43 protein-coding genes, 1 pseudogene and 1 riboswitch (1 of these 45 cut by a window edge) are annotated in these 57671 nt (G+C 72.5%); of the genes and pseudogenes, 23 read left to right on the plus strand and 21 right to left on the minus strand.

The window, feature by feature from the left end:
* Positions 1-297 precede the first annotated feature (297 nt).
* The 4 genes from ACH4KB_RS15495 to ACH4KB_RS15510 all read left to right on the plus strand — a co-directional run bounded on the left by ACH4KB_RS15495 (position 298) and on the right by ACH4KB_RS15510 (position 4656).
* Positions 298-1605 carry an ABC transporter substrate-binding protein gene (locus ACH4KB_RS15495; RefSeq protein WP_398066461.1) on the plus strand — a complete coding sequence of 436 codons (1308 nt, stop codon included), beginning with the start codon at positions 298-300 and terminating at the stop codon, positions 1603-1605.
* 80 nt (positions 1606-1685) lie between these two features.
* Positions 1686-2696: a carbohydrate ABC transporter permease gene (locus ACH4KB_RS15500; protein ID WP_398066462.1), complete on the plus strand. Its 1011-nt coding sequence runs from the start codon at positions 1686-1688 to the stop codon at positions 2694-2696.
* Positions 2693-3622 carry a carbohydrate ABC transporter permease gene (locus ACH4KB_RS15505; protein ID WP_398066463.1) on the plus strand — a complete coding sequence of 310 codons (930 nt, stop codon included), beginning with the start codon at positions 2693-2695 and terminating at the stop codon, positions 3620-3622. Before ACH4KB_RS15500 ends, ACH4KB_RS15505 begins: the two co-directional genes overlap by 4 nt.
* 47 nt (positions 3623-3669) lie before the next feature.
* The gene (locus ACH4KB_RS15510) at positions 3670-4656 is read left to right on the plus strand and encodes a hydroxyacid dehydrogenase (RefSeq protein WP_398066545.1); all 987 of its coding nucleotides are present in this window, start codon (positions 3670-3672) and stop codon (positions 4654-4656) included.
* A gap of 69 nt (positions 4657-4725) precedes the next feature.
* On the opposite strand, the gene ACH4KB_RS15515 is transcribed toward ACH4KB_RS15510, so the two are convergent.
* From ACH4KB_RS15515 to ACH4KB_RS15550, 8 genes are all read right to left on the minus strand, one after another.
* The gene (locus ACH4KB_RS15515) at positions 4726-5595 is read right to left on the minus strand and encodes a ketose-bisphosphate aldolase (RefSeq protein ID WP_398066464.1); all 870 of its coding nucleotides are present in this window, start codon (positions 5593-5595) and stop codon (positions 4726-4728) included.
* A 50-nt stretch (positions 5596-5645) separates the two neighbouring features.
* Positions 5646-6533 (minus strand): SIS domain-containing protein, encoded by an 888-nt coding sequence (locus ACH4KB_RS15520; RefSeq protein ID WP_398066465.1) that lies wholly within the window; start codon positions 6531-6533, stop codon positions 5646-5648.
* Between the two features lie 187 nt (positions 6534-6720).
* On the minus strand, positions 6721-9564 hold the full coding sequence (locus tag ACH4KB_RS15525) for a hypothetical protein (RefSeq protein ID WP_398066466.1): 2844 nt from the start codon (positions 9562-9564) through the stop codon (positions 6721-6723).
* Positions 9561-10691 (minus strand): AAA family ATPase, encoded by a 1131-nt coding sequence (locus tag ACH4KB_RS15530; protein WP_398066467.1) that lies wholly within the window; start codon positions 10689-10691, stop codon positions 9561-9563. The genes ACH4KB_RS15525 and ACH4KB_RS15530 overlap by 4 nt, the downstream gene beginning before the upstream one ends.
* 98 nt (positions 10692-10789) lie before the next feature.
* On the minus strand, positions 10790-12181 hold the full coding sequence (locus ACH4KB_RS15535; protein ID WP_398066468.1) for a VWA domain-containing protein: 1392 nt from the start codon (positions 12179-12181) through the stop codon (positions 10790-10792).
* Positions 12178-13611, minus strand: coding sequence for a hypothetical protein (locus ACH4KB_RS15540; protein WP_398066469.1), 1434 nt, complete (start codon positions 13609-13611; stop codon positions 12178-12180). Before ACH4KB_RS15540 ends, ACH4KB_RS15535 begins: the two co-directional genes overlap by 4 nt.
* Positions 13581-14099, minus strand: coding sequence for a hypothetical protein (locus ACH4KB_RS15545; protein WP_398066470.1), 519 nt, complete (start codon positions 14097-14099; stop codon positions 13581-13583). Before ACH4KB_RS15545 ends, ACH4KB_RS15540 begins: the two co-directional genes overlap by 31 nt.
* Before the next feature lie 122 nt (positions 14100-14221).
* On the minus strand, positions 14222-26866 hold the full coding sequence (locus ACH4KB_RS15550; RefSeq protein ID WP_398066471.1) for an amino acid adenylation domain-containing protein: 12645 nt from the start codon (positions 26864-26866) through the stop codon (positions 14222-14224).
* A gap of 150 nt (positions 26867-27016) precedes the next feature.
* Between ACH4KB_RS15550 and ACH4KB_RS15555 the strand changes: the two are divergent.
* Positions 27017-27382 (plus strand): annotated as a pseudogene (locus tag ACH4KB_RS15555) (kinase); the annotation flags it as partial.
* Positions 27383-27468: 86 nt separating this feature from the next.
* Here the strand turns inward: ACH4KB_RS15555 and ACH4KB_RS15560 are convergent.
* Genes ACH4KB_RS15560 through ACH4KB_RS15570 form a run of 3 tightly spaced genes read right to left on the minus strand, consistent with a single transcriptional unit; the run spans position 27469 to position 29610 of the window.
* The gene (locus ACH4KB_RS15560) at positions 27469-27798 is read right to left on the minus strand and encodes an antibiotic biosynthesis monooxygenase family protein (RefSeq protein ID WP_398066472.1); all 330 of its coding nucleotides are present in this window, start codon (positions 27796-27798) and stop codon (positions 27469-27471) included.
* On the minus strand, positions 27795-28919 hold the full coding sequence (locus ACH4KB_RS15565) for a sensor histidine kinase (RefSeq protein WP_398066473.1): 1125 nt from the start codon (positions 28917-28919) through the stop codon (positions 27795-27797). Before ACH4KB_RS15565 ends, ACH4KB_RS15560 begins: the two co-directional genes overlap by 4 nt.
* On the minus strand, positions 28912-29610 hold the full coding sequence (locus ACH4KB_RS15570; RefSeq protein WP_398066474.1) for a response regulator transcription factor: 699 nt from the start codon (positions 29608-29610) through the stop codon (positions 28912-28914). The genes ACH4KB_RS15565 and ACH4KB_RS15570 overlap by 8 nt, the downstream gene beginning before the upstream one ends.
* Before the next feature lie 164 nt (positions 29611-29774).
* Here ACH4KB_RS15570 and ACH4KB_RS15575 point away from each other — a divergent pair, with 164 nt between their 5' ends.
* The 5 genes from ACH4KB_RS15575 (at position 29775) to ACH4KB_RS15595 (ending at position 34437) form a co-directional block, all read left to right on the plus strand.
* Positions 29775-29996: a hypothetical protein gene (locus ACH4KB_RS15575; RefSeq protein ID WP_398066475.1), complete on the plus strand. Its 222-nt coding sequence runs from the start codon at positions 29775-29777 to the stop codon at positions 29994-29996.
* Between the two features lie 23 nt (positions 29997-30019).
* Positions 30020-31174, plus strand: coding sequence for an endonuclease/exonuclease/phosphatase family protein (locus ACH4KB_RS15580; protein WP_398066476.1), 1155 nt, complete (start codon positions 30020-30022; stop codon positions 31172-31174).
* A gap of 135 nt (positions 31175-31309) precedes the next feature.
* A riboswitch (cobalamin riboswitch) is annotated at positions 31310-31385 on the plus strand.
* Positions 31386-31506: 121 nt separating this feature from the next.
* Positions 31507-32616 carry a FecCD family ABC transporter permease gene (locus ACH4KB_RS15585; RefSeq protein WP_398066477.1) on the plus strand — a complete coding sequence of 370 codons (1110 nt, stop codon included), beginning with the start codon at positions 31507-31509 and terminating at the stop codon, positions 32614-32616.
* Complete coding sequence (locus ACH4KB_RS15590) at positions 32616-33398, plus strand: ABC transporter ATP-binding protein (RefSeq protein ID WP_398066478.1); 783 nt, start codon at positions 32616-32618, stop codon at positions 33396-33398. The genes ACH4KB_RS15585 and ACH4KB_RS15590 overlap by 1 nt, the downstream gene beginning before the upstream one ends.
* 16 nt (positions 33399-33414) lie before the next feature.
* Positions 33415-34437 (plus strand): ABC transporter substrate-binding protein, encoded by a 1023-nt coding sequence (locus ACH4KB_RS15595; RefSeq protein WP_398066479.1) that lies wholly within the window; start codon positions 33415-33417, stop codon positions 34435-34437.
* On the opposite strand, the gene ACH4KB_RS15600 is transcribed toward ACH4KB_RS15595, so the two are convergent.
* Positions 34397-35365: an NAD-dependent protein deacetylase gene (locus ACH4KB_RS15600; RefSeq protein ID WP_398066480.1), complete on the minus strand. Its 969-nt coding sequence runs from the start codon at positions 35363-35365 to the stop codon at positions 34397-34399. The genes ACH4KB_RS15595 and ACH4KB_RS15600 overlap by 41 nt on opposite strands.
* Positions 35366-35648: 283 nt before the next feature.
* On the opposite strand from ACH4KB_RS15600, the gene ACH4KB_RS15605 reads away from it, so the two are divergent.
* On the plus strand, positions 35649-36227 hold the full coding sequence (locus ACH4KB_RS15605; protein WP_398066481.1) for a snapalysin family zinc-dependent metalloprotease: 579 nt from the start codon (positions 35649-35651) through the stop codon (positions 36225-36227).
* A gap of 124 nt (positions 36228-36351) precedes the next feature.
* Here the strand turns inward: ACH4KB_RS15605 and ACH4KB_RS15610 are convergent, their stop codons facing one another.
* Together ACH4KB_RS15610 and ACH4KB_RS15615 are read right to left on the minus strand one after the other, a co-directional pair.
* Complete coding sequence (locus ACH4KB_RS15610) at positions 36352-37536, minus strand: GDSL-type esterase/lipase family protein (RefSeq protein ID WP_398066482.1); 1185 nt, start codon at positions 37534-37536, stop codon at positions 36352-36354.
* A gap of 56 nt (positions 37537-37592) precedes the next feature.
* On the minus strand, positions 37593-38165 hold the full coding sequence (locus ACH4KB_RS15615; RefSeq protein WP_398066483.1) for a TetR/AcrR family transcriptional regulator: 573 nt from the start codon (positions 38163-38165) through the stop codon (positions 37593-37595).
* Positions 38166-38247: 82 nt separating this feature from the next.
* Here ACH4KB_RS15615 and ACH4KB_RS15620 point away from each other — a divergent pair, with 82 nt between their 5' ends.
* The 3 genes from ACH4KB_RS15620 (at position 38248) to ACH4KB_RS15630 (ending at position 40542) form a co-directional block, all read left to right on the plus strand.
* Positions 38248-38739, plus strand: coding sequence for an FBP domain-containing protein (locus tag ACH4KB_RS15620; RefSeq protein ID WP_398066484.1), 492 nt, complete (start codon positions 38248-38250; stop codon positions 38737-38739).
* A 355-nt stretch (positions 38740-39094) separates the two neighbouring features.
* Positions 39095-40345, plus strand: a complete 1251-nt coding sequence (locus tag ACH4KB_RS15625; RefSeq protein ID WP_398066485.1) for a cytochrome P450 — start codon at positions 39095-39097, stop codon at positions 40343-40345.
* Entirely contained in the window at positions 40342-40542 is a 201-nt protein-coding gene (locus ACH4KB_RS15630; protein ID WP_398066486.1) for a ferredoxin, read from the plus strand. The genes ACH4KB_RS15625 and ACH4KB_RS15630 overlap by 4 nt, the downstream gene beginning before the upstream one ends.
* Positions 40543-40689: 147 nt before the next feature.
* Here the strand turns inward: ACH4KB_RS15630 and ACH4KB_RS15635 are convergent, their stop codons facing one another.
* The 3 genes from ACH4KB_RS15635 to ACH4KB_RS15645 all read right to left on the minus strand — a co-directional run bounded on the left by ACH4KB_RS15635 (position 40690) and on the right by ACH4KB_RS15645 (position 43800).
* A complete protein-coding gene (locus ACH4KB_RS15635) occupies positions 40690-41241 on the minus strand; it encodes a tellurite resistance TerB family protein (RefSeq protein WP_398066487.1) in 552 nt (183 codons plus the stop codon).
* Positions 41242-41390: 149 nt separating this feature from the next.
* Positions 41391-42047, minus strand: a complete 657-nt coding sequence (locus ACH4KB_RS15640; protein WP_398066546.1) for a DedA family protein — start codon at positions 42045-42047, stop codon at positions 41391-41393.
* A gap of 934 nt (positions 42048-42981) precedes the next feature.
* Entirely contained in the window at positions 42982-43800 is an 819-nt protein-coding gene (locus ACH4KB_RS15645) for an APH(3'') family aminoglycoside O-phosphotransferase (RefSeq protein WP_398066488.1), read from the minus strand.
* A 116-nt stretch (positions 43801-43916) separates the two neighbouring features.
* Between ACH4KB_RS15645 and ACH4KB_RS15650 the strand changes: the two genes are divergently transcribed.
* From ACH4KB_RS15650 to ACH4KB_RS15665, 4 genes are all read left to right on the plus strand, one after another.
* Entirely contained in the window at positions 43917-44540 is a 624-nt protein-coding gene (locus tag ACH4KB_RS15650) for a class I SAM-dependent methyltransferase (protein ID WP_398066489.1), read from the plus strand.
* A gap of 94 nt (positions 44541-44634) precedes the next feature.
* Positions 44635-45318, plus strand: coding sequence for a response regulator (locus ACH4KB_RS15655; RefSeq protein ID WP_398066490.1), 684 nt, complete (start codon positions 44635-44637; stop codon positions 45316-45318).
* Positions 45315-46844, plus strand: coding sequence for an ATP-binding protein (locus ACH4KB_RS15660; protein WP_398066491.1), 1530 nt, complete (start codon positions 45315-45317; stop codon positions 46842-46844). The genes ACH4KB_RS15655 and ACH4KB_RS15660 overlap by 4 nt, the downstream gene beginning before the upstream one ends.
* Positions 46841-47428 carry a hypothetical protein gene (locus ACH4KB_RS15665; RefSeq protein ID WP_398066492.1) on the plus strand — a complete coding sequence of 196 codons (588 nt, stop codon included), beginning with the start codon at positions 46841-46843 and terminating at the stop codon, positions 47426-47428. Before ACH4KB_RS15660 ends, ACH4KB_RS15665 begins: the two co-directional genes overlap by 4 nt.
* Positions 47429-47567: 139 nt before the next feature.
* On the opposite strand, the gene ACH4KB_RS15670 is transcribed toward ACH4KB_RS15665, so the two are convergent.
* From ACH4KB_RS15670 to ACH4KB_RS15685, 4 genes are all read right to left on the minus strand, one after another.
* Complete coding sequence (locus ACH4KB_RS15670) at positions 47568-50912, minus strand: S8 family peptidase (RefSeq protein WP_398066493.1); 3345 nt, start codon at positions 50910-50912, stop codon at positions 47568-47570.
* A 232-nt stretch (positions 50913-51144) separates the two neighbouring features.
* Complete coding sequence (locus tag ACH4KB_RS15675) at positions 51145-51693, minus strand: GNAT family N-acetyltransferase (protein WP_398066494.1); 549 nt, start codon at positions 51691-51693, stop codon at positions 51145-51147.
* A gap of 70 nt (positions 51694-51763) precedes the next feature.
* Positions 51764-52702, minus strand: a complete 939-nt coding sequence (locus ACH4KB_RS15680; RefSeq protein WP_398066495.1) for a sigma-70 family RNA polymerase sigma factor — start codon at positions 52700-52702, stop codon at positions 51764-51766.
* Between the two features lie 10 nt (positions 52703-52712).
* Positions 52713-53903: an NAD(P)/FAD-dependent oxidoreductase gene (locus ACH4KB_RS15685; protein ID WP_398066496.1), complete on the minus strand. Its 1191-nt coding sequence runs from the start codon at positions 53901-53903 to the stop codon at positions 52713-52715.
* 519 nt (positions 53904-54422) lie between these two features.
* Here ACH4KB_RS15685 and ACH4KB_RS15690 point away from each other — a divergent pair.
* The 5 genes in view from ACH4KB_RS15690 to ureG are tightly spaced (at most 1 nt apart) and all read left to right on the plus strand, a layout consistent with a single transcriptional unit that may run on beyond the window.
* Entirely contained in the window at positions 54423-54725 is a 303-nt protein-coding gene (locus ACH4KB_RS15690; protein ID WP_050363096.1) for an urease subunit gamma, read from the plus strand.
* Positions 54722-55060: an urease subunit beta gene (gene ureB, locus ACH4KB_RS15695; RefSeq protein WP_398066497.1), complete on the plus strand. Its 339-nt coding sequence runs from the start codon at positions 54722-54724 to the stop codon at positions 55058-55060. Before ACH4KB_RS15690 ends, ureB begins: the two co-directional genes overlap by 4 nt.
* A 1-nt stretch (position 55061) precedes the next feature.
* Complete coding sequence (locus tag ACH4KB_RS15700) at positions 55062-56765, plus strand: urease subunit alpha (protein ID WP_398066498.1); 1704 nt, start codon at positions 55062-55064, stop codon at positions 56763-56765.
* Positions 56765-57430 (plus strand): urease accessory protein UreF, encoded by a 666-nt coding sequence (locus ACH4KB_RS15705; protein ID WP_398066499.1) that lies wholly within the window; start codon positions 56765-56767, stop codon positions 57428-57430. The genes ACH4KB_RS15700 and ACH4KB_RS15705 overlap by 1 nt, the downstream gene beginning before the upstream one ends.
* Positions 57423-57671 carry the start of an urease accessory protein UreG gene (gene ureG, locus ACH4KB_RS15710; protein ID WP_398066500.1) on the plus strand. Its footprint extends 504 nt past the window's final position, so 249 of the gene's 753 nt are visible here — the first part of the coding sequence; it begins with the start codon at positions 57423-57425; the stop codon falls past the right edge of the window. The genes ACH4KB_RS15705 and ureG overlap by 8 nt, the downstream gene beginning before the upstream one ends.

Here is a 57671-nt window from a genome sequence, read left to right on the forward strand (position 1 = left end):
GGCCCCGGGCCCCCGCGCCCGCCCGGGGGGGGGGGGGGGGCGGGGGGGGGGGGCCCCCCCCCCGGGGGGGTTCAATGGGGGGGGGGGGGGGGGGGCGGGCCCCCCCGCCCCCCCCCCCCCGCCCCCCACGGCACCTCGTGTGCCCGCGGGGCGATGGCGCGGAGCCGGTACTCCGACTCACAGATGATCGATTCGATTGAATTGGTCATTTGCTCTTGACTGCGATCGCTTTCGCGCAAAATGATGTGTGCCGTTCACCTCATCTCCCGCAGTTCGAGGTCCCGTAGGAGTCGGCCCATGCCCTGTAACGCCCGCACGTCCCGCCTCGCCCTCGCGGCGTCCGCCGCCTCGCTCGCCCTGCTCGTCACCGCCTGCGGCGGTGGGTCGGGGTCGGACGCCTCGGGTCCCGGCGACGGCAAGCCCGTCACCCTCACCTTCTGGTCCTCCGCCCTGGGCGCCAAGGAGACGGCCGACGCGTTCAACAAGACGCAGACCGGCATCGAGGTCACGTTCTCCCTTGTGCCCGCCGGGCCCGAGGGCGTCACCAAACTGTCCAACGCGGTCAAGGGAGGCAACGCCCCCGACGTGGCCACCATGGACTACTCCGCCCTGCCCGAGTACGCCAGCGAGGGCAACCTGGTGAACCTCACGCCCACCTCCGGAGAGCTGGTGAAGAAGGAGTTCCCCGAAGCGGTCCAGTCCCTGGTCAACCTCGGCGGCTCCACCTGGGCGGTCCCGTTCGACGTCACGCCCATCCAGCTCTTCTACCGCAAGGACCTGTTCAAGGAGCACGGCGTCGAGGTGCCGAAGACCTGGGCCGAATACCGTACGGCCGCCGAGAAGATCCAGCGGGCCGACCCCGACGTCGCGATCACCAACTTCGGCGGCGGCGACCCCGCCCTGCTCTCCGGCCTCGCCTGGCAGGCCGGCGCCCAGTGGTACGGCACCGAGGGCGACGCCTGGAAGGTGAACATCGACGACCCGGCCTCCCGCAAGGTCGCCGCCTACTGGGACGATCTCCTGGACGACGGCCTCGCATCCAAGACCCCGCTCTGGGGCGAGGGCGAGGCCAAGGAGCGCTCCACCGGCAAGGTCGCCACCGTGATCGGAGCCGCCTGGAGCGCCGGGACCTTCCCCGTCAGCTACCCCGACAGCAAGGGCAAGTGGGGCATAGCCCCCCTGCCCACCTGGGACGGCAAGCCGAGCACCGGCATGTACGGGGGAACCTCCTACGTCGTGCCCAAGGGCAGCGAACACACCGAGGCGGCCGCCGAGTTCATCAAGTGGGTCACCACCGACCCCGCGGCCATGACCGCCCGCCTCAGCTCCCTCAAGGCCCCCAGCAGCGCCCTGCCCGCCAACGAGGGCATGCGGGCCGCGGCGGCGAAGGAGTTCGACACCTCCTACTTCGCCGGCCAGGACGTCTACGCCGTGGCCGGCGAGGCCGCCGACACCATCGTGCCCGGCTGGACCTGGGGCCCGGTGCAGCAGCAGGTCGTCTCGGCGCAGATGGCCGCGGGCAGCGACCACACGAAGATGCTCAGCTCCGGTCAGGCGAAGGGCGAGAGGGCGGTCACCGACCGCGGTCTGAAGCTCGACAAGTAGCCGCACGGCTGCCCGGGACAGACCGTGCCGGGCAGCCCGCCCCTCTCTCCGCCCACCCCACTCAGCCGAAGGAGCATCAGGTGGCAGCCCCACTCGCCCGGCCGGCCAAGACCCCGGCGCCCCAGGCCGCGCCGCCGCCCAAGGGGCCAGCGGTTCCCGCCGGTCCGACGGTTTCCGCCGGACCGGGAAAGCCGGGCGGCCCCGGCACCCGACGCGGACAGCGCCGGGCGGTCGCCCTGTTCACGATCCCGTTCTTCGCACTGTTCACCGCCGTCACGGTACTGCCGATGCTCTACGCGGCCTGGATGAGCCTCTACCGCGAGGAGTCCTCCGGCCTGGGATTCGGCGGAACCGAGCGTATATTCGCCGGATTCGGCAACTTCACCGAAGCCCTGGGCAACGAGGCGTTCCTCCGCTCCTTCGGGAACATCGCGCTCTACTGCGCGCTCTACATCCCCGCCATGGTCGGCGGAGCACTCATCCTGGCCCTGCTCGTCGACTCCACCATGGCCCGGGCCCGGCGCTTCTTCCAGATCGCCTACTTCCTGCCGCACGCGGTACCCGGCCTGATCGCCTCGCTGATCTGGCTCTACCTCTACACACCGGGGCTCAGCCCGATCACCGACGCCCTCGACGCGCTCGGCGCCCAGTGGAACTTCTTCGGTCAGGACGAGGCGGTCTTCTCGGTCGTCAACATCTCCGCCTGGCAGTGGACCGGCTACAACATGATCATCTTCTATGCGGGGCTCCAGGCCGTTCCCCGCGAGGTCCTGGAAGCGGCGACCGTCGACGGAGCCGGAGCCCTGCGCACCGCCCTCCAGGTCAAGATCCCCATGATCCGGCCCACCGTCGTCCTGACCCTGCTGTTCACGTGCGTCGGCGCCATCCAGCTCTTCGACGCCCCCAAACTCGTACAGCTGCGCGCCAACACCATGGGCGAGGACTGGTCGCCGACCATGTTCATCTACACCGCGGCCTTCAAGGGCCACGACTACGGCCTGGCCGCCGCGAGCTCTCTCCTGCTCGCCCTCGTCGCCGGCCTGCTGTCCTTCGTCGTCACCAAGCTCGGCAACCGGTGGAAGGCCTCATGAGCACCCAGACAGCCACCCCCGACGCACCACCCGCGCCGACGCCGCCCCGCCGCGCCGGACGCCGTTCCGCCCCGCCGCCCGACCGCCGGGGCCGGGGGATCACCTCCCGCGTCATGGTCAACGGCGTCCTCGCCGTCGTCGCCGTCTACACCCTGATGCCGCTGACCTGGCTCCTCATCGCCTCCACCAAGAGCTACCGGGACCTGTTCGCCACCAACCCGTTCAGCCTCGGCGACTTCCAGTTCCTGGCCAACCTCGACGCCCTCCTCGCATACAACGACGGGGTCTTCGTCCGCTGGCTGCTCAACAGCCTCCTGTACACCGTCGTCGCGTCCGGGCTCTCCACCCTCATCTCGGTGGCCTGCGGCTACGCCTTCGACAAGTACGCCTTCCGCGGCCGGGAGAAGTGGTTCGGGGTCGTCCTCGTCGGCGTCCTCATCCCCTCGACCGTCGTCCAGCTCCCGCTCTACCTGATGGCCTCCGAACTGGGCCTCGTCAACACCTACTGGGCCGTCCTGATCCCCAGCCTGGTGAACCCGTTCGGCGTCTACCTGGCCCGCGTCTTCTCCGAGGGGTACGTACCGGGCGAGGTCCTGGAAGCGGCCCGGATGGACGGGGCGGGAGAGGTGCGGACCTTCACCGAGGTCGCCCTGCCGATGCTGGCACCCGGCTTCGTGACCATCTTCCTGTTCTCCTTCACCGCGAACTGGAACAACTTCTACGGCGCGCTCATGATGCTCAACGACGACCGGCTCTACCCGGTCAACCTGGGCCTCTACATGTGGAACCAGAACGTCTACCAGCAGCCGGAGCTCTACCCGCTGGTCATCATCGGCTCGCTCGTCGCCGTCGTCCCCCTGATCGTCGCCTTCCTCTGCCTCCAGCGCTTCTGGCGCTCGGGCCTCACCGCAGGAGCCGTCAAGTGAGCCACTCCGCCGCGCCCCGGCCGACCCGCCCCCGCACCGTCCTGGCGATGAGCGGCGAGACCCGCGAGGCGATCCTGGCCCCGGAAACCCTGGAGCGGCTCGCCCGCGTCGCCGACCTCGTCCCCGGGCTCCTCGTCACCGACTTCGGCGCCGACGACCCCGCCCAGCGCACGGGGCTCCACGAGGCCGAGGTTCTGTTCACCGGCTGGGGCTGCCCGCCGCTCGGCCCAGCGGCCCTGAGCGCCATGCCTCGGCTGCGCGCGGTGGTCCACGCCGCCGGCTCCGTCAAGCACCACATCACGCAGGACGTCTGGGACCGGGGCATCGCCGTCAGCACCGCCGCCACGGCCAATGCCTTCCCGGTCGCCGAGTACACGGTCGCGGCGATCCTCTTCGCCAACAAGCAGATCCTGGAGAGCGCCCGCGTCTACCGCGAGGCCCGCTCCCGGGTGAACCTCCTGAGGCGGTTCCCCGCCGCCGGCAACTACCGCCGTACCGTGGGCATCGTCGGCGCCTCCCGTATCGGACGCCGCGTCGTCGAACTGCTGCGCCCCTACGATCTGTGCGTCCTGGTCCACGATCCGTACCTGGACGAGGACGGGGCCCGGACTCTGGGCGTGGAGCGCGCAGGCCTCGACGACCTGGCGGCACGGAGTGACGTCGTCAGCATCCACGCCCCCGAAATCCCGGCGACACGGCACCTGTTCGACGCCGGGCGGCTCGCCCTCATGCGGGACGGGGCGACCCTCGTCAACACCGCGCGCGGCTCCCTGGTGGACACCGACGCGCTCGTGAGGGAGCTGGTCGCCGGGCGCCTGAACGCCGTGCTCGACCACACGGAGCCGGAAGTCCTGCCCGCCGACTCACCCCTCTACGACCTGCCGAACGTCCTGCTCACCCCGCACATCGCCGGATCCCAGGGCGGCGAACTCCGCCGCCTCGCGGACGCCGCCGTCGACGAGCTCGAACGCTACGCGCACGGTGCGCCGTTCGCCCACGCGGTGGACCCCCGCACCCTGCACCAGCAGGCTTGACCCGTACCTCTGCCCGTGCACCGGTCCACCCCGCCGGGGACGTCCTGCCGGGACGCCCCCGGCGCAGCGTCACGCGGCGTACGCCCGCCCCGAAGGCAGCACCGCGATCATCCGGGCGACGGTGCGGGCCATCGCGTCCCGGCCGTCCGCCAGGTAGCGGCGCGGGTCCACGCCCCGGTCGTCCCGGGCCAGTCGCTCCCTTATCGCTCCGGTCATCGCGATGTTGAGCGCGGTACCGATGTTGACCTTGCGGATCCCGCCCGCCACGGCGCGGGCCAGTTCCTCGTCGGAGGCCCCGGACGAACCGTGCAGGACCAGGGGGACCGGCACGGCCTCTCGCAGCCTGTCCAGCAGACCGTGGTCGATGACGGCGTCCCGCGAGGTCATGGCGTGCGAGGTGCCGACCGCCACGGCCAGCGCGTCGACCCCGGTGGCCGCGACGAACGACCGTGCCTCGTCGGGATCCGTACGGGCCCCGGGCGCATGGGCGTCGAGCGCCGCCTCCCCGTTCTTCCCGCCGACCTGCCCCAGCTCGGCCTCCAGCCACAGGCCCCGCTCGTGTGCCCACACGACGGCGGCGCGGGTGGCCGCCAGGTTCTCCGTGTACGGGAGCCGGGCGGCGTCGAACATCGCCGAACTGAAACCGCAGTCCGCCGCCCGGTGCAACAGCTCCGTCGACTGCACATGATCGAGATGCAGGGAGACGGGGACGGTGGCCTGGTCGGCCACCTCCGCCGCGGCGCGCGCGAGCGCACGCGGCCGGCCCCGGTGGTAGGCGACTGCGTTCTCGCTGATCTGCAGGATCACCGGCGATCCAGCCGCCTCCGCGCCCTCGGCGACGGCTTCCGCGTGTTCCAGGGTGATGACGTTGAACGCGGCGACCGCACGGTGCTGTGCGGCGGCCTCGGCGATCAGATCGCCGGTGGCGGCGATGGGCATGGCGACTCCGGGGTGAGGGACCGTCGGGCGGGAGGGTGCGGCCGGGGCCGTCAGGCCGTGCTGCTGAGGATGACCGAGCGGGTGAGGTGGCGCGGCCGGTCCGGGTCGAGACCACGGGCGTCCGCGATGGCCAGGGCCAGTCGCTGCACCCGGACCAGCTCTGCCAGCGGGTCGAGGCCGCCGGCCACCCACCGGGCGCCGGTCGCGTGCACCTCGTCCATCAGCCCGGACGGGGCCTCGCCGAGCATCCAGGTCGCGGTGGAGCGGGTGGAGATGCTGATCGGGCCGTGCCGGTACTCCATCGCCGGGTACGCCTCGGTCCAGGCCAGCGCTGCCTCGCGCATCTTCAGCGCGGCCTCGTTGGCGAGCCCCACGCTCCACCCCTGCCCGAGAAAGGTGAACTGGCCGCACTCCACAAGACCGGTGGGCAGCGGCTCGGCGAGCGCGACCTGGGCGTCCTCGACGACCGCGTCGGTGTGCAGCCCCAGATGGGCGCGGAGCAGGGTCAGCGTCGAGGTCGCGAAGCGTGTCTGGACGACGGACTTCTCGTCGGCGAACTCGAGCACGATCGTGTCGTCGGCCATCGCCGCCATCGGGGTGTCGGGGTCGCCGATGACCACCGTGCGGCGGGTCGTGTCACCGATCGCCCCGAGGAGTCCGAGCACCTCGGTGGTGGTGCCGGAGCGGCTCAGCGCCACGACCCGGTCGTACGGCCGGCCGGCCGGGAACTCCGAAGCGGCGAAGGCGTCGGTCTCGCCCTGGCCGCTGCCCTCCCGGAGGGCCGCGTAGGCCTGGGCCATGAAGTACGACGTACCGCAGCCGACCACGGCGATGCGCTCGCCGGCCACCGGAAGCCGGTGGGCGAGCCCGTCCGCCATGCCGGCGGCCACCTGCCAGCAGTCGGGCTGACTGGCCAGCTCCTGAGCCACGTGCGTCATCTGTGCTCCCTGTTCCGGCTGTCGATGCTCGAAGCTGCATATTAGGCAAGCATTTCAAGCAATATCAAGCAGATGGGTGCGCAAGCTGCCGTGCGATGCCCCGCCGATGGAGCGGTCGGGGGTTTCGAGGGACGCAAGGGGCGCGGCGCCGGGGCGGGGTCGGCCTCCCCGGCGCCGCGCACAGCCCTCACGCGCCCGCGAGCAGCGATCCCCACGCGGTCGCGGTGTCCGGGTGACGGGCTGTCAGCACCGCGCCGCCCGGCGCCGCCGGACCCGCGCCGGGCGCGGCCCACGTGCCGTCGCAGCCGAGCAGCCGCGCGACCGCGTCGAGCGTCCCCGGGTGGGTGAAGAGCAGTGCGGCGCCACGGTCCCCGCCGTCGGCCGCCTCCGCACAGCCGGCGGCCGGCGCACCGGCTTCCGGTGCCTCGCGCCACGGCGGCACCCACGCGTCCAGCGCCGGGAGACGGGCCGGGAAGATCCGCCCCGCCTCCCGGATCAACAGGGGAGCCAGATCCGCCGCTCCGGCGCGCAGCGTGGTGATCAAGGTCGGCAGCCACGGCAGCAGCACCGGGTCCGGCAGCCGCCCGAACGCGTTCGACACGGCCTCCACCACCACGTCCGCAAGCCCCGGCACCGGCACCAGCGCGTGCACGAAGCCGCTGAGATAACGCGGGTAGGCGGGCACCACCATCGGGTTCGCCAGCAGCTCGCCGCAGCGCTCCCGCAGCTCGCCCCGGGACAGGGCGCCGAGCTGCACCTGCGCCGCCCACAGGAGCGCCGTCCGCTCCGGGTCCGTGGGACGCGACTGGGCGACGGCCAGCTCCAGCTGGGCCCGGTCGCAGCCCAGGGACAGCGCCAGCCCTTCCATGCTGAACAGGAAGCCCAGCATCGCCGCCACCTGCCCCGCGGTGACGTCCTCATCCGTGAACGCCGTCGGCAGCAAGGTGCAGTAGTGCGCGTAACCGGCCTTGACGAACGACTCCACCCACGGCGGCAGAACCGGCTCGCCGGTCCGGTAGTACGCCAGCAGCCCCCGCACCCGGCGCAGCACCTCCGGGGCCCCGTCCACGGTGCGCTCGGAGGTAAGGGCTTCCAGAGCACGGGTGCCCAGCTCGTCGGCGAGACGGCGACTGCGGAGATACAGCGTCGCGTCCTCGACGGCGGCGAGGACGACCGCCGTCGTCGCCCGCGGCCCGTACGCGTCGCGGCGCAGCCGCTGCTCCAGGACCTGCTCGATGCTCACGCCCTCGTACCCGAGCTCGATCAGCGCCCGCTGATGGGTGCCCAGCGCCAGGTCCCACGACTCCTGGATCGAACGCTCGCCGAGCTTCCGCTCACCCATGATCGGCCGGGCCGCGCCGTGTGGCATCAGCCGGCGGAGCATCCACAGCACGTCGGAGCACCCCCCGAGCTCCGGGCGGGAGCCCATGTCCAGCAGGGCACGCTGCACACCACGCTGCTGGAGCTTCAGCTCCAGCGGTGCGAGCCGGTCGTGCACATCGCGGGCCAGCGGCGGCAGCGCGTCGTAGCCGACCCGCCCGATCCGGTCGCCGCCCATCATGATCTCGACGAGCCGGCGCACGTCCCGCCGGCCCGGCACCGAGTCCTTCTCGATGCAGGTGATCGCCGCGTCCTGGAAGTCGTACGGAGTGGGCTTGGCCCGGTCCCGCATACCGGCGAGCAGGATCGACGTCTCGAACACCGCGATGGCGTCGGCGGTGGACGCCAGATAGCCGCTGCGCCGCGCCGCGCGCACGATGTCCACCGACCAGCCGAGCAGCTCGGCCTCGTCCAGGGTGTCGAGGACCGGCGGCCGGCGCAGAAACCCGGAGAGCCGGTCCGCGGCTGCTTCCGGCGGGGGAGCGGGGGCGGCCGGGGCGGCCTTCTTCGCCGTTCGCGGCTTCTTCGCCCCGTCCTGACCGGCCAGCCGGAACGGCTGCACCCGGGTGCGCTTGAGGTTCTTCGCCCACTGGGTCGCCGCGATCGACACCGACCCGGAGGCCAGCCCGAACTGCGCCTCGATCGCCGCATGGCTGGACGGGATCAGCCCGTGCTGCCAGACGGTGGCGGAGCGCGGGGAGATGTCGAACGACCCTCCGCCCGCCACCCCGAACTCCTCGACCCGGCTGGCCGCGTGGAAGGCGCCGCACACATGCAGGCAGTCCTCCGGGTCCACCCCGCTCGACGCCAGGTGCTCGCGCATCCGGGTCCACATGTACCGCTCGCGGTCCTCGTCCACCCGGAGCCGCTCCCCGTCGCCGGGGGCGAGCCGCCGGAACAGGCTGCCGACGAGGAACATGACCTGGCGATAGGCGGCGTGGTCGCTGTCGCCGAGCGGGATCTCGACGTACTGGTGCCACCACTCCGACCAGTGGCGCACCTTGCCGTGGCGCAGCAGATGCTCCTCCAGCTCCGCGAAGCGGGGCCGCAGGTCACCGATCTCCACGCCGACCGCCTCACCGTGCAGCGCCGCTTCGGGCTCCGGAGACCCGTCCGCAGGACCGGGCGCCCCCTCGGGGTCGGGCTCGCCGTGCCGGCCGTCCCACTGGAAGACGTGGTCGGAGGACCGGTCGACGAGGACCAGCTCGACGCCCGGGGTGTCGAGGGCGTACGCGATGGCCTGGTACTCGGCGGAGGCCTCGGTGATCGGGGCGACGACCGACAGCGGGGCCCACTCGGCGGGGAACCCGTCGATGTCGCTCGCGAACGCCTGGACCGCCACCGGCAGGCGGCAGTTGCGCAGCTCGCCGAGGAGCGGCGCCATGTCCTCGCACAGCTCCAGATAGACGACCTTGGGCTGCTTCTCGCGCAGCCGGCGGGCCATGGCGAGGGCGGAGGCGGGCGAGTGGTGGCAGACCGGGAAGATCTCCAGCGGCTCGCGCACCGCCCGGTCGACGTCGTCGACCATGCCGAGGAGGATGCCCTCCAGTGCGTCGGGCCCGTCGGCGAAGGCGGTGGCGGCTTCGTGCAGCTGCCCGCGCAGCGCCGCGAACGACGTTTCCCCGGGGCCGTTCGTGGGGGACCCGCTCATGACAGCGTGGCGATCGTGTCACGGCCGCCGTCCAGGAACTCCGGCCACGAGCCGCCCTCCTCCTTGCTGCGCGGCTCGACGACGCCGTGCAGATACTTGTTGAAGATGGCCAGGTCCTCCGGGTCCCGCCGGGCGAGCGAGCCGACCAGCGAGGAGGCGAGGGTCCGGGCGGTGAGCGTGCTCTCGCCGAAGAAGTTGCTGTGCAGGACGGCATCCTCCAGCACGCCGATCTGCTCCGCCGTCGACAGCGCGGACTCCAGCTTCTCGTCGTCGCTGCCCGCGGCGGCGGCCGAGGCCCGCAGATCGGCGAAGCTCCGGAGAAGGATGTCGAGCAGCGTCGGCGGCACGTCCAGGTCGATCGCGTGGCGGCGCAGCAGCTCCTCCGTGCGGAAGCGGACGATCTCCGCCTCGCTCTTCCTGTTCGTCACGACCGGGATGCGGACGAAGTTGAAGCGGCGCTTCAACGCGGACGACAAGTCGTTGACGCCCCGGTCGCGGCTGTTGGCGGTCGCGATGATCGAAAAGCCCGGCCTGGCGAAGACGATGTTGTCGCCCGCGTCCGTGCCGTCGCTCTGCAGCTCGGGAACGGAGATGTACTTCTCCGAGAGGATCGAGATCAGCGCGTCCTGTACGTCGCTGGTGGAACGGGTCAGTTCCTCGAAGCGGCCGATGGCTCCCGTCTCCATCGCGGTCATGATCGGCGACGGGATCATCGACTCACGCGACTGCCCCTTGGCGATGACCATGGACACGTTCCACGAGTACTTGATGTGGTCCTCGGTCGTGCCGGCCGTGCCCTGCACCACCAGCGTGGAGTTGCGGGAGATCGCGGCGGACAGCAGCTCCGCCAGCCAGCTCTTGCCGGTGCCGGGGTCGCCTATCAGCAGCAGACCGCGGTCCGAGGCGAGAGTGACGATCGAGCGTTCGACGAAGCTCCGGTCGCCGAACCACTTCTGCGAGATCTCGCGGTCCAGGCCGTCGGCGCGCTCGGACCCCAGGATGAACAACCGGACCATCTTCGGGGACAGCCGCCAGGAGAACGGCTTGGGGCTGTCGTCGATCGACTCCAGCCAGTCGAGCTCCTCCGCGTACTTGGTCTCGGCGGGGGCGCGCAACACGTCGGACATCAGAAGGCCTTTCTGGACAGGTGGGAAGTGCGGAAGAGGAAAGGGGGCGAGGAGAGGCAGCGCCGGGCGGGCGGGAGGGCGGCCCCGCCCCGAGGGCCTCAGGTCAGGAACGTCTTCAGCTCGTGCACGAGCTTGTTCACATGCCCGGAGACCACGGGCGTGCCCAGGGCCTTGAACCGCTCCCGGAACCAGGGATTGACCTCCTGCCGTCCGGAGCTGGTCACCGAGCCGACGGGGATGAACTTCACCCCGGAACGGTGAACGGCCTCGATGCCTTCGAACAGCGGCTGGGAGCGGTCGAACTCGTAGAAGTCCGAGATCCAGACCATGACGGTGCTCTTCGGCTCGGCAATCTTCGGGCGGGCCATCGCCATCGCGACGGGGCCGTCGTTCCCGCCACCGAGATTCGTGCGCAGCAGTACGTCGAACGGGTCGTGCACCCACGGCGTGAGGTCGATCGAGCGGGTGTCGTAGGCGATGAGGTGGACGTCCACCTTCGGCAGCCCGGCGAAGATGGAGGCGAGGACGGTGCAGTTCACCATTGAGTCGACCATGGAGCCGGACTGGTCCACCACGACGATCAGCCGCTGCGGCGTCGTCCTGCGGACGGTGTGCCGGTAGTAGAGGCGATCGACGTAGAGCCGCTCCTCCTCCGGGCTCCAGTTGGTGAGGTTCTTCCAGATCGTGCGGTCCAGGTCGAGATTGCGGAAGACGCGCTTGGGCGGCACCGAACGGTCCAGCTCGCCGACGGACGCCTTCTCCACCTGCGTACGCAGCACCTCGGCCACCTCGTCGACGTAACGGCGGATCAGCGACTTGGCGTTGGCGAGGGCCACACCCGACAGATTGCCCTTGTCCCGCAGCAGCTGCTCGATCAGCGACATGCTGGGCGTCAGCCGCGCGGCCAGCGCAGGGTCGGCCAGCACCTCCCGCAGCCGCATGCGCCCCACGAGATCGGCCTCGATCGCCGCCAGCTCGGGCCCGAGGCCTCCGGCGTCCAGGCCCGCGCCCGCCGCCCGCCCGCCGCGAAGCCCGCCGGGCGGGCCGCCCAGCGCACGCTCCAGCCAGCCCGCGTCGGACTGCCAGCGCGCCAGCTGCTCGGCGGTCACCGTGCTCGAACCCGTCGCGAAGACATTGAGCAGCACCTTCGAAACCAGTGCGGCACGCCGTACCTCCGCCGCCCGGTCGCGGTCGCCGGCCGCTCCGTCGTCCGCTGTCATCAGACCGTCGAACTCGGCGGCCAGCTCCGGATGGCGTTGCACGACGGAGTCGAGCGACGTCCCGGGATCCAGCAGCGCGGACGGCAGCCCGATGTCCTCGACCACCCCCAGGCTCGCCGACTCCAGCGCGGGCTGCTCCTCCCCGTCGAAAAGACGGGCCAGGAGACGCCAGTACAGCACCTGACGGCGGTTGTCGTACGGGTCGGGGCCGGCGGGGGACGAGCCGGGCGCGGCGGGACCGGGCGGCTGCCCGGTGAGCTCCTCGGTCATTTCCGCAACAGCTTTCCGGCGCGCTCGCGCAGCACGGCGACGGCGTCGGTGGCGGCCTTCTCCGCCCGGACACCGGCCTTGTCGGTGGTACCGCCCGCCCACGCCCCGGCGTGGGCGGCGACGGCCTTCTTCCGCACGGTCGCCTCGACCGCGAGCGGCTGGAGGAGGAACTCCCCGGCATCCCAGCGCAGCAGCCCGACACAGGAGTGGGAGGCCGCGACCGCCTCGGGTGTCAGCGGACCGGCGGCGGGCACCCGGTCGGTGTCGACGGCCAGAGGCCATCCCGCCAGATCGAACACGAGCCGGTCCTCCTCGCTCCCGACGGTGTACCCCTCCAGCAGCACCGGTACGGCGATCCGGACGGGATGGCGGTCCAGCGGTGCGACGCGGGCGGCGATCGCGGTGGACAGCATCACGCGCGCGGTGGCGAAGGCGTCGGCGGGCTCACCCGGGCGGGCGCACCCGTCGTCCCAGAGCAGATCTCCCTCGGCGGTCACCGGCATGGCGTCCAGCTCCATCGAGCGGCCCTCGCTCACGGCGCCGAGCAAGGACATGCGGGGGCGCAGCAGCTGCCAGAGCCCCGCCCCGACGACCGTGTCGGGCTTGGGCGCCGACACCCCGGCGCGCACCAGACGCGGCGCGCCTCCGTCCGCCGGTTCCAACACGGCGTGGACCTGGGCCTGTACGGCCGTCGCGTGCTCCTGCACATCGACGCCGAGCGGCAACAGGCGACCGGTCACCGGCGTGACGGAACCGTCCCCGGCGGAGCCGGGCACGGTCAACAGCAGAGCGCGTGACCACAGGTCGGCCCAGCGGCGCACCGGCACGCGCTCCAGGGTCGCCCCGGGGCAGGACGCCGCGAGCTCGGCGGCGAACCCGTCGAGCAGCGTCGCCCGACGACGCAGGACCGGATCGGGCAACATCGCGGAGACCACCGGCGCGGCTCCGGCGACCAGCTCGTGGTCGATGCCCCGCCAGCCGCCGCGGGCGAGGTCGCACAGCCAACTACGGGACGCCGCGAGGAGGTTCGACGCGGGGTCCGCCACGGCGGACGCCGGCCGGGGTCCCCCCGCCCCGTCCTCGGCGGCGGGCCGGCCGATGGCCTCGTCGATCCGCTGGGTCAGGGCGTCGTGCACGGAGCCGAGCAGCGCGCAGCGGGCGGCGGCGAGTGCCACGAAGTGTTCCTCACCGGCGGCCCCGGCCGTCGCCCGGTCGGCCGCCTCCGCGACCCGCGCGGCCAGCGGGGTCCCGGCGACGGCGTCGGCGAGCCCGGCCACCGCCGCGGCCTGGGCGGGGCCCGGCCGCAGCAGACCGGCCACCAGCGCCTCGTCGAAGGCGTCCACGGCGGCGAGCGCCTCGTCGAGCCCCTCGACCGAATCGGACAACAGGTCGCCACGCATCAGGCCACCGCCCGCGTCGGCGGGAACCACTGCATCTCCGGCAACGGCGCCGTGACCGTGTCCAGTTCGAGATAGGCCAGCTGCCGCAGGAACCGGCTGAACACCTGGGCGGCGGACGAGGAGTCGCCCTGCACGGGCCGCGCAGCGGTCATGGCGGCGGTGAGGGACCGCGCGTCGGGCTCCCCGTCCGGGGTCTCCACCGCTAGGTAGCGGGCGACGCGCTCCGCACCGTACTGCAGCACCGCCTCGCCGACGAGCGCCTGGATGTGCTTGCAGAACATGCCGCGTGCGCCGCCGCAGGGCCGGTTGTTGTTGGTGGAGCAGGCGAACGCGTACGTCCGGGCCGCCACGGACGACACGTACACCCGGCCGATGTCGGACCCGCTGGAGACGACTCCCTGCAACCGCCCGTCGGCCAGTTCGACGAACGGCACCTTGGCCAGCTTCCGTGGCCGCGCGGGCGGCATCACCCGCGCCGTACTCGACTTCTCCCAGACCGACAACGCGCCAACTCCCATGCATGCGAAAGGGGACGTCCGCACCGTCGCGGCGGGACATGAACGAACTTAATCCCGACCACTGACAACGCGTCCCGACGGCCCGCGACGCACTGCGACCGACATCCGGCACGGGGAAAGGGTCATGAACTCCAAGGGCGTCGCGTGAACATGTCCGGGTCGACGGTGCGGGTGAGCAGGTGGAGGGGGGCCGCGCGGATGCCGGTCGCCTCCGCCGCTTCCCAGTAGGCCAGTCCGGTGGCCGCGTCGACCGGACCGTGGACGAGCGGCACGTCGGCACCCGAGGCGTGGAGAAGAGACTCCAGTCGGCACGACGCGATGGTGTCCGCCACCATCGGCCGCGCGAGGTATCCGGCCACCGCGGCGGCCGGGAGGCCCTCGGCCACCTGCCGTTCCGCGGGGCCGGCGCTCAACAGCCCGCCGCCCACGACCAGGACGTCCTTCGCCCGTTCCATCCGGCCGATGGCACGGGACGTGTCGAAGCAGTGCGGGAACGAGTCGTCGACCACCGTCGTGCCCGGTGCCAGACGGTCGATGTCCAGGAGTGCGCCGCCCCCGCTGACCGCCGCGACGATCAGGCGGGCGTCGTACACGGCGTCGGGCAGACCGTGGGCCGACTCGACCACCTCGACGCGGTCGACGAGACGGCGTTCCAGAAGGTTCTCGGCCAGCTCCTTCAGCCGTGGCCCGCTGCCCGGTACGTCACAGAGCAGCAGTCGGGCGGGCGGCTGCTGGGCCCGGGAGAGCAGCAACTCCAGCGAGGAGGAGCCGATCGAGCCGAGCCCCACGAACGCGACGGTGAGAGAGCCCAGTCGCTGCCCCGTCGCGTCGAGAGCCGCGTGCACGGTCCTGACGACGGACACGACGGTCGCCGCGTGACCGGTGGTGACGGCGGGACCGGCGGCGGCGGTAGTCGTGACGGCTCCGGCCGTGCCGACGGCCCGCAGCACGTCGAATCCGTAGCCCGTGAGCGAAGGGATCATGCCCGCCAGGGACACGGCCCGCGCACCGAGCGACGAGGCGAGCTCCACCCCCCGCGTGGTGTGTCCGAGCAGGCCGTCGCCGGGGGCGAGTTCGTCCGCGAACAGCGGGACGCAGACGAAGCCCGAACGGCCCAGCGGCGTACTCAGCGTCTCCAGAAGCCGTGGCAGCCCGTCCGGAAACAGCAAGGTCCGCAGCTGCTCGCGCGGCAGCGCCGCCTCCGGCAGACCCGCCAGCCCGGCGAGGTCGGCAGGGGTCGGCAGATAGCCGATGAGTGCGGCATCCATCCGCGCGTCCCGGCCGGGCCCACCCGGCGTGCCGAGGCGGCCGGCCTCGCGCACGGGCGGGGCCGTCGCATGCGCCAGGCCGTCGCGCACCGCGTCCGTGAACGCTGCCAGCGCCTCCGGGGTGAACGCCGTCGCCGCCGCCCGGACGGTGATCCGCAGCCGCTCCCCGTCCGGACCGGCCGCCAGGAACACGTCCGTACCGGCCGGCGGCGGTGTGAACACGCTGTCGCCGCCCTCCCGGGCGACCGTCAGCGTCCTGCCGCTCTCCGGACCCAGGGCGGAGAAGTCCAGATAGGTGAAGAAGAACTGCGAGGCCAGGGGCAGGCCGTTGGACAGCGGCGGCACGGCCCCCTCGTATGCTCGCGCCTCGGCGGCCTCGGTGGCGACGCGCCGCAGATCGTCCTCGAAACTGGCGCTGTCGGACCGCTCCGCCCCCGGCGCCGGACCCGCCGGCCGCAGGGGAACAGCGGTGGCGAAGGGACCGAACACCCGGTGTGCGTCGGGCAGGGAGTGGTCCCGGCCGCTCACCGCCATACCGAGCACCAGGTCCGCCCGGCCCGTGACGGACACGAGGGCCCGGTAGTAGGCGGTGAGCACTGCGGCGTGGAGGGTCGACCCGCTGCGCGCGGCGAGCCCGCGCAGCGCCTCCGCCCGGCCGGCGTCGACCGTGAACCCGCAGGTGTGGAAGAGCGGGCCGGCGGCGTCGCCCGGAGGCGTGCCGGTGGTGGTCGCACAGGCGGCGAGCAGGGGCGGCCGGTAGGGCGCGCTCAGCCGCTCCCACCGGTCCTCGCCGGTCGGGGCGCCCGGCCGAAGTGACGCGACCCGGGTGACGGAGTCTCTGCCAGCCGTGTTGCCGGGGGCCGTCGCCGTGGCGGCGTCCGTGCGCGCCGCGAGCTGGAGGGCGTGGTCGCGGAAGGTGCTGCGCGGCGGGGCCGCCACCGGTTCTTCGCCGCTGGACAGGGCGTCGTACACGGCCGTCAGCTCCCGTACCAGGAGTGCGGCGCTGTAGCCGTCGCCGATGATGTGGTGGGCGTGGGCGACCAGGACGTGCTCGTCGGGAGCGACGGTGAGCACCCGCAGGCGCAACAGGGGCCAGGCCCAGGGTTCGAAACGGCGCGCCCGTTCGGTGGTGACCCGCTCCTCCACCTGATCCGGGTCGGTGAGGACCTCGAAGTCGACCGGCAGGCGCAGTGAGGGCGGCAGCTCCTGCTGGACGGCCGGGCGCGCCCCGGCGGGGAAGACGGTACGGAGCATCGGGTGGCGCCCGACGAGCGTGTCCACCGCGCTCTGGAAGCGAGCGGTGTCGAGGCGGCCGTGCAGACGCAACCGTGTGAGCCAGGCCGATGTGGTGCCCGGGGCGAGGGCTTCGGCCAGCAGGAAGCCGCGCTGGGTGGGGGTCAGCGGGAAGGGCGGGGGAACGACGGCCGGATCGGGTGTCCGGGCGGTTCCGGCGCCCCCCGCGCTATCGACGGCGAGGTCGATGACGGTCCCCGCTGCGGCATTCGCTCCAGGGGCGACGGCTGTGCTCGCCGCGGCGTCCACCGCGGAGGCGAGGGCCGCGAGTGTGCGGTTGCGGTAGATGACGGTCGGCCGGGGGAGCGGACCACCCTGCTTCTCCAGCCTGGCGAACACTTTTAGCACGAGCAGGGAGTCGCCGCCCAGGACGAAGAAGTCGTCCTCACGGCACACGTTCTCGGCCTGGAGCAGAGCGGTCCAGATGGTGGCCAGCCGGACTTCGGTGGGCGTACGGGGCGGCGTACGGACGTCGCCCGTACGCGCGCCGATGCCGGTGTCCGTGTCCGCCCCGGCCGGTTCGGTCGCTTCCTGAAGTGCCGGAAGCCCACGCCGGTCGATCTTGCCGGTGCTGGTGAGCGGCATCCTGTCGACGCGGGTGATCCGGGACGGGACCATGTACGCGGGCAGTGACTCCGCGAGATGGAGCCGGAGCGCCACGGCATCCGCTCCGGCGGCCCCGGGCCCCGGTGTCACGAAGGCGGTCAGGCGTCCGTCCTCGGCGAGGACGACGGCGTGGGTGACGTCCGGGTGGGTCTGGAGCACCGCCTCGATCTCGCCCGGCTCGACCCGGTTGCCACGGATCTTCACCTGGTCGTCCAGTCGGCCGAGGAATTCCAGGACGCCGTCCTCGGTCCACCGCACCCGGTCGCCACTGCGGTACCAGCGGCGACCGCGCCGGGCCGTGAACGCCGCCTCGGTGAGGGCCGGTTCGCCGAGGTAGCCCGGGGTGAGGCCGACTCCGGAGATGAGGAGCTCACCGGCCTCGCCGCGCCGCATGGGCTCCCCGTCGGGGCCGACGACCTCCACCTCCGTGCCCGAGACGGGACGGCCGATGGGAAGCCGCCGGACCTGGTCGTCTGGCCGGGCCCGGATGATGTGGCAGGTCGTGTTGATCGTGGCCTCGGTCGGGCCGTACAGGTTGGCGATGTGCAGGCCGTCGCCGAAGAGGTCGAACCAGCGGCGTACGTGGGCGGGTGACAGGGCCTCGCCGCCGACATGGATCCACCGGAGCGCGGACAGGTCCGGCGGCGGCGCGCCGTTGCGTACGCGTTCCTCGGAAGCGCTGAGGAGCTGTTCCCAGAGGGTGGGAACGGAGCTCCATACGGTGATGCGACTGCGTACGACGTGGGTCAGCAGCCGGTCGGGGTCGCGCAGCAGGTCCCAGGCCACCGTGACCACGGTGGCGCCGACGAGCAGGGGGGCGAGGAGCTGGCGGACGGAGGCGTCGAAGCAGGACGACGCGGTCTGGGCGAGCCGGTCGTGCTCGTCGTACCCGAAGGTGCCGATCGCCCAGTCGAGGTAGTTCTCCATCGACCGGTGGGTGATGGGCACGGCCTTGGGCCGGCCGGTGGATCCGGAAGTGAAGATCACGTACGCGATGTCGTCGGCGTCGACCGGGCCGTCGGGGGCGGGAAGTTCGCCCGGTGACGGGAGGGGGCCCACGACACGGTCCGGGCCCGCGGCGGGCCCGGGAGCCGCCGCACCCCGGTACGGCGGTGCCGAAGCGTCGACGTGCACCAGGGCTACGTCACCGAGCGCTTCCCCCACCGCCCGGGTGGCGGCGTGGCAGAGCACCGTACGGGCGCCCGAGCGCGTGAGCTGGTCCGTCAGCCGCGCGGTCGGGTGGCCGGGGTCCAGCGGAACCCAGCCCGCCCCGGCGCGCAGGGCCGCGACGACCGAGACGACGGTGTCGGCGCCGGGTTCGGTGAGGAGCCCGACGAGGCTTCCCGGGGTGACGCCGCGGGCCAGGAGAGAGGCCGCGAGGGCATGGGAGGCGCGGTCGAGTTCGGCGTACGTCAGGGTGGCGGATCCGGTGTCGACGGCGACCGCGTCCGGGGCGGCCCGGAACCGCTCGACCAGCCGACGCACGAGCGTGGCGGATCCGGATCCGGTGTCGTGGACCGGCATGGGCTCCAAGGCCGCCGGGAGGGCCGGCCGAGGCTCGACGAGCGCGGCCAACTCGTCGTGGAAGTCCCGGTCCAGGCGTGCCACCGTCGCCGGGTCGAAGAGCCGGACGGGGAAGTTCCACGAGAAGCGCAGGACCGCCTCGTCCTGCCAGCACAGCAGGCTCAGGCGGGTCGCGGCGGTGGCGGTGCCGGCCGCCGTCGGCCGCACGCTCACCGGACAACGCCCGTCGAGAGCGGCGGGGAAGCGCGAGAAGCTGAAGCCGGCCGGGCTCACCGTCCGGGGGCCGGCCCCGGACGGGTCCGCCGGCAGCAGCCGTGCCAGGTCCAGGCCGGTGAGGCTCGCGTGCCGCTCGCTCTCCAGCCAGATCCCCGCCAGCCGCTCGGCCAGGGCCCCCACCGACTCGTCCGGGTCCGTCACGCACAGCAGGGGCAGGGTGTCGGCGAGAGGCCCCACGAGCCGGTCCAGGCCCGGCACGCGGTCGTCCCGCCGGGCGCGGGCGACGTTGACCGCGATCTCCCGCTGCCCGCTCCAGCGGGCCAGACAGCGCACGTGCACGGCGAGCAGCAGCTGGAAGAGGCTCACCCCATGAGCGGCGGCCCGCTGCTCCAACACGCCGGTCGGCACCGGGGCGAGGGCGCTCTGGTGCGTGGTCATCGGCGCCGCGGGCAGGGCGCTCGGATCACCGTCGTACGGCAGTCGCAGCGGTTCGCCCCGGGAGGCGAGCCGCCCCGACCAGTACAGCCGGTCGGCGGCGAGGGTCCCCGTGCCGTCCGTGGCGGACCGCTCATCGGCGGTGGCGGCCGCGTACCGCGCGAAGTCGGTGCCGAGCGGGGGCAGCGTCGGTGCGTGCCCGCCGGCGAGGGCGGTGTAGAGCGACCAGAGTTCTCCGGCGAGGACGTTGAGGCTGTACCCGTCGCCGGCCGCGTGGTGGATCACCAGCACCAGATGGGAGAGCTCAGGGCTCTCCCGGGCGAGGAGCGCCCGCACGGGAGGCTCGGCCGCGAGGTCGAACGACCGGTTGCACAACGCCGTTTCGACCTCTTCGATTCGGCCGGTCAGCTCGCGGACCTCGTACCAGCGGGACAGCGCGGTGGGCGGCGCGACGTACTGCCCCGGTGTCGCCGAGCCGATCCCGTCGCCGATCCCGTGGCCGGTGCTTCCCGTGTGGCCGGTGCTTCCGGTGCTCCCGGTGTCTCCGGAGCTTCCGGTGCTCTCGATCCGGATCCGGAGCATGGTGTGCCGGTCGGCGAGCGCGGCGAGTGCCTGGCCCAGGAGCCGGGTGTCCAGGGGCCCTCGGACGGTCTGGCGGACGAATCCGTGAGCCGGGACCTCCGGGTGGAGCCGACTGCTGGTGTGCAGGGCCAGTTGGACGGGGGTGAGCGGGAAGGCGACCCCGTCCGGCACGGGAGGCGGGGTGGGCGAGGGGAAGAAGAACGAGCGGGAGGAGCCGGCCGGCGATTCGGGGGAGGGCGTGGTGTCGAGGTGGGCGGCCAGTTCGGCGACCGTGCGGTACTCGAAGAAGAGCGTGGCGGGCAGCGGCCTGCCCAGCTCCCGTTCGAGCTGCCTGACGAGGTCGACGGCGGCGAGCGAGTCGAGGCCGAGAGCGAGAAACGGCTCGTCGTCAGGGACTCCGGCGGCAGGCAGTCGCAGCGCCGAGGCCAGCAGCCCCCGGAGCAACGCCGCGGTACCGCTGCCGGTATCGGTACGGGGCCCGGCTCCCGCCCGCGTACCGCTGTTCACCGTGGTGCGCGGTGCCCGGCCCGAGGTGGGCGGTTCCGCTGCGGATTCCGTGGAGGGGCCTGTGCCCGTGGCTGCCGCCGGAGCGGTCGGGTTCGCCCTGACCGCGGGCGGCGGGGACGGCGTCAGGTCGGCGAGCAGCAACTGCGCCGCGTCGACGCCGCAGGCCGTGCGGAGCGCCGCCAGCGCGGGATGCGGGGCGATGGGCCCGCCCCCGGCGCTCGGTACGGTGGCGGAGCCGCCTCCTGCCTCGGTTCCGAGGGCCGCCGCCATGCCCGTACCGGCGAGTGCCGCGAGGTTCACCGACTGCCAGGGCCTGCCCGCGTGCCGTTCCGACGCGGCGAACGCGTCGAGGAAGGCGTTGGCGCCGGCGTAGTCGCCCAGCGCTCCCGCCAGTCCGGGCAGCACGGCGCTGACGGAGGAGCACGCGACACGGACCGCCGGGTCGAGCCCGTGCCGGCGCAGGGCCAGCGAGAGCAGCAGGCTGCCCCGGGTCTTGGCTGCCAGGGCCTCCGCCGTCTCCTTGGCACGCCGGTCACGCAGGGTGCCGGGACGCACAGTCCCCGCAGCGTGGAAGAGGCCGTCGAGGCGGGGGAGACCGGAGAGGAGCGCGTCGACGTCCTGCTCCACCGAGACGTCGGCCACGCGGTAGTGCACGGTGGCGCCCAGCGAACGGAGCTCCTCGGCCAACCCCACGGGCGGACGGGGGGAGCGCCCGGCGAGCACGAGGGTCGGCCGGCCCCGCCCGGCGAGGTCCCGGGCGAGCGCGGCACCGATCCCGCCGCCGCCCCCGGTGATGAGGTAGGTACCGTCGGGCGGCAGCGGTGACCGCGTCACCCCCGCAGGTGCGGCGGCGCCGCTCGGCAGCGGTGCGAAACGGCGGGTGAGCCTGCGCCCGGCGCGCCAGGCGACGGTGGCGGACCTGCCCGGGGTGCTGCCGCCCGCCGACGCCAGTGCGGCGAGTTCGGCCAGCACGGCGGTCAGCCGCTGGGAGGGGGTGTCCAGCGAGCAGAGGTCGAGAGCGGTGGCCGAAGCGCCCGGAGTCTCCTGCGGCAGCGCCAGCAGCAGCCCGCCGAGGACGGCATGGGCAGGCCGCGGCCTTTCCCGTACGGCCCCCGTGGCGTGGACGTCCTCGGTCAGCACCAGCAGCCGGTCAGCGCCTGCCTCGTCGAACCGTGCGAGGGCCTCACCGAAGGCGGCCAGCGCGGCGTCCTGGGCCCGGCCGAGCGCGTCCGCGGTGTCCTGGCCGGGAGCCGGACCCGTCACCAGGACCACGGCGTCCGGCGGCCCGTCGCCCGTTTCGTGCATCCGGACGCCCTCGGCGGAGAGCTGCGAGGCGAGGCCGGCGACGTACGCGGGGTCGGGACCTGTCAGCAGCACCGAACGTACGGCTGCCGCCGCCTGCCCGGGCAGCGCGGCGTCCTCCCACAGGACCCGGTGCAGCAGCGGGTTCGCGGGCGGTTCGGCCCAGTACCGGCGGCGCTGGAAAGGATAGGTGGGCAGGGGAACCCCCTGGTGCTCCGCGTCGAGCGCCGTACGGTCCAGCGGCACGCCGTGCGACCACAGGCGGCCGATGGTTCCCAGCAGGGCCCCGCGCCCGACGTGCCGGTCATCGGCGAACCGTTCGGTATCCGTGCTGCGGCCACCGGAACGTCCCGGCAGGGCGCACACCACCGTCGTCGTGCCACCGGAGGCGCCGGGGGCGTCAGTGGCTCCGGATGTTCTGGATGTCCCGGATGTTCCGGAAGCTCCGGGCCCTCCCGTGCCTGCCGCCGCGTACACCTCCGTCGCCGCGCGGACCGCACCCGACAGCATCGCGCCGTGGCCGACCTCCACGAACGTGTCGTACCCCTCCCGGGCCAGGCGTTCCACGGCCGCCCCGAACAGCACGGGACGCTCGGCGTGCTCACGCAGGTACCCGGGGCCCAGGACCGGCTGCCACTCGGCGGTGACGGTGCTCATCAGGGGGACGGACGGGACCTGCGGGGTCAACGCACGGGCCGCCTCGGCGATCCGGTCCGCCACCGGCCGCATCAGCGGTGAGTGGAAGGCCCGGGAGACCCGCAGGCGACGGGTGGGGACGCCCAGGGCTTCGAGGCCGGCGGCAGCGCGCTCCACCGCGCGGACGCCCCCGGAGAGGACCTGGAGCCCGGGACCGTTGTACGCGGCCACGGCGAGCGCTCCGTCGGACTCGGCCACCGCCGCGGCGACGGCTTCCTCACCCCCGCGGACGGCGATCATGGCCCCGGGCTCGGTGAACGCGCCCATGAGACGGCCGCGTTCGGTCGCGAACCGCACCGCCTCCCGGAGGGTCAGCGCCCCGCTGACGCAGGCGGCGGTGATCTCTCCGACACTGTGCCCGGCGACCGCGTCGGGCTCCACGCCCCAGGCCCGCAACTGACGGGCGAGCGCCACCCCGGAGGCGACGAGGAGCGGTTGCGCCTTCTCCGTCGAGGCCCCGGCGGTGGGGTCCACCTCCGGATCGAGTGCCCAGTCCAGCAGGGACCGCCCGCACACGGGCCCGAGGAGAGCGGACGCCTCGTCGAACGTCTCCCGGAACACCTGCGCCGTCCGGTACAGCGCCCGGTCCTGGCCGGGGAACCGCGAGCCCTGCCCGGGGAACAGGAAGACCACCCGCGGCCGGGAACGGACGAGGCTCCCGACCTGCTGCCCGCCCGATGCTCCTGTCGCGGCGGCGGCGATGGCGGCGAGCCGCTCCCGCAGATCACCGTCGGCGACGACGGCGAGCCGGTGGGGCCCCTCGTCCCGGGACGAGCTCGCGGTGCGGCAGACATCGCCCTCGCGCAGCCGCGGACTGCTTTCCAGATGGGTGGCGAGCCGGGTCACCGCGTCCCGCAGCGCGCCCGGACTGCGCGCCGACAGGGTCAGCAAGTGAGGCCCGTCGGCCGTGACTTCACGCGCGACACCCGGAGGAGGCGAGCCCGGGGCGGCCGGGGGCGGGGCCTGTTCGAGAACGGCATGGGCGTTGGTGCCGCCGAAACCGAACGCGTTGATCCCCGCGACGAGGGGCCCGGCGGACGACGTCCAGTCCCGGGCCTCGGTCGCCACGGAGAAGCCCGCGGGGGCGAGGCCCGGCGAGGCCGGGGCATGGTGCAGCGACGGCGGCAGCCTGCGGTGGCCCAGGGCCAGGACGACCTTCACCAGCGCGGGAAGTGCGGCGGCGTTCAGCAGATGCCCGATGTTGGTCTTCACCGAGCCGACCAACCGCGGTTCGCCGCCGGTGCGTAGGGGGAACGCGTGGGCCAGCGAACGCAGCTCGATCGGATCGCCCACGGCCGTGCCGGTGCCGTGGGCCTCCACGTAGGTCACCGAGGCGGGATCGACCCCCGCCGCCTCGTACGCCCGGATGATGACCTCGCGCTGCCGCAGCGGGTTGGGCGCCATGAGGCTCATCGACCGGCCGTCGTTGTTGACGGCCGTGCCCCGGACCACCGCGAGCACCTGATCGTCCGCGCGGCGGGCGGCGTCGAGCCGCGTCAGGACGATGGCCGCGCCTCCCTCGCCGGGCACGAAGCCGTCGGCGTCGGCGCTGAAGGCGCGGCTGCGCCCGGTGGGGGACAGGGCCCCCGCTTGTTCCAGCAGCCGGTGCGGGGTTGAGGTCAGGTGGAGGTTGACCCCGCCGACGACGGCGAGGTCGCACTCGCCGTCCAGGAGGCTGCGCCGGGCCAGGTGCAGAGCCACCAGCCCCGACGAGCAGGCGGTGTCCACGGCGAGTGCGGGACCGTCGAGGTCGAGGCTCTGCGAGACCCGGGCGGCGACGAGCGCGGGCAGGTTCCCGGTGAGCGCGGCGGGCAGCGGGGAGCCGTCGGCCGTGGCCCGCTCCAGGACCTCCCGGTAGCGGCTGTCCCCGACCGCCGCGAACACACCGATCCTGCGGCCGCGCCGACGGGGCCCCGCGTAGCCGGCACGTTCGAGCGCCTCGTGCGCGAGTTCGAGGAAGAGCCGGGCCTGCGGGTCGAGTGCGCGTGCCTCGTCCTCGCCGATGCCGAAGTAGCCGGCGTCGAACGCGGCCGGGTCCTCCAGCAGCGCGGCCCATCGCTTCCGGGGAGCTGTCGGAGCCGTCGGAGCCGTCGGAGCTGTCGGAGCTGCGGGACCTGCTGGAGCCGCCGACGTCCCCGGCCGGTCCTCCCAAGGGTCCTCCTGGCCGTCGTCCCATCGTCCACGCGGTACGGGGGCGACGGCGTCGTGCCCGTCGACGAGCAGGTCCCAGAAGGCCTCGGGGGTGTCGGCGCCGGGGAACCGGCAGGCCATCCCGATGACGGCCGCAGCGGTGGCGGCAGCGTCGGTGGGGCCGGGGAGCGCCGGGGCCGGCCCGGCGGCAGATCCTCCGGTCCGCTGGGCGGCGCGCTCCGCGGCGTCCGCGTCGGACGGCCCCGCACCGGGCGCCACCGTCAGAAGGTGACCGGCCAGCGCGGCCACGGTGCCGTGGTCGCGGATGACCGCCGGCGGCAGGGTCACACCGAAGGCGTCCTCCAGCGCCACCAGCACCTCCATGGCCTTGAGCGACGTCCCTCCGAGGCTCCCGAACGGCTCGTGCGCCCCGATCGAATCGGCGGGCCGGCCCAGTACCCGCGCCCACGCCCGCCGCACGACCTCGACGGTCTCCGCGCGGGTGCGGGGTGCCTTCGCGTGGGGTTCCGCCGCAGGTCCGGGCGGTCCGGGCGGTCCGGGCGGAACACCACCACCGTCACCGGTCCCGAACGCGCCCTCCTCGAAACGCTCCCGCAGCCGCCGACGTTGCAGCTTGCCGCTCGTCGTACGGGGGAACGCCCCCGGCGGCAGGGCCAGCACCCGCACCTCGTCATGGAGCAGGGCCTCGCGCACCCGGGCCGCGACGCGTTCGAGTACGTCCGGCGCCTCGCGCCCGGGCCGTGCCCAGGGGACGAACACCACGACGCGCTCCGCACCGGTGACCGGGTCGGTCGACCCGACCACCGCCGGGGCGCCGGGAGGCAGCCCGGGTGTCGCGGCCGCGACCTCCTCCATGTCCGTGGCGTGGAAGGTGCGGCCGTTGAGGAACAGCACGTCCTTGTGCCGGCCCGTGACGCACAGCCGGCCGTCCCGCAGGAACCCGAGATCACCGGTGCGGAGCCACCCCCCGGCGAACACCTCCGCGCTCGCGCCGGAAAGGCCGTGGTAGCCACGGGCGAGCTGGGGCCCGCTCACCATGATGTGCCCGGTCCGCCGGTCCCCGAGGACGGTGCCCGCGTCGTCGACGACGCGCACGGAGCAGCCCGCCACCGGCCGCCCGACGTCCATCAACTCGACGGCCCCTTCGCCCGGTTCGGCGTCGACCGCCACTCCACGGCTCAACGACGCCCGGTCCAGGACCAGGGGCACGGCCACCTCCCCCGGCGGCGGGAAGGTCACCGCCAGCGTCGCCTCCGCCAGGCCGTAAACCGGCTGGGCCGCCGCCGGGTCCAGCCCCGACGGGCGGGTCCTGTCGGCGAAGGCACGCCACACGGCGGGCGCGATCGGCTCGGCCCCGACCAGGATCAGCCGCACGGACGAGAGGTCCAGCCGGGCCAGGACCTCCTCGGGCACACGGCGTACGGCCAGCGCCAGGGCGAAGTTGGCCGCGGACAGCACCGTGGCCCGGTGCCGGGCCGCCACCTCGAACCACAGGCGGGGCCGCTTGGCGAAGGACAGCGGACCGATCTTGACCTGCCTGGCCCGGGCGGCCAGCGGAGCGAGGTGGGTACCGATGAGCCCCATGTCGTGGAAGTACGGCATCCAGCTGACCACCACGTCGTCGGGGCCCAGCGCCGAGGCGGCCCGTATCTGCTCCAGGTTGGCCAGCACCGCGCCATGTGTCACCTCCACCCCCTTGGGGGCGCCGGTGCTTCCCGAGGAGAACTGCACGAACGCGACGTCGTCGAGCCCGGCGGCGACAGGCTCCCGCAGAACGGGCCCCTCCCGAAGGGCATCGAGGGACAGGGCGCGCACGGCGTCGGGGAGTTCACCGGTAAGCGACGCGGTCGAGGCGTCCACGACCACAGGCGGCCGCCCCAGGTGCTCCCAGACCGGGAGCACCCGCCGGGCGTCCGGCGCCAGCGGAACCGGAACGAGACCGGCCGCCACCGCCCCCCAGAACATCGGCTGGAAATCCTCGCTGCGGTCGGCGAGCAGCGGCACACAGGTCCCTGGCGCCACCCCCGCCTGCCGGAAGCCCCCCGCCACACGGAGGGATTCGTCCAGGAGTTCGCGCAGACTGACCGTCAGCTCGCCGCCGTCGCCGCGGACATGCACGACGACCTGCCCGGGAGCCTCACGCACCGCGTCCAGTAGTACATCCAGCAGTGTCATGTCGTGCTCCACCGGTCCGTCGGTCCGTTTCCTCGGAGAATGATCTTAGAAACGCGCGGGTCGCGGGGAATCAGCCGCCGGGAGGAGAGCGCATGCACCCTGGGAGTGACCCGACGGGAAGGGCTTCGGTTCAGGCCCGGGCCGGGCCCGGCAGCGGCTGGCCTGTCCGCCGGGAACGCGGGGACCGAGGAGACGCGGCTGATCGTCCTGCGCGGCGACAGCGCCTCGGGGAAGCCGAGTGTGGCGGCCGGTCTCCGCGACAGCTTGCTCGCCCGGCTGCGCGCCGACCACCGGGGTCCGACCCACGGGTACTACCTGGACGTCCCCTTCGCCGGGACCGGGGCCCGGCACGCCACCGAGCCGATCGCCGACGACGTCGACGAGAACCAACCGCGGGACCGGTACCGCCCCCGCGACGTGCTGCCCGACGGTTTCGAGACCGTGATCGGTCCCGACGGCATCCTGGCCGGGACCGTCGACCGCATCACGCGGGACACCGGCCTGACCCGGCTGCCGGCGGTCGACCGCCGTCCCGTCCGGACCCAGACGGCAGAGACCTGCCCGGCCGGCCACGCGGGCCGGACCGGGCAGGCCACCCAGCTGCGCCCGCTCGGCTACGCGCCGGTCGGTGCGGCCTGCTGCACGACCTCGAAGGACCACACCGTGGACCCGCCGGCCGCCGGCTTGGGGCGCTCACCACTCCCGGCGTCGCCGCCCTGATGGGCCGCCTTCATCGGCCCCTCCATCCACGCCTGGAAGGAGGCCTCGTCACGCCAGCGGGTGTAGACGAGGTAGTCGTCCGTGCCCTCGACGGGCCGGAGCAGCTCGAACCACTCGAATCCGTCGGAGCTCTCCACGGCATGGGCCCGGGAAGCGAAGCGCTTCTCCAGCGTCTCGCGTTGTTCCTGGGGGACGGTCAGCACATTGATCTTGACTACGCTCATGGCTCCATCCTGCCGTACGCCGTCCGGACCCCGTCGGCGGGCGGGGCCGTCGCGGGGAGTTCCACCGTGATGCGCAGCCCGCCGTCCGGGTGCGGGGTGAGGGTGAGCGTTCCGTCGTGCGCGCCGGTGATGGACTTGACGATGGCCAGGCCGAGCCCGATCCCCGCGTGGTGGGTGCGCAGCCGTTCGGCTCCGCGCCGGAACGGTTCGGTGAGCGTCGCCGCCAGCTGCGGGGTGACCTTCGCCCCGGTGTTCTCGACCGTGAGCACCACGGTCTCGTGGCGGAGGCCGGTGGTGACCCGGACCGTTCCCCGGTCGGGCAGATTGTGGACGATCGCGTTGTGCACGAGGTTCGTCATCAGTTGCAGCAGGAGCGCCGGCGATCCGATCGCGGGGGCGATCTCGCCGCGTGTCTCGACGGTGACGCCATGCTCCTCCGCGAGGGGGAGGAGGGTCTCGGTGGCCTCCTCCGCCAGGAGCGACAGGTCGACGGGTTCGCGTGTGAAGGATCGCCGGCCGGCGCGGCTGAGCACGAGCAGCGCCTCGGTGAGGTCGATCGCCCTGCCGTTGACGGCGTACAGGCGGTCGATGATCTCGTCGGTGTCACGGTTCGGATCGGTGCGGGCCACCTCGAGAAGCGTCTTCGAGATCGCCAGCGGGGTGCGCAACTCATGGGAGGCGTTGGCCGCGAACCTCTCCTGCTCGGCGACGTGTGCTTCGAGCCGGGCGAGCATCGCGTCGAACGCGTCGGCGAGTTCCCGGAACTCGTCCCTGCGGCCCGGCAACCGGATCCGGTGGGAGAGCGACCCGTGCGTGGCCGCGCGGGTGGCGTCGGTGATCCGGGTCAGAGGGGCGAGCATACGGCCGGCTAGGACCCATCCTCCCAGGAGGCCGAGGACGAGGAGGACCGCCAGTACGGTGGCCGCCGCCGGGGCGAACGTGTACGCGAGGAGCTGGCGGTTGGGATTCTCGTGGAGCATCCGCCTGTCCCAGTCGTCGGGAACGTACTCCAGGAGGAACACCCACACCGCTGTGAGCAGCAGGACGCCGGCGACCATGAGGAATCCGGCGTAGCTGAGGGTGAGCTTGAGGCGGACGCTCAACCCGGGCCGCCTAGCCACGGTCCCCTCCGTCGCCGCGACCGGGGCCGGATACCGTGCCGATGCGGTAGCCGACGCCCGGCACGGTGGCGATGATCCACGGTTCGCCGAGGCGCTTGCGCAGGGCCGAGACGGTGATGCGTACGGCGTTGGTGAACGGGTCGGCGTTCTCGTCCCACGCGCGTTCCAGGAGCTCTTCGGCGCTGACGACACCGCCGTCGGCGGCGACGAGGACATCGAGGACCGCGAACTGCTTTCTGGTCAGCGCGACGTAGCGGCCGTCCCGGTAGACCTCCCGGCGGAAGGCGTCCAGCCGCAGACCCGCGATCTCCCGTACGGGCGGTCTGCTGTGGGCGCGTCTGCGGTCGAGCGCTCTGAGCCTGAGCACGAGCTCCCGGAGATCGAAGGGTTTCGTGAGGTAGTCGTCGGCGCCGAGCCCGAACCCGGAAGCCTTGTCGTCGAGGCGGTCGGCCGCCGTGAGCATGAGGATCGGCATCCCACTGCCGGAGGCGACGATGTGTCCGGCGATCTCGTCGCCGGACGGCCCGGGGACGTCGCGGTCCAGGACGGCGATGTCGTAGGTGTTGACGCTCAGCAGCTCCAGAGCGGTGTCCCCGTCCCCCGCGATGTCCGCCGCGATCGCTTCGAGACGCAGGCCGTCGCGGACGGCCTCCGCCAGATAGGGTTCGTCCTCGACGATCAGCACGCGCATGGGCCGATGCTACGAGCCGGCACTTATCGTCGGCGTATCGAAAACCGCATACGGCTCGGCAACACCTCGCTGCCTTGACTCGCGGTATGACTCGACCACCGCCGTCAGTACGAACGACACCCCACCGGACACGCGGACCCCTTGTCGTCGGCGCGGTAGCCGTCGTGGCAGCGATCGCGGCAGCCCTCGGCCACTTCCTGCTGAGACCGACGGACGCCCCGTCGGTCTCGGCCTCACCGCGCTCCCCGTCCGCCGTCCCCTCCTCGGAGCCGGCGCCCCTGCCTCCTCCACTGCCCTGGTACGACGAGCTGCGCACGGAAGCGATCGACCGGGGCTGCCCGCGCAGGTACGCCGACCCCACCGAGGACCCCAGGATGCGACAGTGACCGACGGCGAGCGAGGACAGGCGATGACGCAGGCGGACACGGCCGGCACCGCACAGGGCGACGTGGACACGGCCGGCACCGCACAGGAGGACGTGGACACGGCCGGGACGGCGCGGAGCGGCACGGAGACCGCCGGCCCCGGGCGGGGCGACGCAGGTCTCGGGGACGCGGGCCCCGGGGGCACCCGCCCCCGGCACACCGGCGCGAGTACCGGCCCCTGGAAGAGCGGCCGGGTGCTCGCGGCGGCGGCGCTGCTGCTGGGCCTGTTCCTGCTGCTGCACGCGAGCATCCCGAACCGGATCGGGAACCTCGGCAGCCTGGTGGAGACCTTCCTCCCGTGGTTCGGCCTGTTCATCCCGGTGCTGCTGGCCGGGGCGCTGCTGCGCCGCTCCGTCCCCGCACTCGTCGCGCTGCTGCTGCCGGCCGTCGTGTGGCTGAACCTCTTCGGCGGGCTGCTCACCGACAAGTCTCACCCGGGCGGCGACCTCACCGTGGTCAGCCACAACGTCGGCGCCGACAACCCCGACGCGGCGGGCACCGCACGCGCCCTGGCCGCCTCCGGTGCGGACGTGCTGGCACTGGAGGAGCTGGACCCGGCGGCCCGGAGGACGTACGAGAAGGAGCTGGCGACGACGTACCCCCACCACACGGTGCTGGGCACGGTCGGCGTGTGGAGCAGGCGGCCGCTGTCGGACACCCGCCCGGTCGACGTAGCGATGGACGCCGGGCCGCTGGGGGACGCGAAGCCCGCCGACGTCAAGCTGGAGTACAACCGGGGGCTGCGCACCACGGTGGCCACGGACCGTGGGCCTCTGGCGGTGTACGTGGCGCACCTCGGGTCCGTACGGGTGAATCCCCGGGCGGGCCTCTCGTCGGGCCAACGGGACGCCGGCGCGCGGTCGCTCGGCCGGGCCGTCGCCGCCGAGCGGAACGAGCGGGTGGTGCTGCTCGGCGATCTGAACGGCACCCTGGACGACCGCGCGTACGCGGGCATCACCTCGCGGATGCGATCGGCGCAGGAGGCGGCGGGCGACGGGTTCGGCTTCAGCTGGCCCGCCGCCTTCCCGGTGGTGCGGATCGACCAGATCCTGGTCCGGGGCGTGGAGCCGGAGAGCTCGTGGCTGCTGCCCGCGACCGGCAGCGACCACCTCCCGGTGGCGGCCCGCGTCAGCTGGTGAACACCGTGGAGGCATCCGGACACGTCCGGGTCTCCCTGCCACCTCGGGGCGGGTGGCCGAGCCTTCCGCGTGCCGCTGCCGTTCCCCCTCCGCCGGGGGAGGGGGAACGCACGCGCTAGGCTGAGTTCCGCCACGGGGGAAGTCCGGTCGAAATCCGGCGCTGACCCGCAACGGTAGACGGAGCCCCCGCGTTCCGTGAGCCCGATCACCCGTGGCGGAGAAGGCTCCTGACGATTCGCCGTGGACTGCGAATGGGCGCTGCGCGGGGCGGCCGCCGTCCGGGGCCGCTCCTCATCGCGCGACGCACGGCCCGAGGCGAAAGCGACCAGCCTGTGGCCACGTCCGTCGACCGCATACCCTCCAAGCCGTCGCGCCCCGCGCACGTCGGCACCGGACCGGCGCCACCCCGGCGCCTACCCCTGCCCCTCCTCCTGGCCGGCCTGTGCGCGGCCCTGCCCCTCTCCCTCTTCTGCGGGGCGGCGCTCGGGGCGTCGGGGCTCTCCTGGGCGGAGGTGACGCGCTACCTGGGGGCAGGGCTGACCGGCGGGGCCATCGGCCCCGACGAGGTCCCGGCCTACACCATCGTCTGGGAACTCCGCCTGCCACGAGCCGTGCTGGCGGCCGTCGTCGGGGCCGGCCTGTCCGCCATCGGCGTCGCCGTCCAGGCCATGGTCCGCAACGCGCTGGCCGACCCGTTCGTCCTCGGCATCTCCTCGGGCGCGGCGGTCGGCGCCAACGCCGTACTCATCTTCGGCGCCTTGGGAGCGCTGGGCATCTGGGCCCTGTCCACGGCGGCGTTCCTCTCCGCACTCCTCGCCATGCTGCTCGTGTACGCGATCGCCCGCACCGAACGCGGACTGACCCCGCTCCGGCTCGTCCTGACGGGGACCGCGATGTACTACGGGTTCTCCGCCGTCACCACGTTCATGGTGTTCGCGGCCGAGCGCGGGGAAGCGGCCCGCTCCGCGATGATGTGGCTGCTCGGCAGCCTGAGCGGGGCCAACTGGGCCGCCGTGCCGATCGCCGCCGGCGCGGTGCTCGCCGGCCTCGCGCACCTCGGCTGGTCGGCACGGCGCCTGAACGCCCTTGCCATGGGGGACGAGACCGCCGCCGCACTGGGGGTCGATCCCGGGAGACTGCGCAAGGAGCTCTTCCTCGTCTCCGCGGCCGTCACCGGGGCGGTCGTCGCGGTGAGCGGAGCGATCGGCTTCGTCGGCCTGATGGTCCCGCACGCCGCACGGATGCTGGTCGGCGCGGACCACCGCAGGCTCCTGGCCGTCGCCCCCCTGGCGGGAGCCGTCCTGCTGATCTGGGTGGACATCCTCTCGCGCGTGGTGCTGGCGCCGGCCGAGCTGCCGGTCGGCGTCCTCACCGCGGTCATCGGCGTTCCCTGCTTCCTCCTCCTCATGCGCCGGCGCGCCTACTCCTTCGGAGGCATCTGATGCGGATCGACATCGACGCGCTGACCGTCGAGATCGCCGGCGCCCGGCTGGTGGACCAGGTCACCCTGGGCGCGGCCGACGGTCAGCTCGTCGGCCTGGTCGGTCCCAACGGCAGCGGGAAGTCGACCCTGTTGCGCTGTGTCTACCGGGCCCTGCGCCCCTCGGCCGGCGCCGTGAGGATCGGCGGTGAGGACCTGCACGTCCTGAGCACACGGGAAGGCGCCCGGCGACTGGCGGCCCTTCCGCAGGACGCGGTCGCCGCATTCGACTTCACCGTCGCCGAGATCGTCGCCATGGGGCGGCTGCCGCACCAGGGGCCGGTGGCGCGGGCATCCGACGAGGACCGCCGCCTCTGCGACGAGGCGCTGGCGGGGGTCGGTGCGGGACACCTGGCCAAACGCGGCTTCCTCACACTCTCCGGCGGTGAACGGCAGCGTGTCCTGATCGCCCGGGCCCTCGCGCAGCAGCCCCGGGTCCTGGTGCTCGACGAACCCACCAACCACCTGGACATCGCCCACCAGTTGGAGGTGCTCGCCCTGGTCCGGGGCAGCGGCCTGACCGTGCTCACCGCCCTGCACGACCTGAATCTGGCGGCCCTGCACTGCGACCTGGTCCACGTCATCGACAGCGGCCGGATCGTCGCCTCCGGGGCCCCGCACACGGTCCTGACCACCGAGCTGCTGGCCGACGTCTTCGGCGTACGGGCGCACCGCGTCGCACACCCGGAGACCGGCGCGCTCCAACTGCTCTTCGACCTTCCCCCTGCCCGCCCCACCTCCTGAAGGAGCCTCGACCACCATGCCCCACCTCCTGCGTCCCGCGGCCCTCGTGCTCGTGGCCGCCCTGGTCCTCACCGGCTGTGGAGCGGACGTCACCTCACAGGCCGACGGGAAGACCGTCGAGTCCGGGACCGACCGCCACTACCCGGTGACCGTCGAGAACTGCGGGGAGAAGAAGACGTACGACAAGGCCCCGCGACGCGTCGTCACCAACGACACCGGTATCACCGAGATCATGTTCGCGCTCGGACTCGAGGACCACATGGCCGGGTACGTGATGCCCGACGACAAGGGCGACATGACGTCCGTCCCCTGGAAGGACGGCTACCGGAAGACCAAGTGGCTCTCCAAGAAGCGGATCAACAAGGAACTGGTCCTCGACGCCCGCGCCGACCTGGTCTTCGCCGGCTGGAACTACGGGTTCAACGAGGGTGAGGGTTTCACCCCCGCCGAACTGGAGCGGGTGGGCATCGACTCGTACCTGCTCAGCGAGTCGTGCCGCAACGGGCAGGGCAAGGCCCGCGGAGTCATGCCCCCGCTCGAAGCGCTCTACACCGACCTGCGGAACCTCGGAAAGATCTTCGACGTCGAGGACCGGGCGGACACCCTCATCACGTCGTTCCGCGCGGAGGTCGCCGACGCGCGGGCGAAGGCGGCCGAGGGCGGCGACCGCCTTCGCGTCTTCCTGTACGACGAGGGGAAGGACAAGCCGCTGACCTCGGGCGCGTACGCCGGACCGCACGACATCATCACCAAGGCCGGCGGCGACCACATCATGAAGGACCTCAAGGACAGCTGGACGACGGTGGGCTGGGAGACCGTGGTCGACCGTGACCCCGAGGTCATCGTCATCAACGACTACGGCGACACCGGAGCGGACGAGAAGCGGAGGTTCCTGAAGTCCTACAAGCCGCTCGCCGGCGTATCCGCGATCCTGAACGACCGGATCGTGGTGCTCGACTATGTGGACCTGGTCGAGAGCCCTCGTAATCCCGCGGCCGTCAGCTCGCTGGCGGAGGACCTGAGGGAGTTCGCCCGGTAGAGCCCGAAGGCGCCCCGCCACCTCGTCCGGTCCCCGTCGTCCCGTCGTCGACGGAAACGCCCAGCCGGCCGGCCGCGGTGGTGAGGGCGTCGCCCAGCGGGAGAGCGATCCGGGTCAGGGCGTGCCGGTCGCCCCGCGTCGGGTCCCTGTTGACGATCAGCACCGGCATCCCCGCCCGTTCGGCCTGGCGGACGAACCGGAGCCCGGACATCACCGTCAGCGAGGAGCCCAGGACCAGCAGGGCGCTCGCCCCGCGGACCAGCGCGCGGCAGTGCTCGACCCGCCGCGGGGGTACGGACTCGCCGAAGAACACCACGTCCGGTTTGAGTACGCCGCCGCAGACCGAACAGGGCACCACACGGAAGTCCCCGACCTGCTCGTCCGTGAGATCCGCGTCCCCGTCCGGGTTCATCGAGGCGGCCACCGGCGCGAAGCCCTCGTTGGCCTCCTCCAGCCGCCGCGCCAGCTCGGGGCGGGGGCTGAAGGCGCCGCAGGACAGACAGACGACCCGGTCCAGACGGCCGTGGAGGTCCACGGCGTCCGCGCTGCCGGCGGCCTGGTGCAGGCCGTCGACGTTCTGGGTGATCACTCCCGACAGGAGCCCCTGCCGCCCGAACGCGGCCACGGCCCGGTGCCCGGCGTTGGGCCGGGCGCGGCCGAACGTACGCCAGCCGAGATGGCTGCGCGCCCAGTACCGGCGACGGGCCCCGGCGTCGGCGGTGAAGTCCTGGTAGGTCATCGGGGTGTGGCGGCTCAGGCTCCCGCCCTCACCCCGGTAGTCGGGGATGCCCGACTCCGTGGAGATGCCCGCACCGCTCAGGATCAGCACACCGCCACCGGCCAACGCCTCGACGACCGGCTCCAGGTCCGTGGTGCCCGGCAGCGGTTCCTCGGTGGAGGTCCAGCTCAGGGTGGGTCGCATGCGCATGTCCTCAGGGTACGGAACATGCCCCCGATGGCGACGCCGCCGGGCGACGGGGGTGCGGAGGCGACCCGATGGGACGAAGAGCCCGGGCCGAAGATCCCGGCAGGGTGCGTTTCCGGCCTCATTGTGTGACAGGTGCATGATCAAGCTGCGATCGCGGCATAGGTTCTGCGGCCCCGGGAGGATCGGCAACCGGCCCGCGTGTTCCTGCGGTTCGCGGTGCCCGTCCTCCCACTCCCTCGGCTCCGCGCGGAGCCGAGCCCCCCATGAGAGTGAAGGGACAGCAATGCTGGAATCCAGATGGCTCAAGGCAGTCGGTGTCGCCGCGGCGATCACCCTGGCCACGGTTACGGCGGCGCAGGCCGCTCCCGCGCCGGACCCGGTGGCGGAGGGCGCGTCGGCGGTGGTCACGCTCCGGTACGACGACAGCCGGGCCGGCGGCTGGGAGGCGGCGATCGCGGCGGGGGTCGCCTCGTGGAACTCCAACGTCGACAACGTCAAGCTGGTGGAGGTCGCCCCCGGCACCCGCGCCGAGATACAGATCGTGGCCACCAGCGGCTGGCCGCAGGCCACACTGGGCCCGGTACGGCCCGGCGGCCAGGCCCGGGTGGAGCTGGGCAGCCAGGCAGTCGCCCAGGGCCACGACAAGACCCGTATCGCCGCCCATGAGATCGGTCACAGTCTGGGACTGCCGGACACCAAGCCCGGCCCCTGCTCCCAGCTGATGTCGGGATCCAGCGCCGGAATCAGCTGCAAGAACGCCGTACCGAACGCGGCCGAGCAGTCCCGCGTCGAGTACGCCTACGCGGGCGGCCTCGCCCCGCGCGTGCCGGCTGACGGACGCGTCCTGGTGGACGCCTCGTAACCGGTCGTACGGAGGACACAGGAGACGCCGGCCCCGTCCCGAACAGGGGGCGGGCCACCCCGTTCCCGGCCGGCCCCGGCGCCGGAACCCGGGAACGGGGTGACACGCCGGATCCGCGCCGGCGTCACCGGCTCTTCGGGGCGAACGGTCCGTCGTGGCCGAAGGCGAGGCGGGCGAAGCGTTCGGCGATGCGCCGATGGGTGGCGGGGTCCGGGTGCAGGTCGTCGGGGAGCGGGAGCTCGGCGTTGTCGCTCTCGCCGTAGAGGCAGAGGCCGTCGAGGTAGTGCAGATGGGGGTCGGTGGCGGCGCGGTCCGCGACGATCCGGGCGAGCTCGTCGCGGATGACCGTGAGGGTCAGCTTCCCGGCGGCGCTCTCCGCGGGGTCGCCGATGGCCACGAACCGGAGCCGCCCCTCGCCCACCGCGCTGTAGTCCGGGGCGCAGGGGCCCGGAGTGGTCTCGTGGATGGGGCAGCAGATCGGCGAGACCACCAGCAGCGGCGTGGTGGGGTGGCCTTCGCGGATGGTGTCGAGGAAGCCGTGGACCGCCGGGCCGAACGCGCGCAACCGCATCACGTCGGCGTTGACGAGGTTGATGCCGATCTTGACGCTGATCAGGTCGGCGGGGGTGTCGCGCATGGCGCGGGCGGTGAACGGGTCGAGCAGGGCGCTGCCGCTGAACCCCAGGTTGATCAGCTCGGCTCCGCCGAGGCTCGCGGCCAGGGCGGGCCAGGTGCCGGTCGGGGTGGCGGCGTTGGACCCGTGGCTGATGGAACTGCCGTGGTGCAGCCAGACCGGCCGGCCGCTCGGCCCGGGGCTCCGGAGCGGCGCGTCGGTGCGCAGGGCGACCAGGAGCGTGGTCTCGTCGTGGGGCAGCCAGATCTCGACGTCCTTCTCCGCGTCGGGCAGTCCGGTGAACCGGAGCGTTTCCACGGGGCCGGGCCGGGTCCGCGCGCTCATCGAGGCCAGATCGATGGTGATCATGTCGCCGTCGGGGGCACTGGCCCGGCCGGCGGGGCGGCCGTCCACGAGGAGCTCGTACACGCCGTCGGGGCGCGGCGGCGCTCCGGGGTAGACCCGCTTGGTGGCCACCACGTCCAGCTCGACGGCGGTGGCCCGGGTGCGGAACGCCAGCCGGACGCCGGAGGGCTGAGATTCGGCCATGGCCAGGTGGTCGTCGGGAATCTGCCGCCGTGCCCGCTCGGGCAGCCGGTGCGGCAGCACGCCGCGCCCGGTCCGCTCCAGGTCGAGCGCGCCCCGCAGGATGTCGGTGGTGATGGGGGTCGTCGTCCAGTCGTACCGGGTGGTCATGTTCTCGGCCTCTTCGTTCGTCGAGGGGCGGGAGGCGGGGGCGCCAGGGGACGGGGTCACGAGCGGGTGGGCCAGCTGCGCAGCAGGGAGTCGAGCGCGTCGAGGATCTCCGTCCAGCTCTCCTGGGAGCCGGGGGAGCTGTGGCGGAAGCCGCCGGCCGTCTCCAGTCCCACGTAGCCGCTGAAGAAGCTGCCCAGGAGGCGCACCGCGTGGGTCTGCTGGAGCTCGGTGAGGTCGTAGTCGCGCAGGATCGCCCGCATCATCCCCGAGTGCCGGACGCCGGCGCTCGCGGCCGCCGCGTCCGCTTCGAGCCGGAACCCGGCCGCGGCGAAGCGCCCCGGGTGCTGGAGGGCGTAGTCGCGGTAGGCGTTGGCGAAGGCGCCGAGCGCGTCCCGGCCCGCCCGCCCCGCGAGCGCCGCCGACGCCTGGTCGGCGAGTTCCTCCAGGGCCAGCAGGGCGATCTTCGTCTTGAGGTCATGGGCGTTCTTGACGTGCGAGTACAGGCTCGCGGTCCTGATGCCCAGCTTCCGGGCGAGCTCCGACGGGGTCACCTGCTCGAAGCCGATCTCGTCCGCCAGTTCGGCCCCCGCCCGTACGACGCGCTCCGCGGCCAGTCCTGCTCGCGCCATGCGACCCTCCGAACGCTTACCGGCGATTGCCTAAGAGAATATATGTTTGCCTAATGAGATTAGGCAAATTAGCGTGAGTTCCATGAAGCCCCTGACCGAGCAAGAGATCCGTACCGCCTTCGTGAACTGCACCAAGGGCGAGGCCAAGCGCCTGTCCGTTCCCCGCGACCTCGCCGACCGGCCCTGGGATGACCTGGACTTCCTGGGCTGGCGCGACCCGCAGGCCCCCGACCGGGCCTATCTGGTGCTCGCCTCGGGCCAGGGCCCCGTCGGCATCCAGCTGCGCTCCTCCGACGCCGGGTCCTGGCAGACCCGCCGCAGCATGTGCTCGCTGTGCGTGACCGTCCACACCGGAGGCGTCTCCCTGCTGGTGGCCCCCAGGGCCGGGAAGGCGGGCCAGCAGGGCAACTCGGTCGGCGCCTACATGTGCAGCGATCTCGCCTGCTCGCTCTACGTGCGCGGCAAGAAGGACGCGGGCGTCGGGTCCCGGCTCCGCGAGTCCCTCACCCTGGAGCAGCAGATCGAGCGAACCGTGGTGAACGTCGAGGCGTTCATCGCCAGAGTGACGGCGTGACCCGACGCGGTCGGCCGAGGTGTCGCCGTGCGGCACGGAAAGCACGCGCGCGCCTCCGCCGATCGTGGCCGACATGGCCGACGGTAGGGTTCCGGACGCCGCGGTGAACGGTTCCGGCCGTGGAACGGGCGGCGCTCGCTCCGAGGCCGCTCCGCCGCACCCGCTGGACCTGAGCGGATCCTGAGCAGCCGCGAAACCGTTCGACCGTGTGCGAAAGGCACCGGCCAGATCCGCGATCCCGCGATGTGGCCGGTCCGGACGTCGACCCAATAGGTGCCTGGGGCATCCAATTGGGGTGAAGGGCGGAGCGACCCGCTCCGCACCTGTCACCGAGCACTGCGAGGCGACCGCTCCCATGACGGAATCCACGACGGAACCGGCCCGCCAGGACCCCACTTTCACCGCCCCTTCGACGCAACCGACCTCCGCGACACCGTTCCCGCAGGACCGCGAGTGCCCCTACCACCCGCCCACCGGCTACGAAGCGCTGCGCGCGGACGGGCCGTTGAGCCGGGTCACCCTCTTCGACGGGCGTCCGGTCTGGGCGGTCACCGGCCATGCCCTGGCGCGCCGGCTGCTCGCGGATCCGCGACTGTCCACCGATCGTGCCCATCCTGACTTCCCCGTTCCGGCCGAACGGTTCGTGAACGTGCGGGGGCGGCGCGTGGCTCTGCTCGGCGTCGACGACCCCGAGCACAATGCCCAGCGCAGGATGCTCATCCCGAGCTTCTCCGTGAAGCGGATCGCCGCGCTGCGCCCCCGCATCCAGGAAACGGTCGACGGACTGCTGGACGCGATGGAGCGGCAAGGGCCGCCGTCCGAGCTGGTCGCCGACTTCGCACTGCCGGTGCCGTCGATGGTGATCTGCGCGCTCCTGGGTGTGCCGTACGTCGACCACGAGTTCTTCGAGGCCTGCTCGCGGCGGCTCCTGCGGGGTCCGGGCGCGGCCGATGTGGACACGGCCCGGACCGAACTGGAGGACTATCTGGGCGCCCTGATCGACCGCAAGCGGGTCGAGCCGGGGGAGGGGCTCCTGGACGAGCTGATCCACCGGGGCCATCCCGACGGGCCCGTCGACCGCGACGACCTCGTCTCGTTCGCGGTGATCCTGCTCGTCGCGGGGCACGAGACGACGGCGAACATGATCTCGCTCGGCACGTTCACGCTGCTGAGGCACCCGGGGCAACTGGAGGCGCTGCGGTCCGGAGAGACGACGACGGCCGCGGTGGTCGAGGAGCTGCTGCGGTTCCTGTCCATCGCCGACGGTCTGCAGCGGCTGGCCACCGAGGACATCGAGGTGGCCGGGACGACGATCCGCGAGGGGGAGGGCGTGCTCTTCTCGACCTCGCTCATCAACCGTGACACCGAGGTGTACGAGAACCCGGAGACGCTCGACTGGGACCGGACCTCCCGCCACCACCTCGCCTTCGGCTTCGGCGTTCACCAGTGCCTGGGCCAGAACCTGGCCCGCACCGAGCTCGACATCGCGCTGCGTACGCTCTTCGAGCGGCTGCCGGCGCTCAGGCTCGCCGTGCCCGCGCACGAGATCCAGCACAAACCCGGGGACACGGTCCAGGGTCTCCTGGAACTGCCCGTGGCCTGGTGAGCGGCGTGGGCGTCCAGGTCGACAAGGAACGCTGCGTGGGGGCCGGCATGTGCGCGCTGACCGCGCCGGACGTGTTCACGCAGGACGACGACGGATTCAGCGAGATGCTTCCCGGCCGCACGGCGCAGGACCATGCGCTGGTGCGGGAGGCCGTACGGGCCTGCCCGGTCGGGGCGGTGTCCCTGACCGACGACTGACGGGCCGGGCCCGGCGGGACGCGACACCATCGCGCCCGCCGGGTTCCCGCCGCTACGGAAAACGCACCGGCCGGCTCTGACGTACCGGCCGGCTCTGACGTACCGGCCGGCTCTGACGTACCGGCCGGTTCTTACGTGCCGGCCGGATCAGAGGCCGAACTCCTGCGGGGACACCCCGAGCGCAGTGCACGCTTCCCGCAGAACCTGCGCCTCAGCCGGGGCGATGTACCCGTCCGCACCGGCGATCACGAAACCGGTCTGGATGACCGCCTTGGCCTCCACAGGCTTCTTCGCGGCCTTGGCGATCTCCTGCATGGCCTCGGTCTTGCCCTGCTGGAAGTTGAACATCATCTGATCGACATGCTTGTTGAACCTCTGCCGCAACTGCTCCGGAGGGAAGTTCTGCAGGACGTCGTTCTGCAGGATCAACGTCTCCACGTGGTGCCGCTCGGCGGGGTCGACAGAGCCGTCGGCGGCCGCGACCAGAGCGCACATCGCCATACTGGCGTCCCGGTACGCCCCGCTCTTGAGCTCCGTCTTGAGCGAGCCGAGCTGCGACTTGAGCAGCCCCACCAACTTCTCCTTCGAGCCGCCCGCGGCTCCCGTACCCGCCTGCCGCTGGCCGACGGGGCCCCTCGTGCCCTGCGACTGCTGCTGCAGCCCCTTGGCCTGGTCCTTGATGCGGTCCCACATAGCCATGCGTGCCACCTTGTCGATCGGATCGATGGTCCGCGCAGTGTGTGCGCGGCCACTTGCAACCATTCGTCGTGGTCCGCTCGTCGGCGGCCCCCGTCCGGTGACCGGTGAGCCTCCCGGAGCAGGAGGCTCCGGGAGGCTCGGCGAACCGGTCACGCGTGGTCCTTCTGCCGATCACCCCGACGGGAACGCAGCCTGCGACCGACCGCCACTGCCAGCGCCACGACCACCAGTACCAGAACAACCTTCGAGAGCACCCCGACGTAACTCTCCACGAGCTCCCACTGATCACCCAGCAGATATCCGGCCATGATCAGGATGAAGTTCCAGATGAAGCTGCCCAGAGCGGTGAGGAGGACGAAGACCGGCAGAGGCATCCGCTCAAGGCCGGCCGGGACGCTGATCAGGCTGCGGAAGATCGGAATCATCCGACCGAAGAAGATGGCCTTCATGCCGTGCTTGACGAACCACTCCTCGGTCTTCGTGAGGTCGGAGACCTTCACCAGCGGAAGCCGCTCCCACAGCGCGTACATGCGGTCCCGGCCGAAGAGAGCGCCGATCTGATAGAGGGCGACAGCCCCCACCACCGACCCCAGCGTCGTCCAGAACAGAGCGGAGAACAGGCTGATCACTCCCTGCCCCGCGGCGAAACCCGTCAGTGGCAGAATGATTTCGCTCGGCAACGGCGGAAAGAGGTTCTCCAAGGCGATCGCCAGCCCGGCCCCGGGGCCGCCCATGGTTTCGACAAGGCTGGTCGCCCACCCTGCGATGCCGCTCGCCGGCTCCGAGGCGAGGAGGAAATGCTGCATGTGTGTCTGCTCCAGGACTGAGTAGGGGGCCGAGGCCGGAGTGCCGACCAACTCGGCGTCACATTTTTTCGGGGTCGGAAATCCCGCAGGGGCCGGTCGGATACCGAGAGAGGAATCCGAGGTCCGTCACGAGCGCATCGCGGCGGAATTCCGTAGGACGCGGGGCGTGCTGGCATGTGTCCGCCATCGGGAGATCAGGGCCCGGGGCCACCGGGGCCTGATCACAGAAGAGGTCCCGGCATGGCGCGGTTCACCGGGGCGAACGGCGAGCCGCCGCAGGGCTTCGGGCTGTGCGGGGCCCGGGGGCTGCCGCACGGTGATGCAGGGCGGGCCGCTCAGCAGAGAAGGATCTGGACACGGACAGGGCTTCGTGATCCTGAGTGCGAGGAATGCTGCCGGGCGACATCCGTCGCGCAGTCGTGGAGATCCGGTGATGAGAAGGGAATACCTGCCTGCACGGGGGGTGAGGTTGTCGTGCTTCCCGCCTTGTGGCGGTGCTGGAGCGTGACGTCACCGTCGACGCCCTCCAGCGGAGCGCTCGGCCCTGACCTGTCGAATACGGACACGGAGTGATAATGAGCTGCCGTGTCAACGGTCTGCGGGGTCGGGGCGGAGGCGCCGAGAGCGAACGCGGAAATCATCAGGAGCACGGCGATACCGGCGTAGAAGGCCAACATCTCCCTGCAGCGCATTCCTACGCTCCCTGTCCCGGTCGATTCGGCTCGTAGGGCGAAGTGCCAAAGCCGCTCGGCGAATTGCCGCCGCCGGACTGCACTCTAACAGCCCGAACTGAAGCGAACCTGAAGCGCATTTCTCCGTACGGCTCACGCGCTGCCGGAGCCGTACGTCCACCGGCCCGGCCGTCGACGCGGCGGTGCGGTACCCGGAGAGCGGCGAGTGCGCCGCCGCGGCTTCCACCCCTCGGGAGCGCGTATCAGCCCCAGGTGAGCGGGTCGAGATGGAGGTAGAAACGCAGGCGCTCCTGATCCGGGGCGGTGCCGTACCGCTCGGCGAACGCCGCGTCCGCGACCTGCGCCCGCTCCTCGTCCACCCATGTCTCGCGCGCGTTGGCGAGCAGCAGCGCCAGGTCGGCGTGGCGGTCGGCCGCTCCCAGGCGGCCCAGGTCGATGAAGCCCGACACCTCCAGGGTCTCCGGATCGAGGATGATGTTGGGCAGACACAGATCGCCGTGGCAGACGACCGTGTCGGCGGCCTCCTGATCCCGTCGCCGGGGGATCTCCCCGGTGAGGCGGGCCAGCAGCTCCCCGGGGGGCACGCGTTGCTGCTCCACCGGGAGGAACTCCGGATGCACGGCGCCCCGGGCCACGACGTCACGTGCGACGTCGACCACGGAGTCCAGCCCCCGGCGGAACGGACACGAGGCCACGGGCACCTCGTGCAGCCCACGGACCGCGTCCGCGATGTGCCCCCAGGAAACGCGAAGATCCTCGGCGCGCACCTGATCAGCGGGTACGCCCGAAACCGCACGGGTGACCAGGCAGGCGCCCGCATCGGCGGCGTACCAGTCGAGCACCCGGGGACCCGGTACGCCCTGACCGCTCAGCCAGGCGATCCGGTCGCGTTCCGCCTTGAGCCCGGCCGCGTCCGCGGCGGGCACGCACTTGGCGTACCGGGCGGCGTCCACGGAGCGAAAGACGGAGGCACCCGATTCGCCCGTGGCGACAGGCAGCCAGTCGCCCCCCACGCCGAACAGCACCGGCGAGACGGCTCCGGGCTCGCAGTGATCACTCATGGCGGAGACTCTAGCCAGCCCGCCGCACCGGGCCGGCCCGGAGCCACCCGAACCGGACTCCGTATGACAGGCTCGTTTATGCTCCCGCTGGGGGCTGACCGGAGGGCAAGCTGAACATGACTGGGCAACGCGACCGTTGGGCGGAACTGACCGGTGGACAGGCTGGGGAGGAATACGCCCAGCGGTTCGCACGGCTCGCCGAGTCGGGCCACGACATCCACGGCGAGGCCTCCTTCTGCGCCGCGTTGCTTGAACCGGCCTCCCGAGTACTCGACGCGGGCTGCGGCACCGGCCGGATCGCGATCCGCCTCGCCGAACTGGGCCACCACTGCACCGGCGTGGACGTCGACGCCTCGATGCTCGCCGTCGCACGCCGCGAAGCACCCGCACAGGACTGGCTCCTCGGCGATCTGGCCCGGTTGGACGCCCTCGGCCTGGATCCCGGCTTCGACCTGGTGCTCGCCGCGGGAAACGTCATCCCGCTGCTGGCCCCCGGCACCGGAGCGAGAGTCGTCGGGCACCTGGCCGCCGCCCTGCGCCCCGGCGGTCTGCTGGTCACCGGCATGGGACTGGACGCGGCACACCTGCCGCTCGACGAAGCTCCAATGACCATCACCGAGTTCGACCGGTGGTGCGCGGGGGCCGGACTGACCCTGCGGCAGCGCTGTGCGACCTGGAACGGAGACCCGTACGACGACGGCGGCTACGCGGTCAGCGTGCACACCCGACCCGCCGCGTGAACCCGCGGCCTCTTGGGCAGTCCGCTCCCCGCCGCTCGCTCACCGGAAGCCCCCTTTCGCGATCCTTCCTGTCCCAGGACCTGGAGATACCGGCATGCCACGCGTCGTCCTCGTCGAAGATGATCCGTCCGTACGCGACGGCGTCGAGTTGGGGCTGCGCCGCCGCGGGCACGAGGTCCTCGCCACCGCGACCGGCGAGGCCGGCCTGGAGGCGCTGGCCGCTTTCCGCCCCGACCTCCTGCTGCTCGATCTGATGCTGCCCCTGATGGACGGTGTCGAGGTGTGCCGCCGCGTACGCGCCAACAGCCAGCTGCCGATCATCATGCTCACCGCGCGCGGCGATGACGTGGACATCATCGTCGGTCTGGAGGCCGGTGCGGACGACTACGTCGTCAAGCCCGCCCGTACCGAGGTCATCGAAGCCCGTATCCGTGCTGTGCTGCGCAGCATCGAAGCCCCGGCCGGTGCCCGGCCCGCCGTCGAACACCACGGCGACCTGGACATCGACCGTGCCGGTCACACCGTCCTGAAGTCGGGCCGTCCGGTCCCGCTCGCACCTTCCGAGCTGAAGCTGTTGCTGTTCCTCTCCGCGGCTTCGGGAAAGGTCTTCAGCCGGCAGCGGCTCCTGGGAGAGGTCTGGGACCACAGCTACCACAGTGATGTGCGCCTGGTGGACGCCTGCGTGCGCCGACTCCGCATCAAGATCGAAGACCTGTCCGACAGCCCTCGGTACATCCAGACCGTGCGGGGATTCGGCTACCGCTTCGGCCCCCTGTGAAGATACCCGGAGCGGCCGCCGCGTTCGGGGTGCGCACCCGGCTGGTCCTCGCGTTCCTCCTGGTGGCCGCGGTCAGCGCGGTCACGACGGCCGCGCTGACCTACCGGGAGGCGCGCAGCGCGGTCCTCGAACGCGCACAGGACACGGCCGTCGCCTCCTTCCGCGAGGAGGTCGAGCGGTTCGTCCCCGGCCTGCCCCTGGACCCGGAATCGGTCCGGTGGGACCTGTACGACATCGCGGCCCGCTCCAAACCCCATCCCTGGATCGTGTTCGCCGAGTACGGCTCGGTGCGCGTCTCCTCCGGCGACCGGCCCGTCTCCGGTGTGCTGACCCGGGAGCTGCGCCGCGCCGCGCGGACCGCGCCGCACGGCAGCTTCCAGCGGGTCGTCAAGGACGGGAACGCGTATCTGACGATCGGGATGCCGGTGATGACACGGGTCGTCGCTGGCGGCGGCGCGGTGCCCAGCGGTCTGGTCCTCTTCGCCGTGATGCCCATGACGAACGAGGAGACGGACATCGACGCCCTGGTGACCGCCGCCCGCGACGGTGCGCTGCCGGGGCTGGCCGTGGCCCTGGTGCCCGCCCTGTTCGCGGCGCGCAGCGTGCTGCGCCCCGTGCGTGAACTGCGGCGTGCCGCGGACTCCATGGGCGGTGGGCGGCTCGACGCGCGGATCACCGTGCGCGGCAGGGACGAAATGGCCGACCTCGCCCGGACGTTCAACAGCTCGGCGGCCCGCCTCGAACACTCCGTACAGGAACTCCGGGACGCCGGGGCGCGGGCCCGGCGTTTCGCCTCGGACGTCTCGCACGAACTGCGCACCCCCCTCGCGGGGATGCTGGCCGTCACGGACGTGCTGGACGAGGAGGCCGGAACGCTCGACCCGGACACCGCCCGGGCGGTGCGCCTGATCAGCGCCGAGACCGGCAAACTGGCCGTGCTGGTGGAGGACCTGATGGAGATGTCCCGCTTCGACGCCCGCGCGGCCGGACTCAGCACCGACGAGGTGGACGCGGCGGAGGCCGTACGGAGAACCCTGTCCGGCAGGCAGTGGCAGGACCGGGTCCGTGCGGAGCTGCCCGAGGGCGTCCGCATCCGCCTCGACCCGCGACGCTTCGACGTCATCGTGGCCAACCTCGTCGGCAACGCCCTGCACCACGGGGCCGAACCCGTCACCGTCCGGCTGTCGGCCCGCGCGGGTGCGCTGATCACCGAGGTGCGCGACAGCGGTCCCGGGATCGCCCCCGAAGCGCTGCCGCACGTCTTCGACCGCTTCTACAAGGCGGACGCCGCACGTTCCCGCTCGTCGGGCAGCGGCCTCGGACTCGCGATCACCCAGGAGAACGTGCGCCTCCACGGCGGCACGATTTGGGCTTCGAGCCCGCCCGGCGGCGGCGCGCTGTTCACCGTGGAACTGCCCTTCGACGGGCCCGCCGCCTCGAAGCACGGCGTGCCGGACGGTCAGGCTGCCGCACACGGCGATGGGCCGGGGGCCGGCCCTGACGACGGCACGGAGGCCCACGCGTGAGGAGGCGGGCGTTCCGCGCGCTCGGGCTGACCACGCTGCTGGTGCTCGCCGGGGCGCCGCTCTCCGGCTGCGGTATCCGGGAGACGGGCGTGGTCGGGGCGGGGAGGCCGCCGGTCGGCGACCTGTTGCCCCCGCGTGACACCCGGGTGCTGTTGTTCTTCTTCTCTCCCGACGACGAACTGCTGCCCGTGCCACGGATCGTCGACGTCCCCTGGCAGGGCGACCCGGAGATCTCGGCCTCGGAGAGCGAGGAGGCGAGCGAGGCCCTGTCGCCCCTGACGGCCGTCACCGCCCTGCTCGACGGGCCGAACAAGGCCGAACGAGGGGCCGGGCTCCGCAACGCCTCCTCACTGCCCCGTGAGGCGTCCGTCGTGGACCGGGTTCTGACGGGTGATTCCACCGTGGAGATCAGGCTGGACCTGGTGGTGAGACGGCTGTCCGCCCCCGCCCGCGACCAACTCGTCTGCACGGCCGCCTTCGCCGCGCAGACGCAGGGGGCTCTGCCCGTCACCCTGGTCGGACGGGACGGTCGCCTCGCTCCGGCCGACTGCTCCCTCCGCCCGGCCCCGGCCCCGGCACGCTGAGCGCGGAAAGGGGCGCGGGAACGGGCGGAGGGAGCAGTCCACCACACCGACGGCATGACGGCAGCCCGCCGGAACTTCCGTTCCGGCGGGCCGGTTCGCCAGGCATCACCCCGGGCGGTGTTCCGCCCGGGGTGATGCCTCACCTTCCGAAGAAGGCGTTGTGGATCGTGACCGTCGACTCGTTGCCGCTCTTGTCGGTGACGACGGCCTTCAGCGAGATCCCCTTGCCCTTCGCCGGGGCGTTCACGGTGACCTTGCCCGCGGTGACCTTGGCGGGCAGCCACTTCTCGGTGTCGTACGACACCGTGACCCGCAGCGACTTCAGGCCGGCTCCGGCCGCCGCGCCCTGCACCACGACGGGGAACGTCTGCTGGGAGCGCGCCGGAACGGTGGAGTCCAGCGCGAGCCGCGGCCGGAAACGGACCGTGGAGACCGGCAGCGTCGCCGGAGCCTCGGTGCGGGCCGAGGAGAAGGTCCACGAGGCGTCGATCCGGTTCCCGGCGCGGTAGACCGCCGGGTTCCGGTTGATCGTGGTCGCCACCTTGTACGTGGCGGACTCCGGCGGCAGCGCGAAGAACCGCTCGTCGATGGCCGCGTCCTCCTTCGCGTACAGCACTCCGTCACGGTGGATGGTGGTGGTCGCACCGGCGTACCGGGCGAACCCGGGATGGCCCGGCCCGTCGCTGACCAGTGCCAGCGAGCCGTAGAGGTTGTCGCCGTCGCGCACGAGCCCGTCACCGGCCTCGATCCGCGGCCCCATCACACCGGCGTGGAAGGTCTCGGTGTGCGTCGTCCCCGGCTCGAAACGGCGTGACCGCGCGAACGAGTAGGCCCCTTCGACCTGCCGGCCGCCGGCCGCGTCCTTCTCACCCAGCACACCGGCCGCGATGTTCCAGACGGCGTCGTCATCCGTGGACAGGTACACCTTCCGGGTCCCCGGCAGGGGGTGCGCGGAGTAGAGCGCGGCGATCCCCCCGTTGGCCAGTTCACCGTCCGCCCTGACGATGCCGTCGAGGCCGGGCACGGACGATCCGATCCGCACCTTCACCAGGGCCATGTTCTTGGTCGTGTACGTCTTGCTGTATCCGGTGGCCAGCTCCGGGACCAGACTGCCGGCGAGCGCGTTGTACTCGGTCGCCCCCTGCCTCCAATGTGCGGACCACTGCTGGTAGAGGGAGGCGTCGCCGGTCACCGGGGAACCTTGGTACGCGGTGCGGACGTTGTCGAAACTTGTGAAATCGCTCCACAGAGTGATGCCCGTCTCGGGCGTGTTCAGCGCGTACATCATCCCCGCTCGCGTCGGAGTGGCCGCCGCGTCCGGCACCTTGAACGTCACCGGACGGGTGGTCCGGGCGTCGAGGTCGACCGTGGTCGGGCCCGTCACCGAGAACTGGGGGTTGTTGATCAGGTCGGCGCCCTTGCCCGGTGCCGCGGGGTCGATCAGCATGTCGGCCGACAGGTTGTAGGTGCCGCGCGGCAGCCGGACGGTGGCCGAACCGGACGACAGGTCGGGGAAGAACCGCAGGCCCGAGGCGTGACCGTCGTACCCCTTCAGGTCCGCCTGCCAGCCGGTGCTGGGTGCGCCGTCCCGTCCCTTGGCGTTGAAGGTGACCTCGTACGACTCGGCCTCACGCTCCACCGCTGCCGCCGTGCGCACGCTCTGGCCGCCCCCGGACGCCACGACCGTGGCGGAGTAGGAGCCGTCGACCGTACCGCCGAGGCGGGTGTCGGCCGTCAGGTCCACGGCGGCGGTACCGCCCGCGGGGACCTTGACCCGCTGGGCCCCGAGGGTGAAGAAGCCGGCCGGGGCGGGCCGGCCGTCCCCGCCGGTCGGCGCGGACAGCGACAGGTCCAGCGTCACGTCGGCGCTGCCGTTGTTGCGGTACGTCACCCGCTCGGTGACGGGGGTGTCGTCGGTGTGTGGCCAGGCCTGGGTGCCCAGGTTCACGGAGACCGGCTCGGCGACGACCGTCTGGTCGATCGCCTTGTCGACGGTGAGCCGGCCCGCGCCCTGCTGGAAGACCGAGTGGGAGCCGTCCTTGGCCGAGCCCGTCAGGGCGGCCTTGATCCGGTCGCCCGTCCAGGCGGGGTTCTTCTGCTTGAGGATCGCAGCGGCCCCCGCGACGTGCGGAGTCGCCATCGACGTGCCGTTCAGGCTGTGGTAGCCGGGCGGGTTCTGCCCCGCCACGCCCTCCGCCGCGGCCGCCGTGATGGAGACGCCCGGCGCGGTGATGTCGGGCTTGACGGCCTTGTCACCGGTACGGGGACCGACGCTGGAGAAGTCGGCCATCAGGTCGTCGTCGTCGACGGCGCCGACGGTCAGGGCCGCGTCGGCGCTGCCCGGCGACGCGACCGTGCCCTCATTCGGGCCGTTGTTGCCCGCGGCTATCGCGAACAGCACGCCCTTTTCTGCGGAGACCTTGTTGACCTGGGCTTCCAGCGGGTCGATGCCGGGGGTGTCGAGGCCGCCCAGGCTCATGTTGATGACGTCGGCGCCCTGGGCGACGGCCCAGTCGACCCCGGCGATGATGCTGGAGTCGTCACCGACACCGTGGTCGTCGAGCACCTTCGCGTTGATCAGCCGGGCTCCGGGGGCCACGCCCTTGAACCGGGCGTCCTTCGCACCGGTGCCGGCCGCCGTGGAGGCCACGTGCGTGCCGTGCCCGTCACGGTCCTTGGCGTCAGGGGAGCCGCTGAAGTTGCGCTCCGCGGCCACCCGGCCCGCCAGGTCCGGATGAGTGTCGTCGATGCCGGTGTCCACGACGGCGATCTTCACACCGGTGCCGTCGAACGACCGGGCCCAGGCCGCCGGGGCGCCGATCCGGCCGGTGCTGCGGTCGAGCGAGGCCTTGCGGACACCGTCGAGCCAGATCCGCGCGATGCCGGACGCGGTGGCCGCCGAACCGTCCTTCCGCTGACGCGTCAGGGCGTCCCACAGCGCGCCCTCGCTGTCGGTGGCGGCGGCACTGGTGACGGCATCGGCGTCGAGGGCGGACAGGGTCCGGCGAACGGTGGTGCCGTCGGCGGACCGCACCTCGGCGCGGGCGGTCCCGGCCGCCGCTCCCCGGTAGCCGACGATCACCTTGAGCCCCGCCCGGTGGGCCTCGATGCTCTCCGGCCTGGCCAGTGCGGTGATGTCGAACAGCCGCCGGTCCAGCCTGCCGTCGGCGATCAGCTGCCGGGCGTCACGCGGCACCACATGGGTGCGGCCGTCGTGGATCTCGGTGAAGAAGGGGATGTCCTCCCGGCCCTTGGCCCGCTGGATGCCACCGACCCGGCCCTTGGCGTCCACGAGGACTCGGTCGCCGGTGATCAGGGTGACGGTGTCGACGGTCCGGCCGTCTGGCTCTAAGGCCTTGGCGGTGGACGGGGATGCCGGGTCCGGGCCGTCGGTCTTCCCCGAGGCCGGAGCGGTCATGCCCGCGGTCAGGGCGACCGAGGCCGCGGCGACGAGCGCGTACGCCCTCGTTGATCTTTTTCGCAAGACTGTCCCTGCTCAGGAGTGGTTCGGGCGGGCGAAGGCCCGGCCGTGCGGGGCGCGTTGGGATACGCGTTCGGCCCCGGATTCCTGAGTATGCCGAGGCCGTTCGGGCGCACTCAATGATCGTTGTGTAACAGCGGAACACCCTGACACGGCTTGCTCGCGAGGGCGTACGGCGCGGGCTCGGCGCGTGGGCGTACGGCGCGGGCTCGGCGCGTGGGCGTACGGCGCGGGATCAGCCGGGCGGCGTGACCGGACTCCGCACGCCCAACCACTGCTCGGCGCCGTACTCCTCGAACCGGGCCACCTCGGTGAACCCCAGCTTCTGCGCGAGGCGCATCGAGGGGCTGTTGGCGATCCGGGTGCAGAGCACCACCGGTTCGCCGGGAAGCGTGGCGGCGAACCAGGCGAGCGCGGCGGCGCATGCCTCGGAGGCGTACCCGAAGCCCCAGGCTTCCGGCAGGAACAGGTAGCCGAGTTCGGTCTGCCCGGCATCGGGACGGAGGTGATCCGGGAGTTCCCCGGGCCGACGGTCGAGAGTGACCGAGCCGATCATCGCTCCGTCGAGCTCGACCACGAAGAAGCCCCGCCGTCGCCCCGGCACCTCGGGGACGGAGCGTTCGAGGGCGTCGCGCGGTTGGGGGCCACCGATGTGAGCGCCCACCTCCGGCGATGCGAACAGCTCGATGAACGCCGCGCGGTCCCGCGCCTCGGACCCGCGGAGCACGAGCCGTCGCGTCCTGATCGGGGTGGGCGGCCAGGCGGCGCTGTGGAGTTCAGTCATGGCGGGCAAGCTATCGCACGGCGCGAGAGGAGCCGCCCCGCCCTCCTCGGCGACCTCCGCCACGGGCCGGTCACCACGCGCCGATGACCGGTACTCCGGGTTTGTTGTGCTGCCACGCCTCGTCGAGGCGCGCGAGCCGGTCCGTGGCGGCGATGCCGTACAGGGACGCGACCTTGCCGTCGCTGAGCTCGAACGCCACGGCTCCCACGACCCGGCCCCCGACCACGGCGACGACGGCCGGGGTGCCGTTGACCCGCGCGAGATGCATCGCGAGCGGGCCGCCGGCCAGCCGCCGCTTCGCCGGCGTCGGTTTGAAACCCGCCCGCGCGAAGGAGGCGACCCGCTCGCGCGACGTGTACCGCAGCAGCCGCCTGGCCAGTCCGGCGCCGTCCGAGACCGCCGTCACGTCGTCGGTGAGCAGCGCCACCAGCCGATCGGTGCGCCCCGACGTGGCGGCGGCGAGGAACTCCTCGACGACCCGGCGCGCGGACGCGGGGTCGGCCGCGCCGCCGCGGCGGCGCTCGGCGGCGACCCGGGTACGGGCCCGATGGGCATGCTGCTGGCTCGCCGACTCGGTGATGTCGAGGATCGCGGCGATCTCGGCGTGGCTGTACGAGAAGGCCTCCCGCAGGACGTAGACGGCCCGCTCGGCCGGCGAGAGGCGCTCCAGGAGGGTCAGTACCGCAAGGGTCACCGATTCACGCTGCTCGAAGGTGTCGGCAGGGCCGAGCATCGGGTCGCCGTCGAGGAGCGGTTCGGGCAGCCACGCGCCGGCCGTTCGCTCGTGACGCGCCTGTGCCGAGCGGAGCCGGTCGAGGCAGAGGTTGGTGGCGACCTTGGTCAGCCACGCCTCCGGTACCTCGATCCGCTCGCGGTCCGCGGCCTGCCACCGCAGGAACGTGTCCTGCACGGCGTCCTCGGCGTCGGCCGCCGAGCCGAGCAGACGGTACGCGAGCGAGGCCAGCCTGCTCCGGCCGGCCTCGAACTGATCGACGGCTGCGCTGTCCATGCGCAACAGCCTAGGCTGCGACCCGCGCACCGGCCCCGTCCGCCGCGAGGGCCAGCCGGTGCCTGCGCTTCGGCAGGCCGAAGGTCGGATGGGCGATGCCCCACTCGGCCCCCTTGAGCACACCCGACTTGAGCCGTGCGGCGGTCCGGCCACCGAGGTACCAGGCCTTCGACCGGACCTCCCCGTCCACCATCTGGAAGATGGCGTCCCGCCGTCCGAGGCTGATGTGGTTGCCGACGTACTTCAGCCCGGAGGCCGGGGCCTCACGGCCCGTCAGGCGCGCGATGATCGCGGCGGTCGCCCGCATGTTGGTGAAACCGGCCGAGGCGCAGGACATCGGCAGCGGCCGGCCGTTCTCGCCGATCGCGTAGGCGCAGTCGCCCGCGGCGTAGACGTCCGGGTGAGAGACCGAACGCATGGTGCGGTCGACGACGATCTGGCCCGTCCCGGCGACCTCCAGACCGGCGGCGGCCGCCATGGGGTGCACGGCGAACCCGGCCGTCCACACCGTCACATCGGCCGGGAGGGTCCCGCCGTCGGCGGTGATCACCCGGGTCGGCTCGACGGCTTCGACGGCGGTGTGTTCGTGCACGGTGACGCCGAGCCGGTCGAAGGCGCCGCGCAGATGACGGCGCGCCTTCGGGGAGAGCCAGGCGCCCAGCTCACCGCGGGCCGCGAGGGCGACCGAGAGCCCGGGACGCGACTCGGCCAGCTCGGTCGCGGTCTCGATGCCGGTCAGCCCCTCGCCGACGACCACGACGGTGCCGCTCCCGCCCAGGCCGGCCAGGCGCTCGCGCAGACGCAGTGCCGAGGACCGGTCGGCCACATCGAAGGCGTACTCGGCCGCGCCGGGGACGCCATGGTGGGCGACGGAGCTGCCGAGCGCGTAGAGAAGGGTGTCGTAGGAGAGTTCACCGGCACCGTCCTCGCCGGTCACGGCGACGGTCCTGTGCTCGGGGTCGATACCGGTGACACGCGCCAGACGCAGCCGCACCCCGGTGCCCGCGAATACGTCGGTGAGTTTGCGGGACGCGAGATCCTGGCCACTGGCGAGCTGGTGGAGACGCATCCGCTCGACGAAGTGGGGTGCGGCGTTGACGACGGTGATCTCGGTGTCGGCGGGGGAGAGCCTGCGGGCCAGGTTGCCGGCGGCGAAAGCCCCGGCGTAGCCGGCGCCGAGTACGACGATGCGGTGCTTCATGACATGGCTCCTGTCTCGTTCGCGTGCCCCTTGAACGGGACAGCGCTCCGATTGCTGACAGGGGTCATGTGTGAGGCGGGTCACCCGGCGTACCCATCCCTTCGGCGCCCGGCTCCGAATCCCTGGTGAGGGGGCCCGGACTTCTTCCGAAGGAGCAGGTGGGACCGATGACACGGTCACTCCTCACCCCTGATCTTCCGCCCCGTTTCGAGACGCCGGACCTTCCGGGGGCGCGAACCGGAGACGCCGTTCGGTCACCATCGCGTCCCACCCGGCAGCAGGGCGGACCGGGCGGGACGCCGCCACCGGAACCTTCCGGTCGGCCCGCTCCCACGCGCTGAACCCGGTAGCCGACCGACCGAATTTTGTACGTTTTGCCCGTATGTAGTGGGTCGTAACCACAAAAAGGGACTTTTTGCCGTGCGCAGGAATTTGCCACGCCGCGAAGAGAAGGGCTATAAGAGGCATGTGGTTCAGGCGCCTCCGGGAATTCCGGGGAGGCCGCCATGGAGGTTTCCCATGTTTCTGACTCCGTCCGACACGGAGAAATTGCTACTGAGTGTTGCCGGAATGATCGCCCGTGACCGGCGTGCCCGCGGCGTCCGCCTCAACTACCCGGAGACCGTCGCCCTGCTCGCGTGCTGGGCGATGGAGCGGGCCCGTGAGGGAGCCCCGGTCAGCGAGCTGATGACAGCGGGGAGGGCCGTGCTCACCCGCGCTGAAGTGCTGGAAGGCGTCCCCGAGATGCTGCACGACGTCCAGGTCGAGGCGACCTTCCCGGACGGGCGCAAGCTCGTCACGATCACCTCGCCGATCCCGTGATCCCGGGCGAGATCCGGACCGGCTCCGGAGTGGTGCACATCAATGCGGAAAGCGCGGTATTGCCTCTCACCGTGGTGAACGACGGAGACCGGCCCATTCAGGTCGGATCTCATCTGCATTTCTCCGACGCGAATCCGGCACTTTCTTTTGACCGGGCCGCCGCCCGGGGATTTCGGCTCGATATTCCGTCGGGCACGTCGCTGCGCTTCGAGCCGGGGGTCGGCGTCGACGTCAGCCTCGTCGAACTCCGCGGCCGCCGCCGTGTTCCCGGCATTGTCCTGCCGGGGACCCGTACACCCGCCTCCACACCCACGCCTCGAACGGAGGACCTGTGACATGGCCCAGCTGACCCGCGCCGCCTACGCCTCGCTCTACGGCCCCACCACCGGGGACCGGATCCGCCTCGCCGACACCGATCTGTGGATCGAGGTCGAGGAGGACCGGTGCTTCGGCGGCGACGAGGCCGTCTTCGGGGGCGGCAAGTCCATCCGCGAGTCGATGGCCCAGGCCACCGCGTCCCGGGCCGAGGGCGCCCCCGACCTGGTCATCACCAACGCGGTCGTTCTGGACCACTGGGGCGTCGTCAAGACCGACATCGGCGTCCGCGACGGGCGGATCGTCGCCCTCGGCCGTTCCGGCAATCCCGACATCAGTGACGGCGTCCATCCGGATCTGGTGATCGGCCCGGGCACCGACGTGATCTCCGGCGAGGGGCGCATCCTCACGGCCGGAGCCGTCGACACCCACGTCCACTTCCTGATGCCGGAGACCCTCCACGAGGCGCTCGCCACCGGCACCACCACCGTCATCGGGGGCGGCACCGGCGCCACCGAGGGCTCCAAGGCCACCACCGTCACCCCCGGCGCCTGGAACCTCGCCATGATGCACCGGTCCCTGGACCGCGTCCCGCTCAACGTCATGCTGTTCGGCAAGGGCTCCACCGTCGGTGAGGAGGCCCTCCGCGAGGCGGCCCTCGGCGGCGCCGGCGGCTACAAGGTCCACGAGGACTGGGGCGCCACCCCGGCCGCGATCGACGCCGCCCTTCGGGCGGCCGACGCGTACGGCCTCCAGGTGGCGCTGCACGCGGACAGCCTCAACGAGGTCGGCTACGTCGAAGGCACCCTCGACGCCATCGCCGGACGCGGTATCCACGTCTTCCACGCGGAGGGCGCGGGCGGCGGCCACGCTCCCGACATCATCACCGTGGCCTCCCACCCGAACATCCTCCCGGCATCCACCAACCCGACGCTCCCGCACACCGTCAACACCGTCGCCGAGCATCTCGACATGCTGATGGTGTGCCACCACCTCAACCCCCGGGTGCCCGAGGACCTGGCCTTCGCCGAGTCCCGGATCCGGGCCACCACCATCGCCGCCGAGGACGTGCTGCACGACATCGGCGCACTCTCCATCACCTCCTCCGACGCCCAGGCGATGGGTCGCATCGGTGAGGTCGTCTGCCGCACCTGGCAGGTCGCCCACGTCATGAAGCAGCGCTTCGGCGACCGCGGCAGCGAACTGCCCGCCGACAACGAGCGGGCGCGCCGGTACGTCGCCAAGTACACGATCTGCCCGGCCGTCGCCCACGGCATCGACCACGTCGTCGGCTCCGTCGAGCCCGGAAAACTCGCGGACCTGGTGCTCTGGGACCCCGCCTTCTTCGGGATCCGGCCCGCCGCCGTCATCAAGGGCGGCATGGCCGTGTACGCGCCGCTCGGCGACGCGGGCGCGGCGATCCCCACCACCCAGCCGGTCCTCCTGCGCGCCACCGCCGCCGCCGAGGCCGCGCCGCACCTGTCCGTCAGCTTCGTCTCCCCGTTGGCGCTGGCCGACGGGCTGGCCGAACGGCTCGGCCTGGTCCGGGAGTTGGTCGCCGTTCGGCCCACCCGCCACCTCACCAAGGCGGACCTGCCGAACAACACGGCGCTCCCGGCCATCGACGTGGACCCGGAGACCTTCGCCATCCGCATCGACGGGGAGCTCGTCGAGCCCGCCCCCGCCGCCGAACTGCCGCTGGCCCAGCGGTACAGCATGTTCTGATGGCGCTCCTCGCCCCCTACCTCCTCGCCGACGGGCGGCTCCCGGTCGGCGCCCACACCTACAGCGCGGGCCTCGAACCCGCCGTCGCGGCGGGCCTCACCCGCGCGGAGATCCCCGCGCTGCTGAGGGCCCGCCTGCACACCACCGTCGTCACCGAAGCCGCCGCCGCCGTACTGGCCCTGCGGGCGGCCCGGCGCGACCCGGTGGAGTACGCGCCCGTGCAGGAGGCGCTCGCCGCCCGGACGCCGACGGCGCCGCTGCGCGAGGCCTCCGCCGCACTGGGCCGAGGCGTGCACCGCCTCGCCCGCCGGCTGGCCCCCGGCCACCCCGCGGTCACCGCCCTGACACGGCTCCACCCGCGCCCCCTGCGGCCGGTCACCCTCGGGGCGCTCGGCGCCGCCCTGGGAGTGGAGGAGGAGGCGCTGGCCCACGGCGTCGTCTACGACGAACTGCAGACCATCGCCTCCGCCGCGCTCAAGCTGCTGCCCGGCGACCCCCTCGAATCGGTCGCGTGGATCGTCGCCGCCGAGGCGGACGCCGCGAGAGCCGTCACCGAAGCACTGGCCGTGCGCACCCCCGCCGAACTCCCCGCCCGAACACCACCGCTCACCGAGCAGTGGGCACTCGAACACGACCGACGCGAACGGAGACTCTTCCTTGCCTGACAACGCATCCGCCCAGCAGCCCGGACAACCGGCCCAGGGCCCCAACGAGCACTACCACCAGCCGCTCAACCAGCCGCGCGCCCTGCGCATCGGCGTCGCCGGCCCCGTCGGCACCGGCAAGAGCTCCATCCTCGCCACCCTCTGCCGCGAACTGGCCGGCGAGCTCTCCATGGCCGTCGTCACCAACGACATCTACACCGACGAGGACGCCCGCTTCCTCCGCTCGGCCGGAGTCCTGCCC

It is taken from the genome of Streptomyces sp. NPDC017520, from assembly GCF_044329855.1.
In the GTDB taxonomy this organism is placed as follows: domain Bacteria; phylum Actinomycetota; class Actinomycetes; order Streptomycetales; family Streptomycetaceae; genus Streptomyces.

Coding starts and splice junctions, on each gene's coding strand:
- ACH4KB_RS15580 (WP_398066476.1), top strand. CDS start 30,020: ATGACGCAGGCGGACACGGCCGGCACCGCACAGGGCGACGTGGACACG.
- ACH4KB_RS15520 (WP_398066465.1), bottom strand. CDS start 6,533: ATGACGCACGTGGCTCAGGAGCTGGCCAGTCAGCCCGACTGCTGGCAG.
- ACH4KB_RS15560 (WP_398066472.1), bottom strand. CDS start 27,798: ATGAGCGTAGTCAAGATCAATGTGCTGACCGTCCCCCAGGAACAACGC.
- ACH4KB_RS15525 (WP_398066466.1), bottom strand. CDS start 9,564: ATGAGCGGGTCCCCCACGAACGGCCCCGGGGAAACGTCGTTCGCGGCG.
- ACH4KB_RS15615 (WP_398066483.1), bottom strand. CDS start 38,165: ATGGCGCGAGCAGGACTGGCCGCGGAGCGCGTCGTACGGGCGGGGGCC.
- ACH4KB_RS15605 (WP_398066481.1), top strand. CDS start 35,649: ATGCTGGAATCCAGATGGCTCAAGGCAGTCGGTGTCGCCGCGGCGATC.
- ACH4KB_RS15650 (WP_398066489.1), top strand. CDS start 43,917: ATGACTGGGCAACGCGACCGTTGGGCGGAACTGACCGGTGGACAGGCT.
- ACH4KB_RS15590 (WP_398066478.1), top strand. CDS start 32,616: ATGCGGATCGACATCGACGCGCTGACCGTCGAGATCGCCGGCGCCCGG.
- ACH4KB_RS15675 (WP_398066494.1), bottom strand. CDS start 51,693: ATGACTGAACTCCACAGCGCCGCCTGGCCGCCCACCCCGATCAGGACG.
- ACH4KB_RS15685 (WP_398066496.1), bottom strand. CDS start 53,903: ATGAAGCACCGCATCGTCGTACTCGGCGCCGGCTACGCCGGGGCTTTC.
- ACH4KB_RS15655 (WP_398066490.1), top strand. CDS start 44,635: ATGCCACGCGTCGTCCTCGTCGAAGATGATCCGTCCGTACGCGACGGC.
- ACH4KB_RS15610 (WP_398066482.1), bottom strand. CDS start 37,536: ATGACCACCCGGTACGACTGGACGACGACCCCCATCACCACCGACATC.
- ACH4KB_RS15705 (WP_398066499.1), top strand. CDS start 56,765: ATGGCGCTCCTCGCCCCCTACCTCCTCGCCGACGGGCGGCTCCCGGTC.
- ACH4KB_RS15510 (WP_398066545.1), top strand. CDS start 3,670: ATGAGCGGCGAGACCCGCGAGGCGATCCTGGCCCCGGAAACCCTGGAG.
- ACH4KB_RS15535 (WP_398066468.1), bottom strand. CDS start 12,181: ATGACCGAGGAGCTCACCGGGCAGCCGCCCGGTCCCGCCGCGCCCGGC.
- ACH4KB_RS15495 (WP_398066461.1), top strand. CDS start 298: ATGCCCTGTAACGCCCGCACGTCCCGCCTCGCCCTCGCGGCGTCCGCC.
- ACH4KB_RS15515 (WP_398066464.1), bottom strand. CDS start 5,595: ATGCCCATCGCCGCCACCGGCGATCTGATCGCCGAGGCCGCCGCACAG.
- ACH4KB_RS15625 (WP_398066485.1), top strand. CDS start 39,095: ATGACGGAATCCACGACGGAACCGGCCCGCCAGGACCCCACTTTCACC.
- ACH4KB_RS15680 (WP_398066495.1), bottom strand. CDS start 52,702: ATGGACAGCGCAGCCGTCGATCAGTTCGAGGCCGGCCGGAGCAGGCTG.
- ACH4KB_RS15635 (WP_398066487.1), bottom strand. CDS start 41,241: ATGGCTATGTGGGACCGCATCAAGGACCAGGCCAAGGGGCTGCAGCAG.
- ACH4KB_RS15700 (WP_398066498.1), top strand. CDS start 55,062: ATGGCCCAGCTGACCCGCGCCGCCTACGCCTCGCTCTACGGCCCCACC.
- ACH4KB_RS15640 (WP_398066546.1), bottom strand. CDS start 42,047: ATGCAGCATTTCCTCCTCGCCTCGGAGCCGGCGAGCGGCATCGCAGGG.
- ACH4KB_RS15545 (WP_398066470.1), bottom strand. CDS start 14,099: ATGGGAGTTGGCGCGTTGTCGGTCTGGGAGAAGTCGAGTACGGCGCGG.
- ACH4KB_RS15505 (WP_398066463.1), top strand. CDS start 2,693: ATGAGCACCCAGACAGCCACCCCCGACGCACCACCCGCGCCGACGCCG.
- ACH4KB_RS15620 (WP_398066484.1), top strand. CDS start 38,248: ATGAAGCCCCTGACCGAGCAAGAGATCCGTACCGCCTTCGTGAACTGC.
- ACH4KB_RS15530 (WP_398066467.1), bottom strand. CDS start 10,691: ATGTCCGACGTGTTGCGCGCCCCCGCCGAGACCAAGTACGCGGAGGAG.
- ACH4KB_RS15600 (WP_398066480.1), bottom strand. CDS start 35,365: ATGCGCATGCGACCCACCCTGAGCTGGACCTCCACCGAGGAACCGCTG.
- ACH4KB_RS15570 (WP_398066474.1), bottom strand. CDS start 29,610: ATGCGCGTGCTGATCGTCGAGGACGAACCCTATCTGGCGGAGGCCGTC.
- ACH4KB_RS15645 (WP_398066488.1), bottom strand. CDS start 43,800: ATGAGTGATCACTGCGAGCCCGGAGCCGTCTCGCCGGTGCTGTTCGGC.
- ACH4KB_RS15595 (WP_398066479.1), top strand. CDS start 33,415: ATGCCCCACCTCCTGCGTCCCGCGGCCCTCGTGCTCGTGGCCGCCCTG.
- ACH4KB_RS15690 (WP_050363096.1), top strand. CDS start 54,423: ATGTTTCTGACTCCGTCCGACACGGAGAAATTGCTACTGAGTGTTGCC.